This window comes from Zymobacter palmae (assembly GCF_003610015.1).
Classification (GTDB): Bacteria; Pseudomonadota; Gammaproteobacteria; order Pseudomonadales; family Halomonadaceae; genus Zymobacter; species Zymobacter palmae.
Genome location: NZ_AP018933.1, coordinates 1,671,979 through 1,729,649, shown reverse-complemented (window position 1 = coordinate 1,729,649; position 57,671 = coordinate 1,671,979). Strand labels below are relative to the sequence as shown.

Annotated in this window: 30 protein-coding genes and 2 pseudogenes (2 of these 32 only partly in view); 20 read left to right on the top strand and 12 right to left on the bottom strand. The window is 58.3% G+C overall.

The window, feature by feature from the left end:
• The 3 genes and pseudogenes from ZBT109_RS07665 to ZBT109_RS07655 form a co-directional block, all read left to right on the top strand.
• Positions 1–8,684 (top strand): annotated as a pseudogene (locus ZBT109_RS07665) (non-ribosomal peptide synthetase) (its annotated part extends 3,517 nt beyond the left edge of the window); the annotation flags it as partial.
• Positions 8,685–8,689: 5 nt separating this feature from the next.
• On the top strand, positions 8,690–9,214 hold the full coding sequence (locus ZBT109_RS14220; RefSeq protein WP_408646093.1) for a phosphopantetheine-binding protein: 525 nt from the start codon (positions 8,690–8,692) through the stop codon (positions 9,212–9,214).
• Positions 9,207–20,408, top strand: coding sequence for a non-ribosomal peptide synthetase (locus ZBT109_RS07655; protein ID WP_169734039.1), 11,202 nt, complete (start codon positions 9,207–9,209; stop codon positions 20,406–20,408). Before ZBT109_RS14220 ends, ZBT109_RS07655 begins: the two co-directional genes overlap by 8 nt.
• Before the next feature lie 283 nt (positions 20,409–20,691).
• Here the strand turns inward: ZBT109_RS07655 and ZBT109_RS07650 are convergent, their stop codons facing one another.
• The 3 genes from ZBT109_RS07650 to ZBT109_RS07640 all read right to left on the bottom strand — a co-directional run bounded on the left by ZBT109_RS07650 (position 20,692) and on the right by ZBT109_RS07640 (position 22,384).
• Positions 20,692–20,916 (bottom strand): DUF1737 domain-containing protein, encoded by a 225-nt coding sequence (locus ZBT109_RS07650; protein WP_027706284.1) that lies wholly within the window; start codon positions 20,914–20,916, stop codon positions 20,692–20,694.
• 455 nt (positions 20,917–21,371) lie between these two features.
• A complete protein-coding gene (locus tag ZBT109_RS07645; protein WP_027706285.1) occupies positions 21,372–21,800 on the bottom strand; it encodes a hypothetical protein in 429 nt (142 codons plus the stop codon).
• Positions 21,801–21,904: 104 nt separating this feature from the next.
• A complete protein-coding gene (locus ZBT109_RS07640; protein ID WP_027706286.1) occupies positions 21,905–22,384 on the bottom strand; it encodes a hypothetical protein in 480 nt (159 codons plus the stop codon).
• 168 nt (positions 22,385–22,552) lie between these two features.
• Here ZBT109_RS07640 and ZBT109_RS07635 point away from each other — a divergent pair, with 168 nt between their 5' ends.
• The 10 genes from ZBT109_RS07635 (at position 22,553) to arnF (ending at position 36,019) form a co-directional block, all read left to right on the top strand.
• Positions 22,553–22,855, top strand: coding sequence for a transcriptional regulator (locus tag ZBT109_RS07635; RefSeq protein ID WP_197714326.1), 303 nt, complete (start codon positions 22,553–22,555; stop codon positions 22,853–22,855).
• Positions 22,856–23,261: 406 nt separating this feature from the next.
• Complete coding sequence (gene ppk1 / locus ZBT109_RS07630) at positions 23,262–25,328, top strand: polyphosphate kinase 1 (protein ID WP_027706287.1); 2,067 nt, start codon at positions 23,262–23,264, stop codon at positions 25,326–25,328.
• A 75-nt stretch (positions 25,329–25,403) separates the two neighbouring features.
• Complete coding sequence (locus tag ZBT109_RS07625) at positions 25,404–26,942, top strand: Ppx/GppA phosphatase family protein (RefSeq protein ID WP_027706288.1); 1,539 nt, start codon at positions 25,404–25,406, stop codon at positions 26,940–26,942.
• Between the two features lie 765 nt (positions 26,943–27,707).
• Positions 27,708–29,435: a phospholipid carrier-dependent glycosyltransferase gene (locus tag ZBT109_RS07620; protein WP_051524237.1), complete on the top strand. Its 1,728-nt coding sequence runs from the start codon at positions 27,708–27,710 to the stop codon at positions 29,433–29,435.
• 433 nt (positions 29,436–29,868) lie between these two features.
• A complete protein-coding gene (gene arnB / locus ZBT109_RS07615) occupies positions 29,869–31,020 on the top strand; it encodes a UDP-4-amino-4-deoxy-L-arabinose aminotransferase (RefSeq protein ID WP_027706289.1) in 1,152 nt (383 codons plus the stop codon).
• 3 nt (positions 31,021–31,023) lie between these two features.
• Complete coding sequence (locus ZBT109_RS07610; protein ID WP_051524238.1) at positions 31,024–32,076, top strand: glycosyltransferase; 1,053 nt, start codon at positions 31,024–31,026, stop codon at positions 32,074–32,076.
• Positions 32,073–34,052 (top strand): bifunctional UDP-4-amino-4-deoxy-L-arabinose formyltransferase/UDP-glucuronic acid oxidase ArnA, encoded by a 1,980-nt coding sequence (arnA, locus tag ZBT109_RS07605; RefSeq protein ID WP_027706290.1) that lies wholly within the window; start codon positions 32,073–32,075, stop codon positions 34,050–34,052. The genes ZBT109_RS07610 and arnA overlap by 4 nt, the downstream gene beginning before the upstream one ends.
• A gap of 14 nt (positions 34,053–34,066) precedes the next feature.
• Positions 34,067–34,999 (top strand): 4-deoxy-4-formamido-L-arabinose-phosphoundecaprenol deformylase, encoded by a 933-nt coding sequence (gene arnD, locus ZBT109_RS07600; RefSeq protein ID WP_232012828.1) that lies wholly within the window; start codon positions 34,067–34,069, stop codon positions 34,997–34,999.
• Between the two features lie 121 nt (positions 35,000–35,120).
• A complete protein-coding gene (locus ZBT109_RS07595; protein WP_267878438.1) occupies positions 35,121–35,507 on the top strand; it encodes an EamA family transporter in 387 nt (128 codons plus the stop codon).
• 77 nt (positions 35,508–35,584) lie between these two features.
• The gene (gene arnF / locus ZBT109_RS07590) at positions 35,585–36,019 is read left to right on the top strand and encodes a 4-amino-4-deoxy-L-arabinose-phosphoundecaprenol flippase subunit ArnF (protein WP_027706293.1); all 435 of its coding nucleotides are present in this window, start codon (positions 35,585–35,587) and stop codon (positions 36,017–36,019) included.
• Positions 36,020–36,149: 130 nt separating this feature from the next.
• Here the strand turns inward: arnF and ZBT109_RS07585 are convergent, their stop codons facing one another.
• The 5 genes from ZBT109_RS07585 to ZBT109_RS07560 form a co-directional block, all read right to left on the bottom strand.
• On the bottom strand, positions 36,150–37,406 hold the full coding sequence (locus tag ZBT109_RS07585) for an ATP-grasp domain-containing protein (RefSeq protein WP_027706294.1): 1,257 nt from the start codon (positions 37,404–37,406) through the stop codon (positions 36,150–36,152).
• 47 nt (positions 37,407–37,453) lie between these two features.
• The gene (locus ZBT109_RS07580) at positions 37,454–38,554 is read right to left on the bottom strand and encodes an amidinotransferase (protein ID WP_027706295.1); all 1,101 of its coding nucleotides are present in this window, start codon (positions 38,552–38,554) and stop codon (positions 37,454–37,456) included.
• A gap of 658 nt (positions 38,555–39,212) precedes the next feature.
• Positions 39,213–40,628, bottom strand: a complete 1,416-nt coding sequence (locus ZBT109_RS07570; protein ID WP_027706296.1) for a condensation domain-containing protein — start codon at positions 40,626–40,628, stop codon at positions 39,213–39,215.
• Between the two features lie 40 nt (positions 40,629–40,668).
• The gene (locus ZBT109_RS07565) at positions 40,669–41,937 is read right to left on the bottom strand and encodes an MFS transporter (RefSeq protein WP_051524239.1); all 1,269 of its coding nucleotides are present in this window, start codon (positions 41,935–41,937) and stop codon (positions 40,669–40,671) included.
• Between the two features lie 23 nt (positions 41,938–41,960).
• Entirely contained in the window at positions 41,961–42,899 is a 939-nt protein-coding gene (locus ZBT109_RS07560) for a sulfotransferase family protein (protein WP_027706297.1), read from the bottom strand.
• Between the two features lie 557 nt (positions 42,900–43,456).
• On the opposite strand from ZBT109_RS07560, the gene otsB reads away from it, so the two are divergent.
• The 4 genes from otsB (at position 43,457) to ZBT109_RS07540 (ending at position 48,748) form a co-directional block, all read left to right on the top strand.
• Positions 43,457–44,236, top strand: a complete 780-nt coding sequence (gene otsB, locus ZBT109_RS07555) for a trehalose-phosphatase (RefSeq protein ID WP_051524240.1) — start codon at positions 43,457–43,459, stop codon at positions 44,234–44,236.
• Positions 44,233–45,588 carry an alpha,alpha-trehalose-phosphate synthase (UDP-forming) gene (locus ZBT109_RS07550; protein WP_027706298.1) on the top strand — a complete coding sequence of 452 codons (1,356 nt, stop codon included), beginning with the start codon at positions 44,233–44,235 and terminating at the stop codon, positions 45,586–45,588. Before otsB ends, ZBT109_RS07550 begins: the two co-directional genes overlap by 4 nt.
• 346 nt (positions 45,589–45,934) lie before the next feature.
• Positions 45,935–47,410, top strand: a complete 1,476-nt coding sequence (locus ZBT109_RS07545) for a GMC oxidoreductase (protein ID WP_027706299.1) — start codon at positions 45,935–45,937, stop codon at positions 47,408–47,410.
• 33 nt (positions 47,411–47,443) lie between these two features.
• The gene (locus ZBT109_RS07540; RefSeq protein ID WP_027706300.1) at positions 47,444–48,748 is read left to right on the top strand and encodes an aminotransferase class III-fold pyridoxal phosphate-dependent enzyme; all 1,305 of its coding nucleotides are present in this window, start codon (positions 47,444–47,446) and stop codon (positions 48,746–48,748) included.
• A gap of 266 nt (positions 48,749–49,014) precedes the next feature.
• Here ZBT109_RS07540 and ZBT109_RS07535 read toward each other — a convergent pair.
• Both ZBT109_RS07535 and ZBT109_RS07530 read right to left on the bottom strand, forming a co-directional pair.
• Positions 49,015–50,031 (bottom strand): annotated as a pseudogene (locus ZBT109_RS07535) (DUF979 domain-containing protein).
• A gap of 2 nt (positions 50,032–50,033) precedes the next feature.
• Positions 50,034–50,735 carry a DUF969 domain-containing protein gene (locus ZBT109_RS07530; protein ID WP_027706301.1) on the bottom strand — a complete coding sequence of 234 codons (702 nt, stop codon included), beginning with the start codon at positions 50,733–50,735 and terminating at the stop codon, positions 50,034–50,036.
• 503 nt (positions 50,736–51,238) lie between these two features.
• Here ZBT109_RS07530 and ZBT109_RS07525 point away from each other — a divergent pair.
• Together ZBT109_RS07525 and ZBT109_RS07520 are read left to right on the top strand one after the other, a co-directional pair.
• Complete coding sequence (locus ZBT109_RS07525; RefSeq protein ID WP_027706302.1) at positions 51,239–51,811, top strand: hypothetical protein; 573 nt, start codon at positions 51,239–51,241, stop codon at positions 51,809–51,811.
• 13 nt (positions 51,812–51,824) lie between these two features.
• The gene (locus ZBT109_RS07520; RefSeq protein ID WP_027706303.1) at positions 51,825–53,282 is read left to right on the top strand and encodes a flotillin family protein; all 1,458 of its coding nucleotides are present in this window, start codon (positions 51,825–51,827) and stop codon (positions 53,280–53,282) included.
• 488 nt (positions 53,283–53,770) lie between these two features.
• Here the strand turns inward: ZBT109_RS07520 and ZBT109_RS07515 are convergent, their stop codons facing one another.
• Positions 53,771–54,892 carry an NADH:flavin oxidoreductase/NADH oxidase gene (locus ZBT109_RS07515; RefSeq protein ID WP_027706304.1) on the bottom strand — a complete coding sequence of 374 codons (1,122 nt, stop codon included), beginning with the start codon at positions 54,890–54,892 and terminating at the stop codon, positions 53,771–53,773.
• A gap of 755 nt (positions 54,893–55,647) precedes the next feature.
• On the opposite strand from ZBT109_RS07515, the gene ZBT109_RS07510 reads away from it, so the two are divergent.
• The gene (locus ZBT109_RS07510) at positions 55,648–56,241 is read left to right on the top strand and encodes a YkgJ family cysteine cluster protein (RefSeq protein WP_027706305.1); all 594 of its coding nucleotides are present in this window, start codon (positions 55,648–55,650) and stop codon (positions 56,239–56,241) included.
• 164 nt (positions 56,242–56,405) lie between these two features.
• Here the strand turns inward: ZBT109_RS07510 and gabT are convergent, their stop codons facing one another.
• Positions 56,406–57,671 carry the 3' portion of a 4-aminobutyrate--2-oxoglutarate transaminase gene (gabT, locus tag ZBT109_RS07505; protein ID WP_027706306.1) on the bottom strand. 6 nt of this gene lie beyond the right edge of the window, so 1,266 of the gene's 1,272 nt are visible here — the last part of the coding sequence; the start codon falls outside the window, past its right edge; its stop codon occupies positions 56,406–56,408.

Sequence of the window (57,671 nt, the reverse complement as noted above, 5' to 3'; positions counted from 1 at the left end):
TCGTGTGGCGTCAGGTACAGATGGTCGTCGAAGAGGTAAGGCTTGGCGATGGGCCGGCAGCAGAGGTTTTGATGGCGGGCAATCCTGTGCGCATGGCGCTTGATACGGCACCGTTGCTGCGTGCGCGTATCGCCTACGATACCGTGCAGTCACGTTGGCTGATGGCCCTGCAGTATCACCATATCGTCGATGATGCGACATCGTTGCAGCAGCTGGTGCGCGAGGCGCAAGCGCACATTGACGGATGCATTGACACGCTGCCGCCGTCATACCCGTTCCGACACTATGTGGCGCAGACACGTTCGTCACAGCATGTTGCCGAAAGCAAGGCGTTCTTCACCGACATGCTGGGATCGCTGACAACCCCTACGCTCCCTTACGGCATGGCTGACGTGCGCGGTGATGGGCGCGATGCACGCTCGGCGTCGCTACCGCTGCCGGATGCGCTTACCGCCGCGCTACGTACATTGGCACGCCAGCGCAATCTCAATGTGGCGAGCGTGTGCCATCTTGCATGGGCTCGCGTGCTGTCCTTGCTATCAGGGCAGCAGGACGTGGTATTCGGTACCGTGCTGGTCGGGCGAATGAAGGCCGGGGCCGAGCATGCACTGGGGATGTTCATCAACACGCTGCCCGTCCGTGTTGAGTTGGCAGATACCAGTGTCGTACAAGCGGCCGATACTCTGCGTGCTCGTCTGGCAGAACTGCTGGCGCATGAGCAGGCGCCGCTGTCTCTGGCGCAACGCTGCAGCCAGATCGCCGCGCCCGCGCCACTGTTCAGCGCACTGCTTAACTATCGTCACACTACGCTCAATCCCCAGCAGGGTGGTCTGACGCTGTGGGATGGTGTTGAGGTGTTGAGTGCAGAGGAAAACACTAACTATCCGCTGGTGCTCTGTATCGACGACGATACAGAGCATCTGACACTGTCGGTCAAGAGCGCGCCGCCCATCGAGGCTTCGCGCGTTGCGGCCTACATGCAGACTGCATTGGCAGCGTTGACGAAGGCATTGCAGGAGAGCCCTGACTGCGCAGTAATGTCGCTACCGGTCGTGCCGGAAGACGAGCGTTTCAGTGTGCTCGATTTGGGCGCTACGCGGGCAAACCATGACCGTGCGTTATGTCTGCATGAGCTGTTCGAACAGCAAGCAGCAGAGCGCCCGGAAGCGGTAGCGGTCTGCTGTGATGGCGATACGGTGAGTTATGGTCAGTTGAATGCACAGGCCAACCGGTTGGCGCATGCGTTGGTGACTCAGGGCGTGACACCCGACAGTCGGGTGGCAATTGCCCTAGAGCGCGGTACCTCGTTGCCGCTGGCGATTCTGGCGACCCTCAAGGCGGGCGGTAGCTACGTGCCGCTCGATCCTCATTATCCGCAGCAACGCCTGCGCTATATCCTTGATGACAGTGCCCCTGAGGTGCTGATTACCACTCGTGATCTGCTGCCGTTGCTGGGCGATCTTGATGACGCGCTGACCGTCATGCTGCTGGATGACGAGGCGTGGCAGCGCCAGCCGTCCGAGAACCTCGCCCCGGCGGCGCTGGGTCTGACGCCGCGTCACTTGGCTTACATTATCTATACCTCTGGATCGACCGGACAGCCGAAAGGTGTGATGGTCGAGCACCGCAACGTTACCCGCTTACTGGCATCGACCGACGAGGCATTCGCTTTCGGCCCTGACGGGGTGTGGACGCTGTTTCACTCCTATGCGTTTGACTTCTCAGTATGGGAACTGTGGGGCGCGCTGGCCTACGGCGGCCGTTTGGTGGTCGTGCCGGCCCTGACCGCGCGTTCGCCCGATGCGTTCTATCAGCTGCTGTGCGATCAGCAGGTCACGGTACTCAACCAGACCCCGAGTGCCTTCCGGCAGCTGGTGGCGGCGTTGCCGGACGGTGAGTTGCAGCACACGCTGAAATGGATCGTCTTCGGGGGTGAAGCGCTTGATACTGCGGCGCTACAGCCGTGGTACGCCCGTAATGGCGAGCGTACGCAGCTGGTCAATATGTACGGCATCACCGAAACCACCGTTCACGTTACCTTCCAAGCGCTGACCGCTCGCGATGCCGAGCTGCACGGGCACAGCCCGATTGGTCAGCCGCTCAATGATTTGAGCCTCTATCTGTTGGATGACGCCGGTGAGCCGGTGCCGATCGGCGTGGTCGGTGAGTTGTACGTAGGTGGTGCGGGGGTAACGCGCGGCTATTTGAACCGCCCGCAACTGACCGCCGAACGTTTCCTGCCCGATCCGTTTGCGGATGACGGCGGCGCGCGCATGTACCGTACTGGGGACGTGGGGCGCTGGAACGCTGACGGCACACTGGACTATCTGGGCCGCAACGATCATCAGGTCAAAATCCGGGGCTTCCGTATCGAGCTGGGTGAAATCGCCGCGCGACTGGCCGAACACGCAGATGTGCGTGAGGCGGTTGTGGTGGCGCGTGACGATGCGCAGCAGAACAAAACACTGGTGGCGTATGTGGTGCCCGTGGCAGACGCGCCCGATGTGGCCGAACTGCGCTTGCATCTGGCTAAGACGTTGCCGGATTACATGCTGCCGTCCGCCGTCGTGACGATTGAAGCGCTGCCGTTGACCGCCAATGGCAAGCTGGATGAGCGCGCACTGCCAGTCCCCGATGCGTCAGCGCTGGTGACTCAGGCATACGAAGCCCCGCAAGGCGCGATCGAGGAAACGCTGGCCGAGATATGGCAAACGCTATTGGGCGTTGAACGGGTAGGACGTTATGACGACTTCTTCGCCCTCGGTGGTCATTCGCTGTTGGCCGTGCAGTTGGTGTCGCGTATACAGAGCACGTTGCAGGTAGCGCTACCGCTGGGCACATTGTTTGATGCTCCGGTTCTGCAGGCGTTGGCGACTGCTCTAGAGGGACAACGTGCGACCGTGTTGCCGCCTATCGTGGCGCACCATAGCGATCGTGCACCGCTATCGCTGTCGCAGCAGCGCTTGTGGTTGCTGAGTCGCATGAGCGATGCGGCGATGGTGGCCTATACCATTTCTGGTGACTTGGTACTGCGCGGTGAGCTGAACGTCGAGGCGCTCCGGCAGGCCCTTGATGTACTGATGGTGCGTCACGCCTGTTTGCGTACCGTCATCGTGGAACAGGGCGGTCAGCCAGTGCAGATCGTCCGTGATGATCAGCTTGGTTTCCCACTGATGCAGTTGAGCGCTGAAGCGCTGCCTGATTTTATGCCGTCATTCGATTTGAGTACCGGGCCGTTGGTGAAAGGGCGTCTGGTACAGCTGGCACCGCAACACCATGTGCTGCAGATCGCCTTCCATCATGTGATTGCTGACGGCTGGTCGATTGGCATATTCCTGCAGGAGCTGGGGGCACTCTATCGTGGGACGCTGGCGGGGCAGCAGGTAACGCTGCCAGTGTTGCCCATTCAGCTTGGTGACTACGCGCTCTGGCAGCGCGAGCATTTGAGCGGGGACGTTCTGAGTCATCAGCAGCAGTATTGGGAGGCGCAGCTGGCGCAGGTGCCCGATTGCCTGACGCTGCCTACAGATTATTCTCGCCCTGCTGTACAGCAGTTCGATGGCGGCCATCTGAACGTTACGTTCGATGCTTCGCTTGTGGCGGCGCTGGAGGCGTTGAGCCGTCGCCATGGCTGCACACTGTTCATGACGCTGCTGGCCAGTTGGTCCGTGCTGATGGGGCGGCTGTCGGGGCAGTCCGATATCGTCACCGGAACGCCCATTGCCGGGCGGTCGCATCAAGCGCTGGAACCGTTGATGGGCATGTTCATCAATACGCTAGCGCTGCGCGTCACGCTGGACGATGACATGGATACGGTGGCGCTGTTGGCACAGGTGCGTGCTACGGCACTAGCGGCGCAGCAGCATGCGGATCTGCCGTTCGAGCAGGTGGTCGAGGCGACCGCTCCGGTGCGCGATACCGCGTACAGCCCGCTCTTCCAAACCCTGCTGGCGCTGCACAATACGCCAGAACGGTCACTGATGCTGCCGGGGCTGAATATGGAGTTGCGGCCTTCTCCCCAGATCGCCGCACATTTCGATCTTTCTGTAGAACTGACGCCTATAGAGGGTGCGCTTGAAGGCGCAGTGCACTATGCCGCTTCACTGTTCACGCGCGAGACGGTCGAGCGCTGGATGAGCTATTGGCGCGTACTGCTTGAAGGCATGGTCGAGAACGAGCACCGTTCGGTGAGTGCGCTGCCGCTTATGTCAGCAGATGAACGCCATCACATGCTGACGTGGCCGAACCAAGCGTCCCTGATGATACCGTCGGCGGCGCTGCTACACGGGCTGTTCGAAGCGCAGGCGCGTCAGACGCCCGATGCGATCGCGGTGGCGACGGCAGAAGGCCATTACACTTACGAAACCCTCAATCAAGCCGCCAATCAGCTGGCCCATTGGCTTATCGAACAGGGCGTAGTGCCGGACAGTCGTGTGGCTGTGGCGCTTGAGCGTGGTCCCGATCTGGTGGTCGCACTGCTGGCGGTACTGAAGGCAGGGGGAGCCTATGTGCCATTCGATCCGGCTTACCCGCAGGCACGCCTGCACTTCATGCTTCAAGACTGTGCACCGCAGGCCATTATCACGGCCAGTGACGTGTTGCCTCGGCTAGGGGCGTTCGCCGAGCGCGTGCCGCAGGCCGTTATTGACGCGCCGCAGCTGCCGTGGCTGGAGTGTTCCACGCAGGACCCTGATCCTGTCGCGCTGGGGTTGGGCGCGCATCATCTGGCTTATGTGATCTACACCTCGGGTTCGACCGGTCAACCGAAGGGGGTCATGGTCGAACACCGCCAGGTCATCAACCTTGTGTACTGGCACAACCATACCTTTGGTCTGTCGGCGGGACAGCGTGCTTCCTGTGTGGCAGGGGTAGGGTTCGATGCTTCAGCATGGGAAATCTGGCCGCCGTTGGTAACGGGCGCTCAACTGTTGATACCTGCCCCTGACGAGGCGCGTGACCCTGAGCGCTTGCTGGCATGGTGGCAGGCTCAGCCGCTGGACGTGAGCTTTCTGCCGACTCCGGTGGCCGAACTGGCCTTTGCGCGCGGTATGACCCACGACACGTTGCGTGTGCTTCATGTGGCCGGCGATCGACTTGTCCGTCGCCCTGACTATCCCGTGGCTTTTGCGTTGATCAACAACTATGGCCCCACCGAAAATACAGTGGCAGCCACATCGGGTGTCATCACGGCAACGGATAGTGTGCTGCATATCGGACGGCCGATCGCCAATACCCGTGCCTATCTGTTGGATGTCCACGGTGCTCCGGTGCCGATGGGTGTCGTGGGCGAGCTGTACGTGGGCGGGGCACAGGTCGCCCGTGGCTATCTGCATCAGCCCGAGTTAACGGCCGAACGCTTTCTGCCCGATCCGTTCGTGGCTGACGAAGACGCTCGCATGTACCGTACGGGCGATCTGGCCCGTTGGCGTACCGATGGCACGTTGGAATACCTCGGGCGCAATGACTTTCAGGTCAAAATTCGCGGTTTCCGTATTGAGCTGGGTGAAATCGAAGCCGCACTGATGAGCTGCGGCGGCATAGAAGAGGCCGCAGTAGTATCCCATGTGCACAACGGCATCATCCGCCTTGTGGCCTATGTTACGGCCACGTCTCTTGATGATGCATCGCCCAATGTACTGCGCAAGGCACTGGCTGATCGCCTGCCGGACTACATGGTACCCGCCGCCTATGTCACGCTGCCTGCGCTGCCGCTGACCGCGAATGGCAAGGTGGATCGCCGCGCGTTGCCTGAGCCAAGAGAAGACGCTTTCCCTCATCGAGCCTATGAAGCACCGCAAGGGCCGGTTGAGGAAATTCTGGCCGAACAGTGGTGTACGCTGCTGGGCGTCGAGCGTGTCGGGCGTCATGACGACTTCTTTGCGCTGGGCGGTCATTCCCTGCTGGCGGTACAGCTAATTTCACGTGTTCGCGATGAACTGCACCGTGACCTGCCACTGGCGCTATTGTTTGCTCATTCTGAGTTGCGCGCGCTGGCCGAACATCTGCCGCAGGCCGATCAGATTTCGCTGCCGCCGATCCTGCCCTTGTCCTCGGGTAATGAAGCACCGCTATCGCTGGCACAGCAGCGCTTATGGTTTCTGTCCCAGATGGATGAAGGTGCTAAGGCGGCCTATGTGATTTCCGGCGGGTTGTGTCTGGAAGGCGAGCTGAACGTCAATGCGTTGCAGCGCGCACTGGACGCTATCGTTGCGCGCCAAGCGGCGTTGCGGACGCATATCGAACCGCGCGCCGATGGCCCGGTGCAGGTCGTGGCGTCTGCGTGCCACGGTTTCCCACTGGCGCGCATCACGGCCACGGAGGGGGCTGAGCTGGCACCTTTCACTCCGAGCTTCGATCTGACCCGAGGGCCGCTGGCCTGTGGTCAGCTGGTGCACTTTGCCGATGATCATTATTGGCTGCGTTTGGCCCTGCACCATGTGATCGCCGATGGTCGGTCAGTCTGTTGGTGAACGAGCTGAGCGCGCTCTACAACGCTTTCGTGGCCGGACAGCCCGACCCTCTGCCGCCGCTGAGCGTGCAGTACATCGACTATGCCGCTTGGCAGCAACATCATCTGAGTGGCGATGCGTTGCTGCATCAGCAGCAGTACTGGGTCGAACAGCTGCGCAATGCGCCGGATCGCCTGACGTTGCCGACCGATCACCCGCATCCTTCTCGCCAGTGCTATGACGGTGGCCATGTGGCCTTCACCGTCAATGGCGTACTGCTCGATAGCCTTAAACACCTCAGCCAGCAGCGCGGCTGCACCTTGTTCATGACGTTGATGGCGGGGTGGGCGGTACTGATGAGCCGTTTGTCTGGGCAGCACGATATCGTGATCGGTACGCCCGTGGCGGCGCGTCATCATCGTGAAATCGAGCCGCTTATCGGCATGTTCGTCAATACGCTGGCGCTGCGCGTCGACCTGAGCGATGCCCCGGATACCCCTGCACTGTTGGCGCAGCTGAAAGAAGCCGCATTGGCGGCGCAGCAGCACGCCGACGTGCCATTCGAGCAGGTCGTTGAGGCAGTGGCTCCCCGCCGCAGCCTGGCCTACAGCCCGCTGTTCCAAGTGATGCTGGCGCTGCACAACCTGCCGGATGCAACGCCTGCGCTGGATGGCGTACGCACGTCAGCACTGGAAAATGATATCGAAACCTCGCAGTTTGACCTCAACCTTGAGCTGCATGAACAGGATGGACAGCTCAACGGCACGCTCTATTACGCCGCGGCGCTGTTCGAACGCACCACCATCGAACGCTGGGCGGCGTACTGGATGCGGATATTGGAAGGTATGGTGATGTCGCCTCAGCAAACAGTGGCGGCATTGCCGCTGCTTGAGGACGCTAGCGTCGCTGGCCGTACAGGTTTGGTCTCGGATGACGCGGCACCTGTGGACGACAGCACGCTGCACGCGTTGTTTGAAGACCAAGCCGCGGCGCATCCAGAGGCACTGGCAGTGGTCGATGAAAACGGGTCGCTGACGTATGCCGAACTGGACGCGCAGGCCAACCAGCTGGCCCGCACGCTACTGGCGCACGGCGTTGGTGGTGAAGACCGTGTGGCGCTGTGCGTCGAGCGCAGCCAAGCCATGGCGATTGGGGTGCTGGGGATACTCAAGGCGGGGGCGGCTTATGTGCCGTTTGATACTCGTTATCCTCGTGAGCGCTTGGTTACCATGCGCGCTGACAGCGGTGCCGCACTGGTACTGGTCGATGCCGTGGGTGAGCAAATTCTGGGCCGTGGGGCGGACACGCTGTTGCTAAGCGGCGAGGAGTGCTGCTATCGCACCGCATCTTCTGTCCCCATTGCGGTCACGGTAACGCCCGATCAGCTGGCGTATGTGATCTACACCTCTGGGTCTACTGGGCAGCCGAAAGGCATCGCGATGCCACATGCTCCGTTGGTCAATCTGATGCGCTGGCAGAACCGGCACCCCGCGACGGTTACATCGCAGTTTGCGGCGTTCGGGTTCGATGTTGCCAGCCAAGAGCTGCTCAGCGCGCTGACGAGCGGTGGCACGCTGGCCATCGTGCCGGAAGCCGTAAGGCTCGACATGCCACGCTTGATGGCCTTCTTCGATCAACAGCGTGTCGAGCGGGCTTTCCTGCCGCCCGCACTGTTGCGCGCATTGGCGCAGGCGGGCTGTGAATGCGGCTGGACGCCAGCGCTGCGTGAGGTGATCTGTAGCGGTGAAGCACTGCGCATCAACGATGATATCCGCACGCTGTTTGCGCGGGCACCTCAGCTGCAGCTCTTCAATCAGTACGGTCCTGCCGAGAGCCATGTCGTCTGTGCCGCGCGCTGTCAGGAAGACCCCACACAGTGGCCTGACCTTCCTCCCATTGGGCATCCCATACCGGGTGCCATTCTCTATGTGCTGGACGCCGACGGCCAACCGGTGCCGCCGGGCATCAGTGGCGAGCTGTACATCGGCGGGCATTCGCTGTCACGTGGGTATGTCGGATTGCCTGCGCAGACGGCTGAACGCTTCTTGCCCGATGTGTTGGCTGAGCAGGAGGGCGCTCGCTTATATCGCACGGGCGATATGGTGCGCCAGCGCAGCGATGGTCAGCTGGAGTATCTGGGACGCTGTGATCATCAGATCACGCTGCGAGGCTACCGCATCGAACCGGGCGACATCGAAAGCCTGTTGCGAGGCCGTCCAGGCGTCAGCGATGCGCTAGTGATGCTGCGCACGAATGTGGGCGGTGAACCTCAACTGGCCGCCTATCTGCAGGGCGATGATATCGCACTGGCCGCTTTGCAGGCCTACGCGATGGCGCATCTGCCGGACTACATGGTGCCGTCGGCATGGGTGGTGATGACCGCCTTCCCGATGACGCGCAATGGCAAGGTGGATCGCCGTGCGCTGCCCGAGCCGGACATGCAGGTGGCTGCGACGGCTTTTGAGCCGCCGTTTGATGACGAAGAGCAGGCTATGGCGATGCTGTGGCAGCGGCTGCTGGGCGTCGAGCGTATTGGTCGTCACGACGACTTCTTTGCGCTGGGCGGGCATTCACTGCTGGCCGTCAGGGTGGTGGCGGACATTCAGCAGACCCAGCAGGTCGAGGTGCCGGTGGCCGAGCTGTTCGAGCATTCGACCCTGGCCGCGTTCACCGAGCGTGTGGTGGATATCAGTATTGCGCAGTTTGATCTCGATGAATTGTTGAACATGACGGACGTAGAAGCCGAAGGGGATGATCATGAGTAACACTGGCCCGCAACGCGATGCATTGAAGCGGATGAGTCGGGAAGACAAAGTGCGCTTGCTGGCCCGAGCTCGCCAACAGGGCGTGGCGCGCAAGAGCCCAAGTACCGTGCGCCCCTTAACGCCGCAGTCCTGTCCTCCAGAAGGAGTGCCGCTGAGCTTGGCTCAGCGGCGGTTATGGATTTTGGCGCAGATGGGGGGCGACAGTGCCGATGCCTACGTGCTGAGCGGTGGCTTTCGCCTGCAAGGTTGTGTCGACGAAGAGGCGCTGCGTGAAGCGCTGCGCGCACTGCTGGCGCATCACGATGTGCTGCGGATGCGCATCGTTACCGTAGACGGCGAGCCCCGTCAGCAGGTGACCGAAGTCGAGGTCGACCACGTGCTGGAAGTGCGTGATCTTCATCATATGAATGAAGAAGATCAGCCGTTGTTGCCGACTTTCGTGCTGTCGCAAAGCCCGCTGTGGCGGGTGCAGTTGCTGCGGGTATCGGAAGAGGTCACCGTGCTGAAGCTGGCGCTGCACCATTTGATCGCCGATGGGTGGTCGCTGGCGCTGTTCATGGATGCCCTGTCGGCCTATTACGCCCGTGCGCAGTCGGGGGAGGCCGCGTTGCCGCGTCCCGCACTGCAATATACCGACTACGTACAGTGGCAGCAGGGGTTGCTTGAAGACGGTACGCTGACTCACCAGCAACAGTATTGGGTCGAACGGCTGCGCGGTGCGCCCGAGCGCCTGACGCTGCCGACGGATCACCCGCGCCCCGAGCGGCAGGCGATGGCGGGCGGACGTTTACCGATCCGCTTCGATGCCGCGCTGACGCAAGCGATTAAGGCGCTCGGTCAGCAGCACCGCTGTACGCCGTTTATGGTACTGCTGGCCAGCTGGTCGGTGCTGATGGCCCGGCTATCTGGCCAAGACGATATCGTGACCGGCATTCCCATCGCCGGGCGTGGGCAGCAGGCGCTGGAAACGATGCTGGGCATGTTCGTCAATACACAAGCGTTACGGGTCGATCTGTCGGCAGCCCCCAATACGACGACTTTGCTGGCGCAGGTGCGGCGTGTGGCACTGGAGGCGCAGCAGCACGCCGATATTCCCTTTGAACAGGTCGTGGAAGCGGTCGCGCCCAGCCGTAGCCTAGCCTACAGCCCGCTGTTCCAGACGATGTTTACGCTCCAGAACACCCCGCAAGGGCAGCTGACCCTGCCGGGCATCGCGCTGGAGGCGTTGACCAGTGAAGAGGCCAAGGCACCGTTCGATCTGAGCGTGGCGCTGGAAGATATCGACGGTGAGTTGGTTGGTTCGCTGTTCTATGCCACGGCACTGTTCGATGCCGATACGCTCACCCAGTGGCTGTCGGCGTGGACGCAGTTGCTGAGCGGCATGGTGCGTCAGCCTGATACGGCGGTGAACGCGCTGCCGATGCTGTCCGATGACCTGCGTGATCAGGTGGTTGAGGACTTCAATGCCACGGCACATGACTATCCCCGCGAGGCAAGCATTCATGCCTTGGTTGAGCGACAGGTCGAGCAGGCACCGGACGCTGTGGCTGTGGTGCACGATGGCACCTCGCTGACCTATGCTGAGCTGAACGATCAAGCCGATCGGCTGGCGCATTGGCTAGTGGCGCAAGGGGTAGCCGCAGACCAGCGTGTGGCCATTGCGCTGCCGCGAGGGCTGTCAATGGTCGTTGCCGTGTTGGCGGTGCTGAAGGCGGGCGGGGCGTATGTCCCGCTTGATCCTGCCTATCCTGACGACCGTTTGCGTTACATTCTTGAGGACAGCCGTCCCACTGTTCTGATCACCACGGCCGACTTTCCTCCACGCATGGCTCCGTTGCCCGACGCGCTGACGCTGGCGCTGATGGAGGGCGATACTTTGCTATGGCCGCATGGCTCGGTATGGGAAGCGGCATTGCCGACCGCTGCGCCAGACAATCTGGCCTATCTCATTTATACCTCGGGTTCTACGGGGCAACCCAAGGGCGTCATGGTGCCGCATCGTGCCGTGGTCAACTTCCTCTGCCACCAGCAACGTCAGCTGGGTGTCGATGAGCGTGATCGCCTGCTGGCCATCACCACGCTGTCGTTCGACATTCATGTACTGGAACTCTTTCTGCCGCTGATCAGCGGGGCACAGCTTCATATTGCTGGCGATGCGCTACGCATTGACGGTGCGGTGCTGGCCGATTATCTGCGTGATGAAGACATCACCCTGTTCCAGGCCACCCCCGCGACGTGGAAACTGCTGTTGGAAAACCAGTGGCAGGGCGCACCGCAGCTGACGGGGCTGATCGGTGGCGAGGCCTGCCCGCTGGCGCTGGCCCACGATATCGCTGCTCGGGTCAGTACGCTGTGGAACATGTATGGCCCTACCGAAACGACGGTGTGGTCGACTATGCAGCTGCTGTCGACGCGAGAGGCACAGGTGTCCATCGGACGCCCGATCGCCAATACTCGTGCCTACGTGCTGGACGAGCAGCAGCACCCCGTGCCGGTTGGCGTCGTGGGTGAATTGTATATCGCCGGCGCGGGCGTGACCCACGGCTATCTCGGCCGCCCTGAGCTGACGGCTGAACGTTTCCTGCCCGATCCGTTCGTGGCTGACAAACAGGTGCGTATGTACCGCACCGGCGACCTAGTGCGCTGGCGCAGGGACGGTACGCTGGATTACCTAGGGCGTAACGACTTTCAAGTCAAGATTCGCGGCTTCCGCATTGAATTGGGTGAAATTGAAGCCGCGCTGCAGGCATGTGACGGTGTGCAGGATGCCATCGTCGTCGCACGTTCCCATACTGGCGGAGAGCCGCAGCTGGTGGCGTACTGCACGCCCAGCCGTGATGTGATGCCTGACGCCGCACAGCTCAAGGCCGCACTGGCGGCGATCATGCCGGGCTATATGGTACCGGCAGCGTTCATGGTGCTGGAACGATTACCGCTGACGCCCAATGGCAAGCTGGATCGGCAGGCACTGCCTGCACCCGATGACAGTGCATTCGTGCGCCAGCAGTACGACGCCCCGCATGGCCCGCTGGAAGAAGGGCTGGCCGCCCTGTGGCGCGATGTGCTCGGCGTCGAGCGCGTCGGGCGGCAGGATCACTTTTTCGCACTGGGTGGTCATTCGCTGCTGGCCGTGCAGCTGATGACACGCGTACAGCAGCGCTTGCAGCATACCTTGAGTCTGGAAGCCCTGTTTGCCCATCCCACGTTGGCGGCCATGGCGGCAAGGCTGGTACCTGCAGCGGAGGGAGTACTGCCTGACATGCTGCCGCGAGCAGCGGGCGAGGATGCGCCACTGTCACCGGCCCAGCGCCGGATCTGGTTCCTGTCGCGCATGGACAGCAGCCTGAGCCGCGCCTACCAGCTGCATGGCAGCGTCGACCTAAAGGGTGAAGTGGATGAGCGCGCGCTGCGGCAGGCACTGGACGCCATTGCGGCGCGCCACGAAGCGCTGCGCACTTATATCATTGACGTCGACGATGTGCCGTGGCAGCGGGTATCCGCAGCGGGCAGCGGTTTTTCATTGACCACGCTGGCACTGACTCACGGCGACACCGTACCACCGTTCACGCCTGCAATGGTGCTGGATAAGGGGCCGTTGGCTTGCGGTCGTCTGGTGCGCCTCGGCACCGATCACCATGTGCTGCAGTTTGCGTTTCATCACGTGATCGCCGATGGGTGGTCGATCGGTATCTTCCTGCGCGAACTGAGCGAAGGCTATGCGGCGGCGCATGAGGGCCGCGAGGCCAAACTGCCGCCGCTGCGGGTACAGTACGGCGATGTAGCGATCTGGCAGCAGGACGTTCTGAATGATGAACACATGGCGGCGCAATGTCGGTTCTGGGTCGAACAGCTTAACGGTGCGCCCGCCTGCTTGTCATTGCCGACCGACCGACCGCGCCCGGCGGTGCAGCGTTACGACGGTGCGGCTGTGCCCGTTGTGCTGGATCACGCGCTGACCGCGCGTCTGCATGCGCTGTCCCGACGTTATGGCGGTACCGTGTTTATGACGCTGCTGGCCGCGTGGGGAGCGCTGATGGCGCGTCTGTCGGGGCAGCGCGATATCGTGGTGGGGACACCGGTCGCTGGGCGTGATCATCCCGATATCGAGCCTTTGATTGGTATGTTCGTCAATACGCTGCCGCTGCGCCTCGACCTTGAGGCATCGCCTTCCGTGGAAGCCTTGCTGGCGCAGGTTAAAGCCACCACGCTGGCCGCCCAGCAGCACGCGCAGGTGCCGTTCGAACATATGGTGGAAGCCGTCGCGCCGGAACGCAGCCTAGCGTACAGCCCGGTCTTCCAGACGATGTTAGCGTTACAGAACACACCTGAAGCCTCGCTGACCTTGCCCGGGCTGACCCTCACTCCGTGCGAAGACGAAACGGTGTCGTCTCAGTGCGACCTCAGCGTGCTGCTGCGTGAAGAAGGAGGGCGATTGATAGGGGCCGTGCACTTTGCAACGGCGCTGTTCGACGAACAGACGATCACCCGCTGGATCGGCTACTGGGTGCGACTGTTGGAAGGCATGACGGCTACACCTGAACAGCCGGTCATGGCACTGCCGATGCTGTCACTGACTGAACGCGAGACGTTGATCTCAGCTTTCAACGCAACTCAGAGCGATTACCCTCATGATTGCCCGCTATCGGCCGCGTTTGAAGTACAGGTTGCTGCTGCCCCTGACGCGATCGCTGTGATAGAGGGCGATCAATGCTGCACATATGCTGAGTTGAACATTCAAGCTAATCATTTGGCCCACTGGTTGAAGACCGAGGGAGTGACGCTTGGGGACAGGGTGGCTGTCGCCTTGCCTCGCGGCATCGGGTTGACCGTGGCCATTCTTGCGATCCTCAAATCCGGGGGATGCTATGTGCCACTCGACCTGCGTTATCCGGTGGCGCGTGTGCGGTTCATTCTCGAAGATAGTGCACCCATGCTGCTGTTGGCTGATGAAGACAGCACCATTGCTTCTGTGCAACCCGGCCTGCGTACACTTGACCCTGCTTTGGTGCCCTCTGACAGGGAGGTGAGTAATCCCATATGGCCTCCCATGCTGGATACATCGGCAGAAGCCTATGTTATGTACACGTCGGGCTCAACGGGGCGGCCCAAAGGGGTGATGGTCAATCATCGCAACGTATTGCGGCTGATCTATGCCAATGGCTACGCTGACTTTGCGTCATCTGATCGAGTGGCCTGCCTTGCCAACCCCGCTTTTGATGCCAGCACCATGGAAATATGGGGAGCGCTGTTGTGCGGTGGTTGTATGGTCATTATTGACCACGACACGGTGATGAACCCTGATACGTTCGCTGCTGCGCTGGCGCATCACGGTGTTACGGTCATGTTCATGACCATTGCGCTCTTCAATCAGTATGCTGAATCGCTGCAACCCTACCTGCCTTCCTTGCGCTACCTGATGGTCGGAGGGGAGTCGCTGGATCCTGTCTTCGTACGGCGAGCACTGCTTGAAGGGCCACCTCAACATTTTTTACATGTGTATGGCCCAACCGAAACCACGACTTTTGCGACGGCCTATCGCATGAACGATGCCGATCCCGATACGCCACAGATGCCCATTGGTCGGCCGATTGGCAACACCACTGTTCACATACTTGATGCCTACGGTGAGCCAGTGCCCCTTGGCGTAACGGGCGAGCTATATATTGGCGGAGAGGGGGTGGCCAGTGGTTATCTCAACCTGCCAGAACAGACCGAGGAGCGTTTTGTACCGGACCCGTTCTCTTCTTCGACGGAAGCGCGTCTCTATCGCACTGGCGATCTGGGCTATCGGTTGCTCAGTGGCGATATCATGTTCCAAGGGCGCAATGATTCCCAAGTCAAGCTGCGTGGTTTCCGCATTGAGCTAGGTGAAATTGAAGCCGCAATGGCGGCCTGTGAAGGCGTTGATCAGGCCATAGTGATTGCATCGGGTAATGGTGCCAATACACACCGGCTGGTTGCGTATTTTACCTGTCGAACTGGGCAGCAGGTGACACCTGATGTGCTCAGTGCCACATTGCATGCGCAGCTGCCGGAGTACATGGTGCCCTCTGCTTGGGTACCACTGGACGCGCTGCCGCTGACCGCCAACGGCAAGGTCGATCGCCGTGCGCTGCCCGAGCCGGACGATGCTGCACGTGTTCAGCGGACCTACGAGGCGCCGCAGGGTGCGCATGAAACTGCTCTGGCGGACATCTGGTCGGCGCTGCTCGGGGTCGAGCGCGTCGGTCGTCACGATGACTTCTTTGCGCTGGGCGGCCATTCGCTGTTGGGCGTACAGCTGGTATCGCGTGTTCGGGCTCAGCTCAAGTGTGCGCTATCGCTGACCGCACTGTTTGCCTTCCCGACGCTGGCTGAGCTGGCGACGCAGCTGGACGAGGCCGACTGTGATGACGCGCTTCCCGCCATCACGGCGCAGCGCGTTGATGGCCCCATTCCACTGTCGCTGGCCCAGCAACGTCTGTGGTTCCTGTCGCGGATGGATGACGCCGCGAGTGCCAGCTATGTAATCGCAGGCGGTCTGCGGCTGCGTGGTACGTTGAACACAGCCGCGCTGACGCGTGCGCTGGATGGCATCGTGGCACGTCACGAAAGCCTGCGCACACATATGGCAACCGTAGACGGCGAACCGCAGCAGATTGTCGGCGCGCCGCAGGTGGGCTTCCCGCTCCAATACGTGTCGCTGGGATCGCCCGAGGACACCTTGCCGCCGTTTGCACCCACCTTCGATCTAGGCTGCGGCCCGTTGGTCCAGGCGCAGCTGGTCCGTTACCGCGACGACGATCATCTGCTGAGACTGGCTCTGCATCACGTCATCGCTGATGGATGGTCGATGGGCGTGCTGATGCAGGAATTGAGCACTCTGTATGACGCCTTCGCGGCTGAACGGCCCGATCCGCTGCCGCCGCTGGCACTGCAGTACCGCGACTACGCCGTGTGGCAGCAGCGCTACCTCACCGGCGAGCGCCTTCAGCATCAACAGCAGTACTGGGTTGAGCAGCTGCGGCACGCGCCGGAATGCCTCCGCCTGCCGCTCGACCGTCCACGTCCGGAACGGCAGGACTACCGCGGCGCGCAGCTCGACGTCGTGCTACCGGCACCGCTGGTGGCGCGACTGCATGCGCTGAGTCGTGCGCAGGGGGGCACGCTCTATATGACCCTCGTGGCGGCGTGGGCAGCGCTGATGGCCCGTCTATCGGGGCAGGACGATATCGTGATCGGAACGCCGACGGCGGGTCGCCAGCGCTACGAGCTGGAACCGCTGATTGGCATGTTCGTCAATACACAGGCACTGCGCATTGGCGTGCCGAGTGACGTGGATACCGTGCAACTGCTGGCTGCCGTGCGCGAGACCGTGTTGAACGCCCAGCAGCACGCGGACATTCCGTTTGAACAGATCGTCGAAGCGGTATCGCCGCGGCGCAGTCTTGCTCATAGCCCGGTCTTTCAGGTGATGCTGGGCTGGCAGGCGCAAGGCGGAGAACAACCGACACTGAGCGGCCTTTCCGCGACCGTGCTTCCCATCGACCAGCACACTGCCCAGTGCGATCTCAGCCTTGAGCTAAATGAACAGGATGGTGATGTACGGGGAGTGCTGCGCTACGCCACCGCGTTGTTTGACGAAGCAACGATCGAACGCTGGCAAGGATACTGGGCACTCTTGCTGGAAGGTATGGCGGCGACGCCAGAACGTCCCGTGATGTCGCTGCCTATCCTCTCGCCTGTGGAATACGAAACGGTCACTGGTACCTTTAATGCGACCCAGCGCGACTACCCGCGCCATGCCTCCCTCGCGGCGATGTTTGAAGCGCAGGTAGCGGCCACGCCCGATGCCATTGCTGTGGTAGAAGGAACGCACACCTGCTGTTATCGCCAGCTGAACGAGCGTGCCAATCGATTGGCGCATCGACTGCTGCGAGAAGGACTGCAACCCCACGATCGCGTAGCGGTGGCCTTGCCACGGGGCGAGCTGTTGGTCACAGCCCTGCTGGCGATTCTGAAGGCCGGGGGCTGCTATGTGCCGATCGACCCGCACTATCCCGCATCGCGTGCGCAGTTCATGCTGGCCGATAGCGCGCCGCGCCTGTTGCTGGCCTCGGCAGACGCCAGCGCGGCGTTTGCGCCCTGGCCGCTGGGGCTGTCCGTGCTTGATCCCGAGCAGTGCTTAGCCGCGCCGTTGAGCGAGCCATGCATCAACCCGGGGCGTGCGTATGATCCGGCCGGTCCCGCACTGGCCTATATCATGTACACCTCCGGTTCAACGGGACGCCCCAAAGGCGTGATGGTCAGCCAGCGCAGCGTACTGCGCCTGATCTTCTCCAATGGTTATGCGGCCTTCAATGCGCATGACCGCGTGGCGTGTTTGGCCAATCCCGCTTTCGATGCCAGCACGATGGAACTGTGGGGCGCATTACTGTGCGGTGGCCGTCTGGTGGTGTTCGATCACGATACCGTGATGGATGCACAGGCGTTCACGGCGGCGCTGGAACATCACCGCGTCACCGTGATGTTCATGACCATCGCGCTGTTCAACCAGCATGCCGACGCTCTGCAACGCTATCTGCCTGCGCTGCGCTATCTGATGGTTGGGGGGGAATCACTGGATCCTGCCTTCGTCCGTCGCGCGCTGCGTGAAGGGCCGCCACAGCATTTTCTGCACGTCTATGGGCCGACCGAAACCACGACTTTTGCGACGGCCTATCGCATGAACGATGCCAATCCCGACGTACCACAAATGCCCATTGGCCGCCCGATCAGCAATACTACGGTCTACGTGATGGATGCCTTCCAGCAGCCGGTGCCGATCGGTGTGACGGGCGAGCTGTATATCGGCGGCGATGGGGTCGCGGAAGGGTACCTGAACCTGCCAGAACAGACGGCCGAACGTTTCGTGCCCGATCCCTTTGCGGCGATGCCCGCAGCGCCCAACGCGCGTCTCTACCGCACTGGTGATCTGGGCTACTGGCGAGCGGATGGCACACTGATGTTCCAAGGCCGCAACGACTTCCAGGTCAAACTGCGCGGCTTCCGCATCGAACTGGGTGAAATCGAAGCCGCATTGCTGGCCTGCCCGGAAGTGCAGCATGCCGTGGTCGAAGCGCGTGGTACAGAGGCCAGTGAGAAACGCTTGGTGGCGTATTACACCTGTTATGAACGGCACCACATTGACCCAGAGACATTGAATCAGCGGCTGAGTCTGCGCCTGCCGGACTACATGGTGCCTTCTGCGTGGGTGCCGTTGGCAGAGATTCCGCTCAATGCGAATGGCAAGGTGGATCGCCGTGCGTTGCCTGAACCGGATGCGGCGACCTATCTGCAGGCCGCCTATGAAGCCCCGCAGGGCGAGTTGGAATGCCAGTTGGCTGCGCTGTGGCAACGTTTGCTGGGCGTGGAACAGGTCGGCCGTCACGACGACTTCTTCGCGTTGGGTGGCCATTCACTGATGGCCGTGCGCCTGGTTAATGAAGCGCAGCAGCAAGGGATAGAGATACCGCTGGTCACGCTGTTTTCCGCATCGCGCCTGAGCGAACTGGCTGAGCGCTTGGGTGAGGTGTTGCCGACAGTACAGGATGTCGATACCCCTCTAGCGTTCCGTAGTACGGGGAGCGCGCGTCCGCTGTTTATCGTGCCTGAGGCCAGCGGAGAGCTGTTCTACGGACCGTTGCTGACCTCCTGTATCGACAGCGACATTCCCGTGTACGGCCTTCCTGCGCCGGATCGCCGTCAGCCAGCCTTCCAGACCGTGGAGGGTGCCGCCGCACGCCTCGTCGGGATGGTACGTGAGGTGCAGCCGGAAGGGCCGTATCGCTTGCTGGGCTGGTCGTTCGGCGGCGTAATGGCCTACGAAGTGGCGGCCCAGCTAATGGGGCAGGATCAGAGTGTCGAGTTCGTCGGCATGCTCGACACCCGCCTGCCCGATCGCGACGATGGGCGCGTTGTTGCCATGGATGAGCTGTTCGCGTTGCCGGATGACGAACAGCGCATGGACTACCTCGTCAAAGGGGATATCGACGCGCTGGCGACCACTGATGCGCTGCGTGCGCAGGTGGAGGCGCTGTCCCGCACGCGGCCGCTGTGGGAAGTGCACTACACGCTGGGGCAATCCCTCGACATGCTGCCGGCAGGATGGTCACCTGAGTACTACCACGGCTGGCTGACGCACCGTCTGGCGTTGCTGAGTGCCGAATATGACGTGCCGCAGCTGCCGATCGTGATTGACCTGTTCGTGGCTGCCGATGAACCCGAGCAGGCCGAAGCGGGGCTGGGCTGGCATCGCGTGCTGCCGGAAGCGCAGGTCGTGTGCACTGCCGTACCCGGTACCCATGCCCGCATGGTGTCCGAACCCTATGTGCATGCGTTGGGCAGCGCGATTTCCCAAACGCTCAAAACGCGTCGCGCCGCCGTACCCTCGTCTTGCTATATGCCGGCGATGACGCTTCAGAGCGGCCAAACGGGGGCACCGACTGTACTGTGCATTCCCGGTGCGGGCGACAACGTGTTCTCGTTCATGCCGCTGGTGCGCAGCCTGCCGTCCGACTGGCATGTCATCGGTCTTCAGCCCCGGGGATTGTGGGGGCAAGATGTGCCGCACAGCGATGTTACTTCGGCGGCTGCCTTCTATCGGCGAGCGCTGGAGGGGCAGTTGCCCGCCGGGCCACTGTATCTCGTCGGGCATTCGTTCGGTGGCTGGGTCGCCCTAGCACTGGCTCAGCAGCTGGAAGCGGAGGGCATAGCGCTGGCGCGCGTGGTCATCGCCGACAGTCGCGTACCCGAGTGCGAGCGTAAGGAAGTCTCATCGCTGGGGGCGTTGCAGAAGCTGATCGACCTGCTGGAGATGCAGGGCGTGCCGTTGACACTGGAGCGCGAGCATCTTGCCCACATGACGCCATGCCAGCGATTAACGGCTTTGCACGGGGCGGTCACGTCTGCCGGTATCATGTCTACGCGAACACCGCTGGAGTCGCTACACCGCATCCTGCGCGTGCTCGCCATCAATCTGCGTTCGGGCTATTGGCCGATGCAGCTGCCACAGGCTCCTGCAACGCTGGTCGTCGCAGCGGATACGGATGCCACCACGACCCACCGCTGGCAGCAGCGTTGGTCGCAGGTGGAGGTGGTGCGCAGTCAGGGCAACCATGTACAGATGCTGAAATCTCCCTATGTCGAGGTGCTCTGCCGTGCACTGACCGCATGACATGCACCATGGCCACGTTGGCACCAGAAGCAGAAGGTGCTGATGCGGCCATGTTCGTGACAGGGTGCTGTGCAGTGAATACCCAGCGCCCGCCCTTTATGTGCTCATCACTGCTTTGATATGAAGACAAAAGGCCCCCGCCGATAGCGATATCGACGGGGGCCTTTGCATTTCCGATGGCGGTCAGGCGTGCCTATGCCCAGAAGAGCGATAGCACGGCAGCGCGGATACCGTTGGGTGATCGCTGAAGGAGGAGGCAGGCCGTTAGGCCAGTGCCCCGTGGCTAGGCATTGTCCGCGTCGAACGCGTCGTAGACGCCAGGCCAGTACACGGCCTGCGCGAAATAGACACGACGGTTTGTTGACTGATTGATAACGGGCGACCCTTGGAGCCGATACCCCATTCGCAGCGCCGCACACACCTTGTGATTGAGCTCTTCCTTGTTGACCGAGGTCAACAGCATGTAAACGTCATACCCTTCAGGGAGAGAGGAAAGGGAAGTCGGCATCGGAACGCTCCTGAATATCAAACCAAGCGGTAATCGCAATCATGAATGAAATGGCCTTCGGTACAGGGCCTTGTCACAAAAGATACCGCAATCCCACCTTCCCGCACCACTTTCCGGCCGGCTAGCGACGGCTCCGGTGGCGAGCGGTGCTTACGGGGCATTAATATACCGTTATCATTGGCATATGATAACCATGCACTTTGGAGAGGTATAATAGCGCAAAACAGCAAATGGAAAGGTGTGAAAGGAGATGAGCGTAAGGATACGCTGAGCGTGATAACGACATAACGACAAGGAGGGGCAGTGCGTGGGTTTACCTTAAGGAGGTCGGCAGATGACGTAACGGTATGCCGCTCTGTCTGCCACCGCCTTGTTCATGACGGTTATGTTTATCTATTCATAAAGGAAACAGATTCGAGCGGCAGACATCCTGAATGACCGCTCGAAAGGTGTCGTTAGTCTCTGTCCTTGCGTACGCGCAATAGCATACGCAACGCACGCTCGATGATATGTGCCTGATCGGCATCGAGTTGCAACAAGGTATTCGCCACGCTGTCCACGCAGCGGCGATGCTCTTCAGAGGCATTTTCGTAGACGCGAGTCTGATAGGCACGACGCGGCTCTTCGATCCCGACCGGCTGCGGCTGGTTGGGCTCATAGTCCAGCGAATAGCGAGGTAGGTTGAGACGCGCTTCGATGTCGCGTGCCAGTTCCTCGCCGATATTGCGATTGGACTGTGATGAAGTGGAACCGTGCGTCGACAGTATCCGGGAGATATAGCTGGGTGAACGCTCCAACGCATTGGCGAGTTCTACCTGCCTACCCTCGAACAGGTCGTTCATCAGATTACGTAAGTTCTTACGGCGGATGTCATAGATCGTCATACCGCTATCATCGCGGGAGCTTATTCAAAGATAAATTTCCCGCGGGATAATTCGGATATGCCTTTAAGGTCATTATGTCATGCGGTGTCTACCGCGAACGACGCTCACTTGTGAGCACGGAGTACGTCTATTACCTTGCGTAGGGTTTCGACCTCCGCCAAGGACATGAAAGGCAGGCTATTCATGATGTATTGGATATGCGCACAATGGCGACATTGTGTCTCAGTATCACCGTGACAGCAGCCCGGCGTAGAGAACGGAGGCGTCGGTGCTTGGTCAGAATCATCACGCGTCGTGTCGTAGGCCTCCATCGGCTCACCGACAGTTTGGGCGGCACCATTGGCAAGTGGACGATCAAGATAGCCCGTTTCCAGACCAAGATGGTGCTCAATGCGACGCGCACTGATCTCACTCATATTTCGCGTCCACGACTTGCCATCCCGCGGCGGTGATAGCCAACGGGATATTTCACCTGCATTGCGCTCGACCGCCTTTGCGAGGGCAGTCTGATTTCCCTTGAACCGTTCGCGAATCAAGCGTTGCAGGTGAATGCGTCGCCGATCGTATAGCGTGTTGATATCCATGACGCTATCATCGCGTAACGTTTCCTTCGGGTAAATAACCGCAGGGTGTTGATGTTAAAATAACCTTGAGGTCATAATGGGCGTGACCTTTATGGTAACAGCAACGGGAGGAGCCGTGCTCACCTTCTATGTCGACCAGCACTAATATGGAGTAAGAGGAACAGAAGCATGACAAAGAAAAGAAACACGCAGCTGTTGAACTGGATCAAGACGGCGACCGATGAACAGGTCAATATGGCCGGGGCCTCACGCAGCTACCTGCGCCTGATCGCCTATGGTCACAAGCACCCCTCGGCCTCGGTGGCGGCCGGTATTGAGCGGGCCACGCAAGGGGCGGTCACGCGGCAGCAGCTGCGCCCGCAGGACTGGCCACTGATCTGGCCAGAGCTTGCCGACAGCCCCGAGCAGATCGCACAGGCCGCAAAGGCACTGGCGACCATTCAAGCGCAGACCGAGCATTCGCCACGATAATAAAGACAGCGCTATTTTATTTGATGTAATCAAGCGGGCATGCCGCTTCGAGCGAGCATGAAAAGGGCGCGCTATGCGGGCCGATGCGTAATGCGGCACGGGTAGGGCGCCTTGCAATTATGGACCAGTGGCACTATCGGTTATCACAGCCACTAGCGGTTATCACCGTGACCGAAATCACTGATCGCTGCGATGGAAGGGCGGACGCAGGGTGGGGATCCGTGTTCAGTGAGGGTAGGGCAGCAGAGGCATGATGCAATGACGTTTCCTTTAAGAAATAAATGGCGGTCCTGAAACGTGCGGTAAAAATAAAAAGCGCATTGCCTGTTGTCATATAACCGTCACATATCTATGTGATTTTGGAATACGAGGGTGCTGAACATGGACATAGTCTCGTGAGGTTATAATGGGTAAAAATAAACCCGATGTCAGCAAGGAAATAAGCTGGCTGGCATTCAATGAACGAGTATTGCAAGAGGCAGCGGATAAGAATAATCCCCTTATTGAACGAATGCGCTTTCTTGGCATTTATTCCAGCAACCTTGAAGAATTCTATAAAGTGCGCGTTGCTGATCTGCGGCGTAGGATGCTGATCTACGAACATCAGCCGCAGGGACATGAACTGCGCCAGCTGCTCAAGCAGATCAGGGCCTACGTCAAGGCGCTGGAGCAGCGGTTCGATGCGCTTTACAAAGCGCTGCTGATAGAGCTGGCCCGTAATCAGATATTCTTGGTCAATGAACACCAGTTGACGGCCGAACAGCAGCAGTGGTTGAGTCGGTATTTTATCGATAATCTGCACCCGTACATCAACCCTATTATGATCAGTCCAGAAATGGATCTGACCCGCTTTTTGAAAGACGATAACACTTATTTAGCCGTCGATATAAAATGCGGCAAGCATACGCACTATGCGTTACTCGAAATTATTTCCAATAAACTACCGCGATTTATCACCCTGCCATCTTCCTCTCGTCGCCGTCACAGCATCATTCTGCTGGACAATGTCATGCGCTATTGCCTGCGCGATATCTTCGAACAGTTCTATGACCCCATTGATGAACTGCACGCGTATGCAATGAAGATGACACGGGATGCGGAATACGATCTGGTCTCGGAGGTGGAATCGAGTCTGCTTGATGTGATGTCCTCCAGTCTCAAGCAGCGTCTGACGGCCAAACTGGTGCGGTTCGTCTATCAGCGTGAGATGCCGCAGGAAATGGTGGCGATGCTGTGCGAGAAACTGTCGATCACCGATGCCGACTACCTGACCGCAGGTGGCCGTTATCACAGCGACAAGGACTTCATCAAGTTCCCCAATATCGGGCGACGCAGTCTGGAATACCGACCGCTGCCGCCAGCCGCGCATCCCGCTTTCAAGGGTTGCCGCAACGGTTTTGATGCGATCCGGCGGCAGGATATCCTGCTGTACTATCCCTACCATTCGTTCGAGCATGTGCTGGATGTGCTGCGTCAGGCTGCCTGCGATCCCGATGTGGTGTCTCTCAAGATCAATATCTATCGCGTTGCCCGTCAGTCACAGGTGATCGACGCCTTGGTGCACGCGGCCTATAACGGCAAGAAAGTGACGGTAATGGTCGAGCTTCAAGCCCGCTTCGACGAAGAAGCCAATATCATGTGGGCCAAGCGTCTGACCGATGCCGGTGTGCGCGTACTGTTTTCCGCGCCGGGGTTCAAGGTGCACGCCAAGCTGTTTTTGATTACGCGCCGAGAGGGAAATGCGCTCGTGCAGTATGCCCATATCGGTACCGGCAACTTCAATGAATCGACAGCTCGGTTGTATACCGACTACTCGCTGCTGACCGCTGATGAACGCATCACCGATGAAGTGCAGCGCGTGTTCCGCTTTCTGGAAATGCCATATTTCCCGGAAACGTTCGAACATCTGATGGTTTCACCACAGAACACGCGTGAATCGCTGTATGCGCTGATCGACCATGAAATCCATAACGCCGGGCAGGGCAAGGCTACTGGCATCACGCTCAAGGTTAACAATCTGGTCGATGATGGCTTGATTGAGCGGCTATATGCTGCCTCCCGCGCGGGGGTGCCGATCGATTTGTTGGTGCGCGGTATGTGCACGTTGGTGCCTCAGCAGAAAGGGCTTAGCGATAACATTCGGGCCATCAGCATCCTTGATCGCTATCTGGAGCACGACCGTGTCTACGTCTTTGAGAACAATGGCAATCGACGGGTGTTCATTTCATCCGCGGACTGGATGACGCGCAATATCGACAATCGCGTTGAAGTGGCCGTGGAGCTGCTCGCGCCCGCCATCAAGCGTCAGGTGCTGGACATCCTTGCGCTGCTGTTCAGCGACAATACCAAGGCGCGTGTTATCGACCGCTCGCTGAGCAATCGCTATGTGCCGCGCGGCAATCAGCGCAAGGTAAGAGGGCAGCTTGCTGTCCACCAGTACATCGAACGTATGGCAAGCGATTCGCATGCGTAGACCGTTCGCTGAATAACAATAACTGCCTGCGTACGTTGCCGTGTGCAAAGGTGATCTAAAAGGACTCATATCACTATGCCTATCTCTTCCGTTCCTGCGCGCAGCCAGTCACAGGCGCCGCGTGAATATGCCGTGATTGATCTGGGATCCAACAGCTTCCAGATGCTCGTGGCAAGAATCGCCAACGACACCGTGTACGCGGTAGATCGCATCCGCTATCCCGTGCGCTTGGCGGCGGGGCTGAACGATCAGATGGCCATGAGCGAAGAATCTATGCAGCGTGGGCTGGATTGCCTGGCTCTGTTTGCTGAGCGTCTGCAAGGCTTTCCCGCCGAAAGCGTGTCGATCATCGGCACCTATACGCTGAGGGTCGCGACCAATACCGACGTTTTCCTTGAGCGGGCTGCGGCCATTCTGCCGTATCCCATTGAGGTCGTGTCGGGTCATCAGGAGGCGCGCCTGATCTTTATGGGCGTCGAGCATACTCAGCCCGAGCAGGGCCAGATACTGGTCATCGATATCGGTGGTGGTTCGACCGAATGCATTATTGGCAAGGATTTCACGCCGCTGCTGATCGAAAGCTGTTCGATGGGCTGTGTCAGCTTTGCCGATGTCTATTTCGGCAATGAAGAGATCAGCCCCGAGCGCTTTGAACGTGCACGCGCCGCTGCCGCACAGAAGATGGTGTCGTCCGCGGCGCAGTTCAGCGAATACGGTTGGGAGTGCGGTTTGGGCACGTCCAGCACCATCAAGTCGATAAGCCGTGTGCTGGCCAGTATGGAAGAGCCGGAAGGGCGGGTGACACGCAAAGGGCTAGAGCGATTGGTCGCTGAGGTGTTGAAGTACACCACTTTCGACAGCCTGATCCTGCCGGGGCTGCCCAAAGAGCGCAAGGGCATCTTTGTGCCGGGGCTGGCAATCCTATGTGGTGTGTTCGATGCACTGGGTCTTGAAACGCTGCACTACTGTGCCAGCGGGCTGCGTGAAGGGATGCTGTATGAAACCGAACCCACTTGGCGTTGCCACGATATACGCAGTCGCTCCTTTGGAGCGCTGACGATACAGTACATGCTGGACGTTGCGCAGGCCGAACGCGTTACGGAAACAATGTTGGCCCTGTATGCGCAGTGGCGCCAGCAGAACCCGACGCTGGTCAATGCGTGGCTTGAACCGCTCGTGCACTGGAGTGGCATGCTGCATGAGATGGGCTTAAGCCTTAACTACAGCTGGCGTCAGCGCCACGCCGCCTATATTCTTCAGAACGCCAGCATTCCCGGATTCGATCAGGAGCAGCTGTCGGTGTTGTCGGCATGGGTGGGCGCACAGCGCAAAGGTATCAAAGTCGAAGACATTCCGTTTTCCGCCCTGTTTAGGAAAGAACAGCTGTTGCCGCTGATACTGATACTGCGCCTTGCCGTCATCCTTCACCGCAAGCGTCAGGCCAGCGCGTTACCCGATGCATGGGCTATCGAATCCAAGGGCATGCACTGGACGCTGTACCTGCCCGAGCGTTATCAGCAACAGCAGCATATCGTGATGGACGATCTCGAAAAGGAAAAGAGTCATTGGAAGAAGCTGGGCTGGAAGCTGTCGATACGCCATAAGACACCCTGACCGGCGCGGTACCGTGCCCCTTCGGCTCTACGATTGGGGCGCGGTGTCCTCTCTTGTGCTGAACTCTCTTGCGCTGAACACTGCCGAAGCTAGCGCTTTGGCTTGTCGTTTGGCTCATTGGCATTGCGTGGCATCCGCCGCCTAAGCATGCACTGTGATCGCAGTGGAAAGACGCTTTGTTGATGATGGCATGTACGTTGGTGTGGCTACCCATGACGTTATTTCCAACCGACAGGTTGATGGATAAGAGCGAAGGGCCGTGACCATGGCCTGTATCGTTACTGCTCTTATATGATCTTATTATCTGCTGTAAACCGAGTGACACGGGCTTATTTCATATTGCTGATCATGGTATTTGGGCGGCAGTGACGCAGCCGATCATATAACAGCTATCGCTGCGTTGATTATGTTGAAGTCAGTTATGATTTCTTCAAATTGTTGATACTAGACTAATAAATCCTTTTTTTTGTCTCGATGACATGACCTTTACAAGTCAGTGTATTTCTTCTCGTCAGGCGCGTTAATCCTATCTTCAATATTCATTAATATGGGCTGCAGACGGCAGCGGCATAGTCCTATCGGTAACCTTCAGTAGCGGTATCTATCCGCCTGATCATTCCTTTATGTGCATTGCTGCTGTGCCTGTGGGTGCGGCAATGGGGGTGCCCTTATCCCCCGCAGGGTGATCGTTGATTCATGGTGTAGACAGACCTCGCCTTGAATCGCGGGGCACCCCGTGGCAATGCTGACGGAGTCCGCACTGGCATGGCCGCTCTTCACTGTTCGACAAACGATCGCTCGACCCGCGATGCCGCACGGCGCAGTGCGCTGCGCTATGGTGGGGGCATCGTGCTGTTCTATCTCGTAACGTATATCGTACCGCTTGGCTGGCGGCCGTTACTGGCCCCGGATGAAACCCGTTATGCGCAGATCGGCAGCCTGATGATGCGTTCGGGCGATCTGGTCGTGCCGCATTTTCTGGGCCTGCGTTACTTCGAAAAGCCCATTTTGGGGTATTGGCTTAATGCCGGTGCACAGTGGCTGCTTGGCAGCAGCAATTTCTCAGCACGTCTCAGCTGTGCGCTGGCCGCGGGGATAAGTGGGCTCATGGTGTATCGGATGGCGCAGTTGCTGTGGCGCAACGCGCGCTGTGCGGCCTGCTGCGCGCTGGCATACCTGTCGATGCTGATGGTGTTCTGTACGGGCACTTACATTTCCATCGACGCGCCGCTGTCGCTATGGATGACCGCAATCATGCTGAGCGGTGTATGGGCCTATGCCCGTGATAGCCGTGCATCGCGTGTCTGGGGGTATCTGTGGATTGGGGTGGCCAGTGGGGCAGGGGTCATGACCAAAGGCTTTCTGGCGCTGGCGATTCCTGTGCTGGTGATGGTGCCGTGGCTGATGGTAACGCGGCGGACGCGCCATCTATGGACATACGGGCCGCTGGCTGTACTGGCGGCCGTGCTGACGGTACTGCCCTGGGGGCTGATCGTTCATCAGCGTGACCCGCAGTTCTGGTCTTTCTTCTTCTGGCATGAACATATCCAGCGTTTTTTCAGTCAGACAGAGGCTCAGCATGCCGCCCCTTGCTATTTCTTCGTGCCTGTCGTGCTGCTGGGGCTCTTCCCTTGGTGGGGCAGCGTATTCCACATGCGCGACCAGTCACGAGGCATGGCCCCCGCCACTCGGCGCTATCTGCTGCTGTGGTGTGTGATGCCGTTTCTGTTTTTCAGCTGTGCCCGCGGCAAATTGGCACCCTATATTCTGCCGTGTTTTCCTGCACTGGCGCTGTTGGTGGGCTATACACTCTATGCGCTGTATTTAAAGCATAAATTGAGTGCGCTACGCTGGCACGGCCTGTGGGCCGCACTGGGAGGCGCGGCAGGGCTGATGCTACTGCTTTGCGGCAGCGGCCATCACTTCGATTTGCGCGTTGATATGTTCGCTTATGTAACGGCCATCGTCATGCTGTGTGCTGTTACCCTGTTGGGATTAGGCGTGGTGTGGCGGCCTCGCTGGGTCATGTCGCTTGCGCTGATTCCTACCGCATTGGCTTGGGGCATACCGTTCTGTATGCCCGTAGAGCGCCTTTATGACAAGGCCCCAGTGGTGTTCGCTCAGCAGCATAATGATCTGATGGCACACAGCGCTGTACTGGTCAGCAATGGCATTAGTGATGCGGCGGCGCTGAGCTGGCTGACACGACGCGATGACATCGTGATCTACGATGCGGTGGGTGAGCTGGCGTTCGGGCTTCAGGATCACCCCGAGCGCTGGGTTAGCGTTGATGCGCTTCCTGGCTGGCTTGAGCAGGCGCGACACTGCGGACGTGTGACCATGATGCTGGATAATGATCAGGACAGCTTCGCACCGACGCTGGCGCTTAACCCCGATATCATCGATACGCGGGGCACCTATAGCCTGCTGAGTTTTGCCGCACGCCCGGGAACGGCTGAACGCTGTGCTGTAGCGCGGCAGAGACCGCAGTGACGCACTCAAAAGCCTGCCTTGCTTCATTCTGCCCACGTAATGGAAGCGATACGCTGCGAGTGAAATTATGCACGGAATGAACCTTCGGCACTTGCACATATCATATAGCTGTGCACGAGGTAAAACGCTTGAAAGTGCAGTGGTTTTGCTGCGGCAGTAGGTGTTTACTGCGGCTACTCGGGTGGAAAGTAGTGGCGATGCGGCATAGAGTATGGACGCCGTAACGCGTGGATACGGCATCGCTACTTATCCCTACAATTCAGTGCTGTATTGCTGGAAGTTGAGGCCTAACATTGTGCAAATCCGCGCGTTGAGACGCGTTGCACAAGGCTATAACCGCATGACGGGGTGTAGGCGCATCCCTTGCATGTGTCAGCAACAATTCGGCGTCTGTCCATTATTGCGTCATATGCAATGGAAGGAGTTAAGTCAAATGTCTGCGTTTATTCCGTTGTGCCGTCCCGCCATTGGCGAGCGTGAAATCGACGCCGTCGTCGAGGTGCTGCGTTCAGGCTGGATTACGACCGGTGCGAAGTGCCATGAGCTAGAGCAGGCGTTCTGCGATACGCTCGGATGCAAGCACGCCATTGCGGTCAGTTCGGCGACGGCTGGCATGCACATCATGCTGGAAGCACTGGGTATCGGGCCGGGCGATGAAGTCATCACGCCGTCCCAGACCTGGGTATCGACCGTCAACCTGATCATGCTGGCCGGTGCGACACCGGTATTCATTGATGTCGACCGCGATACGCTGATGGTGACGCCCGATGCCATCGAGGCGGCCATTACACCACGTACCAAAGCGATTATTCCCGTGCACTATGCGGGTGCGCCCATTGACCTAGATGCGATCTGCGCCGTTGCTCGTCGCCACAATGTGACGTTGATTGAAGACGCTGCGCATGCCGTGGGTACGCTGTACAAGGGTGTACCGGTAGGGCGTGAAGGCACGGCCATCTTCTCGCTGCATGCGATCAAGAACATCACGTCGGCCGAAGGCGGTATGATCGTGACCGATGACGATGCGTTGGCTGAAACGCTGGCCATGCTCAAGTTCCACGGGCTGGGTGTCGACGCTTTCGATCGCCAAGCTAATGGGCGTCGTCCGCAGGCAGAGGTGCTGTCGCCAGGCTTCAAGTGCAATCTGGCCGACATGAACGCTGTCATCGCGCTGACCCAGTGGCCACGCCTTGTCGAGATCAACGAGCGTCGCCGTGTACTGTGCGAGCGCTATCGTAATGGTCTGAAAGGGTTGCCGCTCATTCCGCTTTCGGCACCCGAATGGGATCACCGCCATGCTCACCATCTGTTTATCGTGCGCGTGGACGATACCCGTACATCGCTGGGTCGCGATGCGATTATGCAGAAGCTGAAAGAGGATGACATTGGCAGTGGCATTCACTTTAAGGCCATCCATCAGCAGAAATACTACCGCGAACGCTTCCCGGCTGGCACGCTACCGCACGCGCTGCCCAACACCGAGTGGAACAATGACCGGCTGTTCAGCCTGCCACTGTTCCCCGACCTTTCTTTTGACGATGTCGACCGTGTGGTGGCATCCCTGACCCGAATCCTGGAGGACTGACGGGTGACACCCACTTCCTTTGCTTTGATCTCCATCGTTATTCCTGTTTTCAACGAGCAGGCCAGTCTGTCGGAGCTGCTCGAACGTACCGACAAGGCTTGCCGCCAGCTGAACAGGCCTTATGAAATCATTTTTGTCGACGATGGTAGCCATGATGACAGTGTGGCGCTGCTGAAACAGGCCGCCGACCGTGAAGGCAGTGCGATTCGCGTTGTCGTACTGAATCGCAACTATGGGCAGCATGCGGCCATCATGGCGGGGTTCGAAGCCTCGCGTGGCGATTTCGTGATCACGCTGGATGCCGACCTCCAGAACCCGCCGGAAGAGATTCCGCGTTTGGTCGAGGCGGGGCTGAAAGGGTATGACGTCGTTGCCACTGTGCGTCGCAACCGTCAGGACTCCTTCTTCCGTCGCTTATCGTCACGGCTGATCAACGGTGCCGTGCGCCGTGCGACGGGCGTTATGATGACCGACTACGGCTGTATGCTGCGCGGCTATCATCGCCGCATCATCGACGCGATGCTGCAGTGCCATGAGCGCAGCACCTTCATTCCGATTCTGGCCAACAGCTTCGCGCGCAACACCATTGAGTTCGAAGTGGATCATGCCGAACGTGAGCACGGTGAATCACGCTACAGCCTGATGCGTCTGATCAGCCTGATGTTTGATCTGGTCACTTGTATGACGACGCAGCCGCTGCGGTTGGCCAGCCTGGCCGGGGCGCTGATCGCGGCTGCAGGCTTTGTGTTCGCACTGCTGTTGATCGTGCTGCGCATTGCTTTGGGATCCGCATGGGGGCTCAACGGCGTATTTCCGCTGTTTGCGATCCTATTTATCTTCATCGGTGTACAGATGATTGGTATCGGGCTGGTCGGGGAATACCTTGGCCGCATGTACAACGATGTACGCGCCCGTCCACGCTATTTCGTCGAAGACACCTATGAGAGCGCTTCGCTGCGTTCTGACGCGGCCTCAGCGCTGACTTCTTCCGATGCGCCTACCGAAGACGCATCGACTTCTACTATTTCCAAGGATGCTGGAGATTGCACACAATGAAAGCCATAGTCTTTGCGTACCAGGACTTCGGATGTCAGGGCATTGAAGCCCTGCTGGCAGCGGGTTATCAGATTGAAGCAGTGTTCACGTTGCGTGATGACCCCAACGAGCAGCAGTTCTTCGGTTCCGTCGCTGCCCTGTGTGCTCGGCACGGCATTGCGGTATTCGCACCGGAAGATGTCAATGATCCTCTCTGGGTCGGCCGTATTCGTGCCATGGCCCCTGATGTCATCTTCTCGTTCTATTACCGCAAGCTGTTGAGTCAGGCGATCCTCGATATTCCGCCGAAGGGTGCCTACAACCTGCACGGCTCGCTGCTGCCGCGCTACCGTGGTCGTGCACCGCTTAACTGGGCGATCATCCACGGTGAGAAAGAAGCCGGACTGACGCTGCATACGATGGTGGCCAAGGCCGATGCAGGCGACATCATTGACGCTGAAAAAGTCGCCATCGCTGATGAGGACACCGCAGGCACCATGCATCCGCGCATGGTTCAGGCGGCCCGCACGCTGCTGGACCGCACTCTGCCGATGATCAAAAACGGTCAGGCCAAGGCGACGCCGCAGGACGAATCTCAGGCGAGCTACTTCGGTCGCCGCACGCCGGCGGACGGCGAGCTGGACTGGAGCAAACCGGCCCGTGATGTCCACAACATGGTGCGCGCGCTGACCCAGCCTTATCCGGGGGCCTTCACGCACAGCGGTACGCGTCGCGTCACGATTTGGTCATCCGAACCGGTGGCTTCCAAGGATACAAATGCTGCACCGGGCACAGTGCTGTCTGCTGAGCCACTCGAAGTGGCCTGTGGTGAAGGTGCGCTGCGCATCCTGACCGCACAGACTGAAACCGGCCTGATCGCACCGGCGCGCCAAGTCGTGCAGGAAATGGGGCTTGTCAGCGGCCTGCGTCTGGGCAACATGCCGAAAGGCAAGCAGCGCAAAACGCGCGTGCTGATTCTGGGGGTCAATGGTTTCATCGGTTACCACCTGTCCAAGCGTCTGCTCGAAGATGGTGGCTATGAAGTTTACGGTCTCGATATCAGTACCGATGCCATCCAGCCGTTCATCAGCAATCCTGATTTCCACTTCGTGGAAGGCGACATCTCTATTCACGCTGAATGGATTGAATATCACGTCAAGAAATGCGACGTGGTGCTGCCGCTGGTCGCCATCGCGACGCCGATCGAGTACACCCGCAACCCGCTGCGCGTTTTCGAGCTCGACTTCGAAGAAAACCTGCGCATTATTCGCTACTGCGTGAAGTACAACAAACGTGTGATCTTCCCGTCCACGTCTGAAGTGTACGGCATGTGCGATGACGATTACTTCGACGAAGAAACATCGCGCCTGATCGTCGGTCCGATCAACAAACCGCGCTGGATCTACTCGTCTTCCAAGCAGCTGCTGGACCGCGTCATCTGGGCCTACGGCATGCGTGGCGAGCTGGACTTCACGCTGTTCCGTCCGTTCAACTGGATGGGCCCGCGTCTCGACAGTCTTGATTCCGCCCGCATCGGTAGCTCACGCGCCATCACCCAGCTGATCCTCAACCTGGTGGAAGGTACGCCGATCAAGCTGATCGACGGTGGCGAGCAAAAACGCTGCTTCACCGACATTGATGAAGGGGCCGACGCGCTGTTCCGCATCGTGGAAGACAAGAACCACACGTGCCATAAGCAGATCATCAATATCGGTAACCCCGACAACGAAGCCAGCATCAAGCACATGGCGGAAGTGCTGCTCGAGAAATTCGAGAAACACCCGCTGCGTAAGCACTTCCCGGCGTTCGCAGGCTTCAAGGTCGTCGATAACCGTGCGTTCTATGGCGAAGGCTATCAGGATGTTAGCCATCGTCGTCCGAGCATCGAAAACGCCAAGCGCCTGCTGGACTGGACGCCGTCCATTCCGATGGAGAAGACGATCGAGGATACCCTCGACTTCTTCCTGCAGCAGGCGGTCGATGCCCTTGAATCCTGAGTGAGGAACGCGGCATGTGCGAAGGAGTTGCTCTGCAACGACGTGGTCTCGCTCTTGATGGCATGAAGCCCATCGCTCTTCGCATTGACGTCGACACCTACCGGGGCACGCGTGAAGGCGTGCCCCGTCTGCTCGATATTCTGGCGCGCGAAGGCATTCGCGCGACGTTCTTTCTCTCTGTCGGACCCGACAATATGGGGCGTCATCTCTGGCGCCTGCTTAAGCCCAAATTTCTGATGAAGATGCTGCGATCCAACGCCGCCAGTCTGTACGGCTGGGATATCCTGTTCGCAGGTACGGCATGGCCCGGGCGTCAGATGGGAAAAGGGCTGGCACCCGTGATGCGACGCATCGTTGAAGCGGGGCATGAAGTTGGCCTGCATGCGTGGGATCACCATGCGTGGCAGGCGTGGTCGGGACATTGGGACGTTGAGCGCCAGTATCACGAGATTAAGCGTGGTGTCGATGTACTGGAGCAGATCATCGGTGAAAGGATCACCTGTTCGGCCGTGCCCGGCTGGCGGGGCAATCAGGCGACCGTGGATGCCAAGGAACGCTTTGGCTTTCGCTACAACAGTGACTGTCGCGGCGGGCGCATGTTTCGGCCGCTGCTGACGGACGGTACGATCGGTACACCGCAGATTCCCGTGGATCTGCCGACGTTTGACGAGGTGATCGGACGCGAAACGGATGCGGCCAATTTCAATGGCTATATCCTTGAGAAACTGCGCAGTTCGGCACTGGGGATCTACACGATCCATGCTGAAGTGGAAGGCATCCTGATGGCCAGCGAGTTTTCGGCGCTGATCCATTCCATGCGGCAGAACGGTATGGATTTTGTGCCGCAGAGCGCGCTACTGCCGGATGATCTATCGACGTTGCCGACCGGGCATCTGACGACCGGGCCGCTGCCTGGGCGTGAAGGCTGGGTGGGTCGCGGCCTGTAGCGTTTCCAGAAAAGGTTGCGTTTCTGAAAAGAATGAAGCCGGACGGCTTTGTTATCTCACGGCCGTGCGGTGACGGGTCGTCTCCCTTCTTTTCTTTGCAGACCGTTGGCAGGTCGCTGATGTGGCATCGCGCCTCAAGAGAGAACGTATGCTGAGTCTGATATTGCTAGTGATGTCCAGTCTGCTGGCCTGTAGTGGCCAGCTGATGCAGAAGCAGGCGGTGCATTGGTGGGCGGCACGCCCCGAACTGCAACAGGCCGGTCTGCTGCGTCGGCTGCTCAACCCTTGGTTGATCGCAGGCATCGGTGCTCTGGGCTGCGGCATGCTGTGCTGGCTCGGTGTGTTGCATACAGTGCCGCTGAGCTTGGCGTATCCCATGCTCAGCCTGAACTTTGTGCTGGTGGCCATTGCGGCACGCTGGCTGTTCGGAGAGAGGCTCTCATGGCGCTATCTGGGAGGGCTGGTGCTGATCATGGCCGGCATCGTTGTGCTGGGGGCGGAGTGGTAGCCAACAGTGGCATTACCGATACGCGGCTGCTTTCCGTCAGGGAAGCCGCCGCTTTCTTCATTGAGTGAGGAGCCTGTATGTCAACTGCTGTAACGGGGCGCTATCGGCAGGGCTATGCCTGGATCGGTGGCAGCATCGTACTGGTCACGCTGGCGCAGCTGGGGATGAAGATTGGCATGAGTCATCTGCCGACTCTGATGGCGATCTGGAGTGACGTGCAGGCGCTGGCCGTGAATGTCCTGCTGGGCTACTGGCCGTGGCTGGCGCTAATCGGCGGTGGCATTTTGGCGTACGGTATTTCAATGTGGTGCTGGCTGAATGCGCTACGGCACCTGCCGCTGAGTCGTGCTTACCCGCTGCTGAGTATTAGTTACGTGACAGTGTATGCGGTGGCGGTGGTTACACCGATCCTGCATGAAGCGTTTAAGATTCAGCACCTGATCGGGATTGCGATGATTTTGATTGGCGTGGTTGTCATCAGCCGCTGCAGCACTGCATCACCTCACCATTAGCATTTAGTGATTGATGTCGTGTCAGGTGAGCGAGAGGGTCCTCGGTGATCCAAGCGAAAAGGCATGCCCATGGGCATGCCTTTTTTGTGTCATAAAAGAGCGAAACGAGGCGTGAATGACTCGCTTAGCCTCAGTGTACGGCAGGGCGCTTGGAGGTCAGTGCGGCCTTAAAGGTTCTATAGACACGCTGCTGATCAAGCATCACCTGCTGGCGATCGCCGTGGAAGACGAACGTCGCCAGACAGTCGGAGTGGCAGAAAAATTCGCCACTGGCCAGTTCGCCCGGGGACAGCACCGAGTGGCTGACCAGCGAAGGCAGTTCATCGGCGGGGGGGATGTCGATATGGCTGACATACAGATCGCGGCGTGACATATGGCGTTTCGGGAACATGATCCAGCCATAGCCCCCTTTGCTGGCGTGCGGGGCCAGCGAACGCATCAGCCCCATCTGCAAGGCGACGTGCAACCGTCGCAGATCGACGCCGTGGGCTTCTTGCAGCAGCTCGACGATGGGGCCACCGCCGGGGCGATAAGCGATTTCCAGCAGCTCGACGTGGTCGTCATCGTTCTTGAATGCCTCGATATGATAGACACCGTCAGGGGCCTCGAAGGCCTCAACGATCGCCTCCACAAAAGGCCGCCATACCCGTGAGATATCGTCATCGGTTTCATTGAGCGAGCCGAGTGCTTCTTCGCGTAGAAAGTCGATTGGTTTGCCTTGATATTCACCGACCGATAGAAAGCTCAGCGCCTTGTCGATGACGATGGCGTCAAGGTGATAGATGGTGTTGGGGTTGTAGGTTTCCAGAAAGAATTGTTTCTCATCCATATCGCGGTAGTCGTCCTGCCGATCCAGAGCCAGCGCATCAAGTGCCGATACATCATGGAGTACCCGTGCGCCGACAGAACCAGCAAGCGAACGGGGCTTCATAATGATCGGAAACGGAATGCAGCCCGAAGAAATATCATCGGGGGTGATTTCGCGAGCTGTGGCGATACCTGCCTGTTGCGCGATGGCCTTCATCCGTTTTTTGTCGCGGAACCTGAGGGCTGTGTCGTAGTCGATGCCCGGCAGCTGCCAGCGGTCGTTGGCCCACGCCGCAATGTATAGCGCGAATTCATCGCTGGGTACCGCACGGGTGACCGTATGGTGTGCCGCAATTCGCTCGAAGGTAGCCTCGACTTCCTGATGTACGGCGAAATCGCGCACCAGATAGACATCGTCGCGCGCCTTGAGCGTGGCATCCGCCTTTTCCAGCAGGTCTTCCAGTAAATAGATGAATTGGGTGTTGTCCAGTGCACACTGAGTCTTGATGGCGTCGACCGTAGTGTCGATGTCCAGTTCTGACGAAATGATCAGCACCGTGTCACGATGGGGAATCGTCATATCATTATCCTCGGATAGGGAACAGGGCATAGGGGGGTGACGCGCCGCTAGATATAGCGTTTCAGGCTGCCGGAACGGCGCACGTCCAGCGTGGCGCAGTGGAAGGAGCCACCGAAGGTTTGGAAATGCTTGAAAGGGCAAAGAATGGTTTTGATGCCCCACGCATGGAACGCGTGGATGAGGCGCTCTTCGTCCTTTTCGACAATGACGGTACGTTCATCGAGCATCAGCACGTTGGTATGAATCCACTTGGACGTGATAAACAGCGGGTGGTCGTCAGGCAGATTGGAGGCGGGGGGCGTCAGGATCTCCCAGTCGCGGAAGATATCGGGCAGCGCTGGTACCCAGCCCTTGTTGACGATGACGCGTCCCGGGGCAATCGGCAGAATCGTGGTGTCGATGTGCATCGGGTCGGGCTCGTCGAATTCGTAGATATGGATGTGATAGCCGTCGCCCAGCGTGCGGCGCAGCCACTCAATGCCCAGGTCGTTGGTGACATGACTGCGCTGGCCGATGATGTCGCGCCCGATTTTCATGAAGTCGGCGGCATCAAACAGCGGCTCGTCATCCTTGATGATGGAGCGGAAGGGAAATTCCTGATCGAAGTCGTGCTTTTCGTCCCACAGGCTGTCCTTCAGCATGGGTTTGGGGGCCGCAACCCAGTCGGCACCCCGCTTGAAGTAGTCATTAAGCAGATCACGGAATGCGAAGATCTCGAAATAACGGCTGCGCCACGCCATCGGTACTTCGATCAGTGTGGTGCCGATGGCCAGTAGGCAGTCGCGCGGCATTGCGGAATAAAACGCGCCACCGGTTGAGAAATGCGGCGTGACGACAGGTTGATGATGGTCGACCTCGTTCGGGCGCTTCACCTTGATTCCTTCGCTGGTCAGGATCTCGGCCAGCGTATTCACCTCTTCACGGGCCTTATCCACCAGCGACTGCGGGAAGCGCTGTCCGGCATTCGTTCTGAAATAGTCACGGTAGGGTTTTGGGATAACGGCATTCATATTCGGATCCCAGTCGGGGATGCGAATATCGTCGATGACACCGACGATTACCTCCTCAAGGGGGTCCCATTCGGTGTAGACCTGCACGGGAGATGATTGCGGAGCATACGGGCGGGGTTGTTCGGCCTGAAGCGTCATTCTGGAATCCTCTTTCGATGATGAAATTCATGCTGATAAAAGAGCGTGCGAGGAACGTAACGTTGCGATATGGCAGCAGAAAGAATGATTTTTCCGCTTCCATATGACGGAGGTTATCACTTGTAAACACTTGGCCAAGTGCAAAGATCAGGGATCGAGAAGGCGATTTGGTGATGGATTGGGGGGTGGTGCAGGCAATGGTGATGAGCGGTGAAAAAGTGTTTCTTTTTGGTAAAATTGGCGGTCGTAGCGCTGTAGATACTGCCTCAAAGTGAAGGTGATGATATCGCGCTAACGATTGAAAAATGCCCGCCTTTCAATAGGAAAGGCGGCGCAGGAAGCTAGCGCGCACTGAATGAAAAAGGTTATCGAATGCGCCGTGCATACCCTGTGAGGAATATGCTTTTCTTTCACCTTTCACCTTTCACCTCTTGACGCCATAAGGGCACCGGGTAGCCTCTTCTGGCTTCTGGCTTCTGGCTTCTGGCTTCTGGCTTCTGGCTTCTGGCTTCTGGCTTCTGGCTTCTGGCTTCTGGCTTCTGGCTTCTGGCTTCTGGCTTCTGGCTTCTGGCTTCTGGCTTCTGCGCCACCCCGTCTAAGCTGCGGGCAAATCCCATCCTTGATGCTTGGTCGAGTGGGTTGGGGCGTTTTGGCAGCCTCACGATGAGGGGATATGCCATGTTGCGGTACTGGCAATAGCGTTGAGCTGGCGCTTGGCCCAGGCGATATAGTCCGCGACCACGCGGTCGGCCGCTGCCGTAGCCGGGTGGCGGTAGTCAACGATCAGTCCACCATGCGTGCGCATGAACCACAGGCAGACTTCGTCGGGGTCGTTGCTGCGGCTGTGAAAGGAGGCAACACGCCACGTTTCCCACTCGCGTGCACCGGGCACGCGGCGCAGGTCCATGAACGACACCATAAAAGTATCGCGCAGTGGCTGCTCCAGTAGCTCGGCTACCCGTGTGATCGGAACCAGCGCAAGCATTTTGAGGGCCTGAAGCCCTTGAGCGGCATGCCCTATCGCGGTCTCGAATGTTTCTTCTTCGCCCAAAGGAAAGGTGACCGGTGCCATGCCCACGTACCATCCCAAAGAGGAGGACCATTGGCTTGGCTGGGTCTGAAAGGGGGCCATAGTGTGAAAGGCTGGGTTGCCCGTCAGTTCACGGGCGGCTTTGGCGAGGCAGGCAAACAGCCCTGAGAATAGGTCACCGCCTGCTGTTCGGCACTGCTGGGTAAAGGCACGGGTATCCGCTTCATCCAGCAGTTTGAGGTAGCCACTGCGCTGAGCGGGGGCAGTGGCGTCGGGATGGCGCACATCAATCGGAAACGGCGGAAGCGTACCGCCGAACGCCTCAAGGCAGCGCCGCCAGCGCTGGATAGCCTCATTACTAGCAGTAAGTGCCTCAGCCTCGCGGCGCTCGGCTTCAGCAAAGTCTGGATAGCTCGCCGCTGGAGGCAAGGGCGCTTGCGTGCCTTGTGCCACGGCATAGAGCATGTGCAGCTCTTTGGGCAGTTTGAGTAGCCCATAGCCGTCGATGAGGGAGTGATCCACCGCTAGGCAGACCGTGGTGGCGCGACTGTGCGAGATCGTCAGCAGTAGGTAGCCTGGCCAGTGGCAAGGTCCCACCTGTTCGTCAAACAGGTCTTCAATCACGGTTGATAGCGGCTCATTTTTTGCGATGGACACTGCGGTATCCACCGTTACGTGCTCAATATCGGCAGTGCCGGGATCAAGGGTGAAGCGCTGGAGCTGGCTGTTGGCCACCGGCGCGTCGAGTGGCACGAGCCTGCTGCGCAGGGTGTCATGTCGATTGATCCAAAGACGGAGCGCGGCAGCGAAAGCATCGGCATCAAGATCGGCGGCCATCTCGAAGGTACAACCGAGCCATGAAGGTGGTGGCGTGACGCCGCTGTTGAGTGCCTCGAAAGTGCTCGACAGGCTGGCTTCTTGAAGGCAAGACGCACGGCGTGTGTCCTTACGCCACCGTTCGTCGCTCAATGGGGGGGCGATAGGACGCCATAAGGTAAGCACGCCAGAAGGCAGTGAAAGTGACGCGGTATCGACGAATTTCATGGGGCTCTCCTTGTTTCGATGATGACGAGAAGGGTGGCGCCTATTGCCGGCGGCCGTGCAGCGTCAGGTAGGGGGTACGCACCGCCCATAGGGGCGAGGCGATGACCCATAAACTGGCGCTGGCCATCAGACATGCCGCAATCGCTAGCGTAGCGGAGGTGCCGAGTGCATTGCCGCTGATCCCACCCAGCACGGCCCCCAGTGGGGCTAGCCCCCAGACCAGCGTGCGAATGCTGGCATTAACGCGTCCGTGCAGGTGCTCGGGGGCCAGTACGGAACGGATTGGCACTTGATGCACGTTGTAGACCTGCATGCCGAGCCATAGCGTGCATTGCGATAGGGCGGTCATCATCCTGCTCGGAAAGAGTGGGCAGAGCAGCGCACCCGCTGCGCTGACCGTTAGTGCCAGCGCCAGCGTGCGCCCAACCCCAAGCCGCTGGGCAATGGGACGAGCCAGCACTGCGCCACACAGGCTGCCAATGGCCGCCATGCTTGTTACCAGTCCGATCTCAGTTGCATTCATATGCAGCTGTGTAGACAAGTGCAGGATGAATACCGCGGCATAGGCGCTCTGGAAGAAGACGATAGTGACGGTTGCCAGTGTCGCTGCGCGAAGCAGTGGGGTGTGCATGACGAAGCGTGCGCCTTCGAGCGCTTCTGTCCACCAGTGGGGTGGCAGACCCTCGGTTGGTGCAAGGGGCACTAGGGCGGAGGTAGAACGGGCGGGAACGAACAGTAGCAGTACGGTCATAATCAACAGTGATAGCGCGTCGGTCAGAATGGCGATGGGAGCCGTTAGCGCACCGATCAGCCAGCCGGCCATGGGCAGTCCCATCACCACCGCGACTGACTGGGCCAGCTCAATGCGGTTCTGGGCGGCAGTCCGCAGCGAGGGCTGTACCAGTGCGGGTACCCAGGAAAGAAAGGTGATATCGGCAACCACCAGTGCTGTACCGGTCAATAGCGCCACGGCATACAGCTGTTCCACTCGAATATGTCCGCTGGACAGTGCTATCAGAGGAATGGTGATGAAAACTAGGGCCATCACAAAGTTGGCGGTCATCAGCAGCCGTCGATGTGATATCCGATCGACGAGCAGGCCCGCAAACAGCCCCACGAGCAGATAAGGAAGCCGTGCGCAGGCCAGCAGCATGCCGGTGGTGAACGCATTGGCACCGCTGGCGGCAATCGCCGTCAGCGGCAGGGCAAGCGTCGACACCTGCGTGCCCATTAGTGAAACCGACTGTCCCGCCAGCAGTAGATGAAACCCGAACGGTAGCTTGCGGGATGCGGGGTGTTCGCTTGGCATGCGTGCACCTTTCTTTCAATGAGTTATTGCCCGCTGAGGCCGTAGCCCAGACGCACCAGTTCATCGCCTGCAATGCGTTCAAACTCCACGATCTGCTGTGGCGTCAGGTCCTGCAGGTAGCGACCGTTGCGCCCGGTGTAGAGCGGCTGGCTGGCCGCGTCTGCGGCGGGGTGCCCCCAGGGGGTATCGAACAGAGAATGGCCTTGGTCGGCGTGGTGAAGTAGCGCGTCGTTCCAAGGAAGATTGAGCAGCGACAGCATGCGCTGTGCTGTATCGCGCGGGCGAGTCACCAGATCTTCGTACCTGATTTCCAGATAGCGTTCGGCCGGAGCGGCCTGACGCGTATGTGCAACGATCTCCAGCCAACCGTGGGCTGCATCGGTCACGGTGGGATAGCCCCAGTCCGGCACGGTTTTCAGGTGGGAGGCGGCCAGATCGCGCCCATCACGGATAATGTGGATGAACTGCGCGTTGGGCCAGAAGGCCGCATAGGCAGCGATATCCTTGATCTTACGTTGAAGTTTTAAGCCCCAGCGCTGGGCCCCCGTCTGTTGGCAGCGTAGTGTTCCGATGGCATCGACTAAGCGACAGCGATCCATCAGCGAGACCAGTTCACTGCCACATTCCGCCATCAGTGTGGTCACCAGACGCCTAACATCATCGCGATGCAGGCCGAAGCGTTCGCACTGGGCGACAAAGTGCACGCCATCGAACCATTGTTCCGGTATCGAAGCCTTGGTGGCTCCTTTTAGATCTTCCTCATGACCGTCCATAAAATCGCAGGCGTCAAGGATGTGCGGGCCCAGATTGACCGGCTCGGTAAAGTCGATTTCCGGCCCCACGACCAGTGAGGGGTGAGAATCCAACACCACACTCAACAGCGTCGTGCCTGAGCGATTTTCACCGCCCAGAAGTACAGGTGATGATAATAAAGGACTGAACTTATCGGCAGGGTTAGACATATATTCTCCTCACACTGGCTAAGGCATTACTTATGGAAAACACTGGGTTATGAAAATAAATAAGAATCGATGAAAAAGAAGTCTTGGCGTATCGTATGGGAAAGTAACCGTTGCATTTGAAATGCTGTTATACACCTACCACTCCCTTTCTTGACAAGCAATATGTGTAAATATTGAAATTTAATTCAATGGGGCAAGAAGTATGAAAATGACAATAATAATGAATCTATACAGAAAAACTAAAGTATAACTTGGCAGGCTTTCGAATATGGTCTTAACCTAAAAGAAACCACTGCTGATAGAGGTTGTTTATTGACTTATTGAATATTTCTATATCCTGTCCAAATGGACGGTTAGAGATAAATAACAAGATGGAACTTATTGTCTCGTGTTTATTACTACGCCCTGTCTTATTAGGCAAATAAGATGACGCTGATGCATTTAACGATGCATCACTACAGAAATATTGTCTCTGATATTAACTGGGCATCCGCTGATGCAATAGCGGTATAGGATGCCCCAAGCATGCAGCGATTCCGGTGCAGAGGAGAGAAGGTATGGAGACGGACGACGTCCCGATAGGCATCACGCTTCAGCACTATGCTTTTTTCTTTGATATCGACGGTACGCTGGCGGACATATGTTCCCGACCGGACAAGGTTCGCATCCCTCCTTCACGCCTAAGCGTGCTATCCGGCTTGGCGGGTGCCGGTGGTGCATGGGGTGTCGTGTCTGGGCGCCCCTTGGCGGAAATCGACGCACTGTTGTTCCCACTGCGCGTGCCCGCTGCTGGCGTGCACGGGGCACAGATGCGTGCAGACCCCCATCAGCCCATGGATACTGCACTTATGCCATTGCCGAGTACGCTCCTACGACAGTTACAGAACGCCGTGGCCGCCTTGCCCGGCATCCTTGTGGAGCAGAAGGGCGAAGTGGCGATAGCGGTGCACTACCGCGCTTGCCCTCAATATGAAGCAGAAGTGACGAAGCGCGTCGAGGCGCTCGTCAGGGCCGATACGCGCTGGGCCTTGCAGCACGGTAAGTGCGTAGTGGAAGTCAGGCCGGCAGCGGTTGATAAAGGCAAAGCACTGCGGGCGTTGATGCAGGCCCCCTGCTTTGCCGGACGGCGGCCGCTGTTTATTGGTGATGATCTTTCCGATGAAGCAGGTTTTGCTGCTGCGCAGGCACTGGGGGGAAAAGGTATCCGGGTCGGCGAGGGGCATACTCGGGCCCAGCATCGTCTGGCGAACCCCGATGCGCTGGAAGCGTGGCTTAAGCGCCTGATGACGCCGCAGGGTATTCGGGCGTGTGGTAACGAACGGGAGGACGCATCATGAGCAGGCTGATCATCGTATCCAACCGCGTTATGGCGCCTTCGGCAGCGGCTTGTCCCGGTGGGCTGGCCAGCGGCTTGCTGGATGCCCTGCATCAGGTGGGGGGCATCTGGTTCGGCTGGAACGGCAAGGTGGACGAAAGCACGGCAGCACTGGAGCGGCAGCAAGCAGGCAATATCACCTTCGTGACCACGTCGTTCACTCCTCGACAGTATCAGCAATACTACTGTCGCTTTGCCAACGGCGTACTGTGGCCGAGCTTTCACTATCGCACGGATCTTGCTCACTACGATCAGCAGGATTATGAGGGGTACCGGCGTGTCAATGAGATGCTAGCACTGAAGTTGAAGCCGCTGCTGCGGGACGATGACGTGCTATGGGTGCAGGATTACCACCTCATCCCGTTCGCCACGGCGTGCCGCCAGCTGGGCGTACACAACCGTATCGGCTTCTTTCTGCATATTCCTTTTCCCTGTGTGGAAGTGGCACGCACCATCCCCATGCACCAAGCGCTCTTTGGCTGTCTGGCCGACTATGATCTGGTGGGTTTTCAGACTACAAGTGATCAGCAGGCCTTTTTGGACCATGCCCGCTGCTTCGGCAGTCCCGGCGCGACGCCGACGACAGGTGTCTATCCCATCGGCATTCAGCCGCAAGCGTTTACGACGATGGCTGAAGCACACGTGGCCGAGCGGTCACTGCTCAACAGTGCGGACCGTCATCACGGGCGACAGGCCATTCTAGGCATCGACCGACTCGATTACTCAAAAGGCCTTCACGAACGCTTCCAGGCCTACGAACAGCTGCTTGATCGGTACCCTAAGCATCACCGTCGGGTCCAATTCATCCAGATTGCGCCCATCACCCGTCAGGACATCGACTATTACCGCCATATCCACGAGCGACTCAATACGCTTACCGGCAGAATCAATGGCCGTTTTGGCGACCTGGACTGGCTGCCGCTGCGCTACATCAACCAAGACTACACCCGCGACAGTTTGGCGGGACTAATGCGACAGGCACGTGTCGGTTTTGTCACGCCGCTGAGAGACGGCATGAACCTTGTCGCCAAGGAATACGTTGCCGCTCAGTCCGAACAAGATCCTGGCGTATTGGTTCTGTCTAGCTTTGCAGGCGCGGCCCATGAATTGAGCGCTGCGTTGATCGTCAATCCCTACGATCGCAGCGACGTATCGGCGGCATTGAATCGGGCATTGACCATGCCCTTGGAAGAACGCCAAGAACGCCATCGCGCAATGATGGTGGCCTTGAACAGGACCACCATTGATCGTTGGCACTCGCGTTTTCTTTCCGATCTTAATATCGCTCATCTGGCGCACGCCAATATGCGTTGAACTATATCAACGATAAATAAAGAAAATACGTTTGATTATTCCTGCAATATAGCTCGGGAGGGTAACGCTGGCGCTGAAATTACCATAACCCACAGTTCTTCCATGCTCGTTATGGCGATGTGCAGAGACTTTAAGCAATGCGACTTAACTTTGTCTTTAACTGAGAGGATTTGCATCCCCGTGTTTAAGGGAGACGTTTTTAAACCCATGCGTTTAAACCAACGACGTTGAATCAGCGACCTTAAACCCAGGATTTCAAACCCACATTATAGCGTGCCTGCGGTCATTCAAATGGCGTTTGATATACCGCAACGTATCGGTATTCCTTATATAAAGGAGTCGTGCAATGACAACCATTCAGCATATTGCGGCCTATAAGAAGCCGCTGGATGCCTTTGATGTCGTGGTTGTAGGGTCCGGACCGTCTGGCGCCACGGTAGCGCGCACCCTTGCCGAGCAAGGCAAGGCCGTACTGATTCTGGAGTTCGGAGGTCTGCCATCTCCGGGGGCAGCACTAACGCCTCACCAAGCCACGTTCACCAAGGCCGTGACCTACACCGAGCAAATGGATGGCAACCCGTGGACCGCCTGCTGTGTTGGGGGTGGCATGCAGTTTTATTCCGCTATCACTTTTCGCTACCGGGCCGCGGACTTGCGCGCTAGTCAGTTTCTGGAATCTGACATGGCCATTGACTGGCCGATCGAAATTCAGGAACTGAACGAACACTACGCGTATATCGAAGCATTGCTGGGTATTGAGCATATGGGGGATTACCCGCTGAGTGCCCGTGCGACGCGGATCGCCGCCGCCATGTCCTCGCTGGGCTACCACCCGCACCCCATGCCGCTGGCTATTCTTCCTCCGCAACACCCGCACGGGTGTGGCTACTGCGCCGCCTGTGACAGTCGCTGCTGCCCAATGGGGGCCAAGGCATCGGTCATCACGCGCTCAATCATCAATGATGACGGCCTGCCGGGCAGTATTACGGTGCTGTACGGCTGTCTGGTCAAGCGCATCCTGCAAGAAAGCGAAGGGCAGGCCAGCGGCGTGGAGTGCTATATCCCGTTCTCGTCCCAGCGTCTGCGCATACCGGTGGCGAAGGTCGTGTGCTGTAGCAATGCCATTCAGTCCAGCGCTTTGCTGCTGCGCTCCCGATCGTCTTTCGCCCCACGCGGTATCGGCAACGAGCATGATCTGGTCGGACGCGGACTGTCGCTCAAGGTCAGTGGGTATTCCATTGGATCGAATCGGCGCTGGTTGAAAGAGGCGGACCTTGCGGCGCCCCATCGAGGTGCGCCCGCTACGGTCTATACCGATGATTTCTATCAGGCTCCAGATATGCCGACCCGCTTTGGCGGACTGATCTACGAAGTGGCATCGCCGGTTCCTGAAGAGAACATCGGTCATTTAAGAATCCACTACCTGGCGGGTGATGAACCGTGGTCCCACAACCGCATCACCCTAGAAGACAAGGAAGATGAGTTCGGTATACCGATTCTCCGCTTCCAGTACCGCAACACGGCTAACGACGAAGCACGCTTGGCTTACCTCACCGCGCGGGCCGACGAGATTTTGCGTGAGGCGGGGGCGGTAACGATCCGGCATGATCGCCCGATGCACCGGAAAGGCGCTTCGCACCTGCATGGCACGGCACGCGCGGGTGTTGATCCTGCCCGGTCGGTCGTCGACCCGCTGGGCAAGGTACACGGTTACGATAACGTTTATGTCATGGACGCGTCGGTAATGAACTTTGCCGGCAACTGGAACCCGACTCACACCATCATGGCCAATGCACGACGCATGGCACTGGCACTGCGCTGACCGCGCGAAGCATCCTCACTAGGGAGAACCGTTATGGATAACCGTAGTTTGCTGGTGAAGGCGGAAGCCGTTACGGCCGCACGCCACTATGATATTGACGCTCGGCCGCCGTTCATCGTGCAGAAAGCGCAAGGGGCCTGGTTGGAAGATTGCGACGGGCGCACGCTGCTGGATATGACCTCGTCGAACGGTACGACGCTGTTCGGTTATCGCCGAGCCGAGATCGACAAGGCGATTGAGGAGCAGGTTACCCAGCGTGGCCTCATGTTTCCGACTACGCTGTCCCCGCAGCGCATTGCGCTGGCAGAGCGTCTTGTCGATCGCTATGCCGCAGCAGAAAAGGCGCTGTTTTTCCGCACGGGTTCAGAAGGCACCAGCGCGGCCATTAGGCTGGTGCGGGCCTATACCGGGCGGCGTGTCATCCTCTCCAGCGGCTATCACGGCTGGCACGATTGGCATCGCGGGTTCCGGCAGGTCTGCTGGGATGCTCAAAACGATGTGTTCCACTTCGGTTATAGCCGTGAGGTGCTTGCTCACTTGCTTGAACAGGGCCGCGGTGCGATTGCGGGTGTGATCGTAACGCCTGAACCGGGTTGGTATTCCGCAGACGATTTCAGGGCGATGTCACAGCTCTGTGTGCAGGCGGGCGTGCCGTTCATTCTGGACGAAGTGATGTCGGGGCTGCGCTATGGGCCCGCGGGCCTCAACGGTGCCGGTGTTCCGGCCGACCTGTTGGTGATTTGCAAAGGGCTCGCTAATGGAATGGCGCTGTCGAGCGTGGCCGGGAAGGCCGATATCATCGACGCCTATGATGCTGCGGGGTTGGCAGGTACGTACAACAAGGAGGTCACGCCGATGGCGGCGGCATTAACGGCGCTTGATCTGCTGGAAGACGGAGCCCTGCACCGATCCGCGCAGATGATAGGCACCGCGCTTATGAACGAGCTGCAGCAGCAAGCCGATCACGCGGGTATCCCGCTCTGGGTGACGGGAGCCCCGCTGATGTTCAAGACGGTATTCGGCAGCGAGGCACTGGGCGACGCCGTGGGTCAGGCCTGTTTCGAGCATGGACTGTTTCTGGAGTGCAACGGCACGCATATGATCAACTTCGCGTTCGGTGAGCGCGAAAAAGATCATGCGGTGGCCGCCTTTGCTCAAGCCTTGCGGGAGGTTGTGGCTTCAGGTGCCGCCGATGGGCTGGTCGGTACACGAATCGTCAACGAGCAGCGCAAGGCCTATGCGCGCCGTGCGCTTGGCGCGGTATTCGAAGACGATGATATCGACGTGCCGATGGCGCATGGGCTGGCTGCTATCGAAAAGCATCTACGCACCTCTTAAGAGACAGTTTTATAACCTGAGTGATGGTCTTTTACCCTTTCTACAATAGAAGGCTTCTACCGCAATTTGTGGTTTGGAGTCCCTTCAATGACATGGGTATTGGGGTTATGAAACATGCTTTAAGGGAAGCGTCATGGCGATGCCGTGTGTTGTGAGGCAAATAGCCGAAGGGTACTGATGCGAGTGCTGGCCCCACTAACCTGACAGAAAGGGATGGCACGATAGTGTCCATCCCTTTTCATCATGACGTTGGCGAAATGTGAGGGTTACAGGAACATCAGGTAGTACAGCAGCAGGATGTTCACCCCGAGCAGCACGATGCCGGTGGGCCGCTGTGCCTTGATGACCCCATTCCTATCCGGCAGTTCCAGCAGGGCCGCGGGCACGATGTTGTAGTTGGCGGCCATGGGGGTCATCAGTGTGCCGCAGTAGCCGCAGAACATACCGATTGCTGCCATGACGGCGGGATCACCACAGTAGTGGCCGACCAAAATTGGCAGACCGATGCCTGCTGTGGCAATCGGAAAGGCCGCAAAGGCGTTGCCCATGATCATAGACAGTAGAGCCATAACGACGGCGTACAGCGCCACCATCGCAAAGCGGCTGTCCAGTGCCAGATAGTGCTGGGTCAGGTAGGCAATATCGGTATCGATATCCGCGGCAACGAACACCAGTCCTAGCGTTGCCAGTATCTGGGGCAGAATGAAGGCCCAGCCGATCGAATCCAGCAGACGTCTTGCTTCTTGCAGCGATTGCTGCGGTTTTTCACGGGTCATGCGTAGCGCGATTAGCCAGCCCAGTAGGCAGCCCAGTGTCATGGACGTCAGGGTGATCAGCGTGGAATGGTTGCCCTCGCCGAACACGGCCCGCTGCAGCCCCGGCACATAGGTGAAGGCCACTACGCCACCTGCTGTCATCACGGGAATCATCAGCGTAGGAATGAACAGACGGTTCTTGAACGTTCGTGCACTCTACTGGCGCTGTGCGTCGCTGCGGGCATGATAGCGGCCCAGTCGCACTCCGCCGAAGCCAGCGATCAGTGCCATCACGACCACCACCATACCCACCCCGACATGCAGCGTTCGTGCTCCGGTCGAGCCAAGCGGTGTGATGGGGTCCAACAGTGGAATCGCCCAGTCATCGACGAGGAAGATCAGTCCGTACAGTCCCCAGAACAGGCCGGTAAACCAGCGGCGCGGGTTGCCTTTGTCACGGCACGACATGACAGCGATAACGAGCAGCAGCAAACCCGCTAGGGTAAAGAGATACTGTTGCTTGAACATCTCTATCCCTCCCTCGTGGTTCGCAGTAGTGCAAGCGTATGGTCAAGACGGTGCAGGCGCCATGCATGGATCACGAATGCACAGATTGCGGTCGGAATGCCCCACAACGCGATGTGCAGCGGTTCTAGCGTAATGCCACTGGCCTGCTGGATGACGTTGTGCATGAACATGATCGCACCAAAGGCCACGAAGATATCTTCACCGAAGAACACACCCACGTTGTCCGTGGCGGCAGCCATGGCGCGCAGCTTATAACGTACCGTGTCCGAGAGTGCACCGTAGCGGCTTTCGGCAGCACCTTCTGCCATGGGGGCCAGCAGCGGGCGCACCATTTGTGGGTGTCCGCCAAGACTGGTCAGCCCCAGCGCCGCGGTCATCTGGCGAGCCAGTAGATAGATGATCAGTAGCCGCCCAGCAGTGGCACTGCGGATACCCGCAATCCAGTCCTGTGAACGCTCCTTCAGCCCGTAGCGCTCTAATAGACCGATGACGACCAGCGGCAGCAGCAGGATCAGGGCCAGATTACGTGTGCTTAAAAAACCAGCGCCCAGCTTGTCGAGGATATCTGCCAGCGACATGTGAGCGGCCAGCCCCGTAACGACCCCAGAGGTCACCACCACCAGCACGGGATTGAATTTCAGCAGGAAGCCGAGCGAGATGACTGCGATACCGATCAGCGGCCATAGATTGACAGTGTCATGCATGAGAGGGCCTCTTCATGATAGGCAGGTGAGTAAAAAGCGCGCATTGTGCCAAGGGCCATGCATACGCGATGTAGCGGCTAGAATTCGCTTGAATGGTTTATGCAACAACTACGCCATATAAATAGTTTCCAGAAGACGTAATAAGAGCGTGTTTCATAGCCCCAATGCCATATCGTTGAGGAGATTTAAAACCACAAAACTGCGGTAAAAGCTGTTTATTTTAGAAAGAGTAACAGCCATTACTAAGGTTGTGAAACAGTCTCTAAGCGCACTGTTAAAATAAAGAGATATCGTCTCTTAAACATCTGTCGCCATGTTTATACAGTGTTTTTATATATAACAGTTTGATGTTTTTATATTATGTGTGAATCATTTATCAGAAAGAGAAATAAAAGAGAGTGATGCAACGGTAAAAAATGGCCATGATAATATTATGGTTTTCTTGTGCACTATATGGATTTTCCTTAAAATGAACGCTCTGTTTTCAGAGGAGGAAATAGCGCTTGGCCAATTTGCATTTCAGTACCCTGCTGGTATTCGCATTGGTGTGCACTGCCTTGTTCTTCCTGCATTTCATCGTGAGCCTGTTCCTTGGTGATGGTCATGACGATGCCGTGTCGGCGGGGCTAGAGAATCTGGATTCCATGGCTGGAGGATTTTCTATCTTTTCGCTGTTCACGCTCTCCGGGCTGCTTTCCGGTAGTTCCATTGCGCTTTGGACTTATCTGTTGTTCGATGATGCTTCCTATCGTGCCATGCTTATCGCACTGGCGGCCGGCGTGGCCACGCTCGTGGTATATGGTGGTCTGCGAAAATGGATAAGACTGCTCGATAGGCCGGGTATGCCTGAGGCCCTCATCGTCGAAAGGGGGGATGAAGGGGTGGTATATATCAGGATTCACGCCAATGGACAGAAAGGGGGGCAGGCTTACTTCGATAAGTATCATCAGCGTCGTACGTTCGATGCAATTACAGAAGAAGGTCAGCCTATACCGTCATCCACGCGGGTTACCGTAGTGGATGTTATCGGTGAGGCGTCAGATAACCCCATCATCAAAGTAAAAACACATTTATAAGGGAAACGTTTCAATGGATACATCTTCATTGTCGGCAATGATGATCCCCGCTATCTGCGTGGTGTTGTTGCTGTCGATCTGCCTTTTCATTTCCAAGTCTTATAAGAAGGTCCCCAACAACGTACTGATGGTCGTGTACGGTGTTTTTGGGCGCAAGAAGAATAAGAACGTCGACAGCGTGGGCCAGGCACCGCAGAAAGTGTGTCAGGGTGGCGGTATTTTCGTCATTCCGTTCCTGCAGGACTATCGTCAGATGAGTCTGGCGCCGCTGACGGTCTCCGTTGATCTGAAAGAAGCGCTAACCATTCAGAAGACGCGTGTTGATATTCCGGCGACCTTCACCGTCGCGATTCCGACTGACAAACCGTCGATTCTGAACAATGCCATTAATCGCCTGCTGGGCATGACCAGCGCGCAGATCATTGAGCAGGGCAACAACATCATCATCGGTCAGCTGCGCCATGTCATTTCGCGCATGAAGATCGAAGATATTATCAGCGACCGTGATAAGTTCTTGGAGCTGGTCAACGAAAGCGTTGAGCTTGAGCTGAACAAAATCGGTCTGACCATCATCAACGTCAACATCAAGGACATCCTTGATAACAACGACGTGATCAACTCGCTGGGGCAGCGTGAGACGGCGCGTACCATCGAAAGCGCGCGTATCGACGTGTCGCAGCAGCAGCGCATCAGTGCGATGGGGATCGCTGAGAACGAGAAAGAGCGTGAGATTGGCATCGCGCGTGCTGAAGCGCAGAAGACCATCGGGGTTCAGGAAGCGCACCGTGACTCGACCATTCGTCAGGCTGAAATCCAGGCGGAACAGGTTTCCAAGGAAAACGAGTCGAAGAGCCTGATTGCTCAGTCCGAGTCCGAGCTGGCGGTCAAGATGGCTGATGCTCGTCGCATCAGTGAGATTGCAGCGGCTGAAGCCGATACGCGTGTGGCCATGGAGCGCCAGAAAGCGGAACAGGCACGCATTGAGAAGGAAGCGATTCCGACGGCCAACGTCGATAAGCGCAAACTGGAAATCGCATCCGAGGCATCGGCGGCTCAAGTTCGCATTGCCGCCCAAGGTGAGGCTGAGGGCATTCGCATCAAGGCCGAAGCGGAAGCCTACAGTATTGAACAGCAGTACCGTGCTCGCTCTGAAGGTATCGCCAAGCTGGTGGAGGCGTTCGGTGGCGACAGTGAGAAGGTCATTCAGTTGCTGTTGCTGGATAAGTCCGAATCACTGGCGGCTATTCAGGCGGAAGCAATCAAAAATCTCAAGATCGACAGCCTGAACGTACTGGGCGGCAGCAATGGCGAGAAGGAAGGCAGTGGGGCGCTGACGAGCCTGTTGAAAGACTACGTTGGCTCCGTACCGCTGACCAGCAACTTCCTCAACACGATGGGCTACGAACTGCCAAAGTACATCGTCGAGAAGCAGCCCAAAGAGAGTGGCGTTGCCACTGACGAATCGCTATAAGCGGTAACGTTGCCGTGTCCGATGAATTAACGATGACGGTACTGGTATAGACGTCATTGAGAAAAGGCCCTGCGGGGCCTTTTCTTATTGCGGAAAGATTTTCTGTAGCGCGCAGCACCGCTGACACTAATGCCACTGTGGAAACGACGGCCGATGAGTGTGCTTCCCAGTAAGCCTCGGCACAAAGAAGGGAAAGGCGCTCACATTTAGAGCGTGTTTCATAACCCCTATACCCATGTCATTGAGGAGATTTCAAACCACAAATCTATGGTAAAAGCCGTTTATTTTAGAAAGGGCAATGGCCATTACTCAGGTTGCGAAACAGCCTCTTATTGCGCCTTTCTTGCTAAAGACCCTTCATCCAACCGCATTGCCGCATAAGGTATGTCCTGTGGCTAGAAGTTTCTCTCCTATGGTCGATTCAATCACCTGCCGGTGCTCTTGCACAGCCCTTCCTGTGAGGTGCTAACGAGCTTTCGCATCGGCCTTCAGCGCTGCCCACGAATCCTGAACGTGCCGTTCAATACCGATGGGTGACCACGCCAGTACTGCGGGCTCACTTCGATTGAGGCGCCGAGCTTAGCCGCGGCATGCCACGGCCAGCGGGGGTCATACAGCATGCCGCGTCCGATACCGACTAGGTCGACATCGCCGACCGCCACGGTGGCTTCGGCCAGCTCAGGCGTCGTGATCAGACCTACGCCCATCACCGGAATGTCATCAATGGCGGCCTTGATCGCGCGAGCCAGTGGGATCTGGTAGGCCGGATAGTCGTCCAGCACCTGACGTGGGTCCAGCCCGCCTGAGGTGACGTCGATAAAGCTGCCTTTGTGTGCTTCGATCTCGCGGCAGAACGCCTGGGACTGTTCGATATCCCAGCCACCCTCTACCCCGTCTGTGGCGGAAATGCGCACACCTACCGGAATGTTCGATGGCACGACGTCACGCACGGCGGCGAAGACTTCCAGTGGAAAACGCATACGTTTCTGCAGATTGCCGCCGTACTGATCGGTGCGCTGGTTGGACAAGGGGGACAGGAACTCGTGCAGTAGGTAACCGTGTGCCGCGTGCACTTCGATCAGGTTAAAGCCCAGATTGACCGCGCGCCGTGCGGCATCGACAAAGGCCTGCCTGATGTGGCTGATGTCATCCAGACCCATTTCACGCGGTGTCTGATACCCCTCGGCATAAGGCAGTGCAGATGGTGCGATGGTTTGCCAGCCCTCTGGCTGATGGGGGGCAATCTGCGCGCCTTTCTTGATCCAAGAACGATGGCAGGATGCCTTGCGGCCTGCATGGGCCAGCTGGATACCCACGGGCATTTCACTGTAGCGGCGCACGCGACCGAGGATATCAGCGAACGCTGCTTCAGTATGATCGTCCCACAGCCCAAGATCGTGAGCGCTGATACGGCCCTCGGGGCTGACCGCCGTACCCTCGACGATGAATAGACCTGCACCGGACTGCAGCATGTTGCCCCAGTGCTGGGTGTGCCAGTCGGTGGGCTTACCGTCATGGGCGGAGTACTGGCACATGGGTGGAATGACGATACGGTTGTCGAGCGCTAGCGCGCCAATCCGGTTGGGTTGGAATAATACGGGAGTGGACATGGCGACTCCTGTAGTCGCAGACAGTGGAAAGGCAGGGTTGCCCTATGCCTGTAAAGTAAGGCTTATCCTTTGACTATAGCACCTAGAAAGAAGGAGGGAACTTGCGCAGATCTAGGAAAAGAATAGCCGATGAGACGCTATCAAAGATAGAGACAAATTACCTTCGGCTCCCATATCAAGCGAGCAGCGTTGAAGTGATGTTGTCACTACGAAAGATAAATAAAGGGTTCTTTGCAAAACGATAAATTGGTTGTGCATCAGGGTAACATCAACCTACATTTTCATCATGTTGTACAAGCGGGATGCTCTTAGAGGCTGTTTCATAACCTGAGTAATGGCTGCTGCCCTTTCTAAAATAAACGGCTTTTACCGCAGTTTTGTGGTTTGAAATATCCTCAATGACATAGGCATGGGGGTTATGAAACACGCTCTTAATAAGACCCGCGCGGTGGTCAAGGCTGCTTATCTTGGCCTATTTTACTGACATCACTGTCTGGTTTAACTGAATAGAGATACTCGTCACTCAGAGTAGGTGCCCATGGGGAAGTGATACGGTTGTAGCCGCTGGGGGATGCCGTGCTGAAATGCGTGGTGGGGTGCGTCGTAACGCAGCACCTGCGCCGCGGCTGGGGTCGTCGGTCGTATACTGCCGCCATTCTACTGTATTGACGCCAAGCGCCACGTTGGATTTGTCCCAGCGCGGCGCTTGTTGGTTAGTCAGGGTCATTTCCCACTGTAAATGGACAGGATAAGCGATGGATACGATCGACAGAGAAGAGGTCGACGAGGTATGTGCGTTGGCAGAGGCCGGGCAACAGGACTATGACGCCCGCTTCGAACTGAGCCGCATGCTGTTGGAGCCTATTGAGGACGAAGCCAGTGACTCGAAGATGATCGCGTGCTGCAAGGGCTGCGATCACTGTTGCCACTTGCGTATCGAAGCCTACGAGTTTGAACTGGACAGCATCCATGCCTATTATCTGCGCGAGCTGAACAGTGAGCAGCAGGCAAAGATCAAAGAAGCTATCGTCGAGCGCTATCCGATCGTGAAGGATCTTGGGGATCAGGAACAGCGTAGCATCAATGTTCGCTGTCCTTTCCTGATCGACAGCCAGTGCAGCATCTATCCGGTGCGCCCCATGTCCTGTGCCGGTTACAACTCATGCGATGATTCGCTGTGCAAGCGTTCCAACGATGACCCCAACGATACTAGCTTCGGCATCCCGCAGGACCAAAACATTGGTTATATGAAAATGCGACAGATGGCTCTGGTGCAGATGGCACTGGATTTATCATTCGAAGAAGAGCGCGAGATCATCAGCGGTATGCATCGTCGACTGTTTGGCTGATCGCGAAAGCCTCGTGACCACTGTGTTGTTTGATATCCGGTATCGCTGACCTGTTCGAGCGAGGCGATGGCCCTCTTTTATAGGTACGACCTGATGGTGGTCCGAGGGGAGTGTAATGCTGGCAAGGGGGCGGAGCAGGCGGTTGCCTGCTCCGATGAGGAAAATTACCCGAAGGTAGCAAGCCCGTTTTCGATAATGGTCAAGCCTTCTTCCAGCACCTCTTTCTGTACGGTTAGCGGCACCAAAATGCGGATGGTATTGGCGAATACCCCGCACGACAGCAGGATCAGGCCGTGCTCACGAGCGTAGGCCGTCAGGGCCTTGGTTCGTTCGGCACAGGGTTTGCCGTTATCGTCGACCAGTTCGAAGGCGGCCATGGCCCCGAGGTGGCGGCCGTGTGCCACGCAGGTAAATCGGGCTTCCCATTCGCGGAAACGAGCGATCAAGGCATCCCCTAGCAGAACGCTTTTTTCAAGGATGCCGTCATGCTGGATAACGTCCAACACCGCCAGTGCGGCCGCGCAGGACAGCGGGTTGCCGCCGTACGTGCCACCCAGCGACCCTGGGCCGGAAGCGTCCATGACCTTGGCACTGCCCACGACGGCCGCCAGCGGCATGCCATCAGCAAGGCTTTTGGCCATTGTCATGATGTCGGGCTGAACGCCACTGTGCTCGATGGCGAACAGGCGACCGGTGCGCGCAAAGCCGGATTGGACTTCGTCGACAATCATCATGATGCCGTGCTGGTCGCACAGTTCACGCAGTTTGCGCAGGAACGTCGCCGGGGCCGGATAGAAGCCACCTTCCCCTTGCACGGGTTCGATGACAATGGCCGCTACGCGTTCGGCAGGAATGTCAGTGCGGAAGCGAGCGTTAATGGCCGCGATAGCGTCGTCTTCGCTGACGCCGTACCACGCATTGGGGAACGGTACGTGGAATACCTCGCCCGGCATGGGGCCGAATTCGCCCTTGTAGGGCCACACCTTGCCGGTCATGGCCAGTGTCAGCAACGTACGGCCGTGGAAGCCGCCTTCGAAGGTGATGACGCCGCTACGGCCAGTGGCGGCACGTGCAATCTTGACCGCGTTTTCCAGCGCTTCTGCACCAGAGTTGACCAGCAGCGCTTTGCGGTCCGGCCCGCGTGTCGGGGTCAACTGGCACAGCCGTTCCGCTAGCGTCACGTACGGCGCATAGGTGATGACGCCGGCGGCGGTGTGCATCACTTTGTCGAGCTGATCCTTGACTGCCTTAACGACGTCAGGGTGGCGGTGCCCCAGATTAAGCACGCCGATCCCGCCAGCGAAGTCAATCAGGCGTTGGCCATCTTCATCCCATATCTCTGCATTTTCTGCGCGGGCTGCAAATTGTTTGGCACTGCTAGCAGCTCCACGTACGACATAGCGTTGCTTGAGCTCTTCAAGTTCATTGTT

Excerpts from the sequence above, each read along its gene's own strand:
- ZBT109_RS14220 (WP_408646093.1), top strand. The coding sequence starts at position 8,690 with ATGCTGCGCACGAATGTGGGCGGTGAACCTCAACTGGCCGCCTATCTG.
- ZBT109_RS07655 (WP_169734039.1), top strand. The coding sequence starts at position 9,207 with ATGAGTAACACTGGCCCGCAACGCGATGCATTGAAGCGGATGAGTCGG.
- ZBT109_RS07650 (WP_027706284.1), bottom strand. The coding sequence starts at position 20,916 with ATGCCGACTTCCCTTTCCTCTCTCCCTGAAGGGTATGACGTTTACATG.
- ZBT109_RS07645 (WP_027706285.1), bottom strand. The coding sequence starts at position 21,800 with ATGACGATCTATGACATCCGCCGTAAGAACTTACGTAATCTGATGAAC.
- ZBT109_RS07640 (WP_027706286.1), bottom strand. The coding sequence starts at position 22,384 with ATGGATATCAACACGCTATACGATCGGCGACGCATTCACCTGCAACGC.
- ZBT109_RS07635 (WP_197714326.1), top strand. The coding sequence starts at position 22,553 with ATGACAAAGAAAAGAAACACGCAGCTGTTGAACTGGATCAAGACGGCG.
- ppk1 (WP_027706287.1), top strand. The coding sequence starts at position 23,262 with ATGGGTAAAAATAAACCCGATGTCAGCAAGGAAATAAGCTGGCTGGCA.
- ZBT109_RS07625 (WP_027706288.1), top strand. The coding sequence starts at position 25,404 with ATGCCTATCTCTTCCGTTCCTGCGCGCAGCCAGTCACAGGCGCCGCGT.
- ZBT109_RS07620 (WP_051524237.1), top strand. The coding sequence starts at position 27,708 with ATGGCCGCTCTTCACTGTTCGACAAACGATCGCTCGACCCGCGATGCC.
- arnB (WP_027706289.1), top strand. The coding sequence starts at position 29,869 with ATGTCTGCGTTTATTCCGTTGTGCCGTCCCGCCATTGGCGAGCGTGAA.
- arnA (WP_027706290.1), top strand. The coding sequence starts at position 32,073 with ATGAAAGCCATAGTCTTTGCGTACCAGGACTTCGGATGTCAGGGCATT.
- arnD (WP_232012828.1), top strand. The coding sequence starts at position 34,067 with ATGTGCGAAGGAGTTGCTCTGCAACGACGTGGTCTCGCTCTTGATGGC.
- arnF (WP_027706293.1), top strand. The coding sequence starts at position 35,585 with ATGTCAACTGCTGTAACGGGGCGCTATCGGCAGGGCTATGCCTGGATC.
- ZBT109_RS07585 (WP_027706294.1), bottom strand. The coding sequence starts at position 37,406 with ATGACGATTCCCCATCGTGACACGGTGCTGATCATTTCGTCAGAACTG.
- ZBT109_RS07580 (WP_027706295.1), bottom strand. The coding sequence starts at position 38,554 with ATGACGCTTCAGGCCGAACAACCCCGCCCGTATGCTCCGCAATCATCT.
- ZBT109_RS07570 (WP_027706296.1), bottom strand. The coding sequence starts at position 40,628 with ATGAAATTCGTCGATACCGCGTCACTTTCACTGCCTTCTGGCGTGCTT.
- ZBT109_RS07565 (WP_051524239.1), bottom strand. The coding sequence starts at position 41,937 with ATGCCAAGCGAACACCCCGCATCCCGCAAGCTACCGTTCGGGTTTCAT.
- ZBT109_RS07560 (WP_027706297.1), bottom strand. The coding sequence starts at position 42,899 with ATGTCTAACCCTGCCGATAAGTTCAGTCCTTTATTATCATCACCTGTA.
- otsB (WP_051524240.1), top strand. The coding sequence starts at position 43,457 with ATGGAGACGGACGACGTCCCGATAGGCATCACGCTTCAGCACTATGCT.
- ZBT109_RS07550 (WP_027706298.1), top strand. The coding sequence starts at position 44,233 with ATGAGCAGGCTGATCATCGTATCCAACCGCGTTATGGCGCCTTCGGCA.
- ZBT109_RS07545 (WP_027706299.1), top strand. The coding sequence starts at position 45,935 with ATGACAACCATTCAGCATATTGCGGCCTATAAGAAGCCGCTGGATGCC.
- ZBT109_RS07540 (WP_027706300.1), top strand. The coding sequence starts at position 47,444 with ATGGATAACCGTAGTTTGCTGGTGAAGGCGGAAGCCGTTACGGCCGCA.
- ZBT109_RS07530 (WP_027706301.1), bottom strand. The coding sequence starts at position 50,735 with ATGCATGACACTGTCAATCTATGGCCGCTGATCGGTATCGCAGTCATC.
- ZBT109_RS07520 (WP_027706303.1), top strand. The coding sequence starts at position 51,825 with ATGGATACATCTTCATTGTCGGCAATGATGATCCCCGCTATCTGCGTG.
- ZBT109_RS07515 (WP_027706304.1), bottom strand. The coding sequence starts at position 54,892 with ATGTCCACTCCCGTATTATTCCAACCCAACCGGATTGGCGCGCTAGCG.
- ZBT109_RS07510 (WP_027706305.1), top strand. The coding sequence starts at position 55,648 with ATGGATACGATCGACAGAGAAGAGGTCGACGAGGTATGTGCGTTGGCA.